General features: G+C 43.8%; 41 protein-coding genes and 1 rRNA gene. 28 read left to right on the top strand and 14 right to left on the bottom strand.

Annotated features, from left to right (window positions below):
* Positions 1-11 precede the first annotated feature (11 nt).
* The 4 genes from rrf (at position 12) to KFE26_RS18170 (ending at position 4,636) form a co-directional block, all read left to right on the top strand.
* Positions 12-127: ribosomal RNA gene (gene rrf / locus KFE26_RS18155) — 5S ribosomal RNA — on the top strand.
* 1,268 nt (positions 128-1,395) lie between these two features.
* On the top strand, positions 1,396-1,662 hold the full coding sequence (locus KFE26_RS18160) for an OadG family protein (protein ID WP_212601271.1): 267 nt from the start codon (positions 1,396-1,398) through the stop codon (positions 1,660-1,662).
* Between the two features lie 11 nt (positions 1,663-1,673).
* Positions 1,674-3,497 (top strand): sodium-extruding oxaloacetate decarboxylase subunit alpha, encoded by a 1,824-nt coding sequence (gene oadA / locus KFE26_RS18165; protein ID WP_212601272.1) that lies wholly within the window; start codon positions 1,674-1,676, stop codon positions 3,495-3,497.
* Positions 3,498-3,505: 8 nt separating this feature from the next.
* Positions 3,506-4,636, top strand: coding sequence for a sodium ion-translocating decarboxylase subunit beta (locus KFE26_RS18170; RefSeq protein ID WP_028760946.1), 1,131 nt, complete (start codon positions 3,506-3,508; stop codon positions 4,634-4,636).
* Positions 4,637-4,802: 166 nt separating this feature from the next.
* On the opposite strand, the gene KFE26_RS18175 is transcribed toward KFE26_RS18170, so the two are convergent.
* Both KFE26_RS18175 and KFE26_RS18180 read right to left on the bottom strand, forming a co-directional pair.
* Positions 4,803-4,970 (bottom strand): hypothetical protein, encoded by a 168-nt coding sequence (locus KFE26_RS18175; RefSeq protein ID WP_212601273.1) that lies wholly within the window; start codon positions 4,968-4,970, stop codon positions 4,803-4,805.
* A gap of 232 nt (positions 4,971-5,202) precedes the next feature.
* Entirely contained in the window at positions 5,203-6,456 is a 1,254-nt protein-coding gene (locus tag KFE26_RS18180) for a dicarboxylate/amino acid:cation symporter (RefSeq protein WP_212601274.1), read from the bottom strand.
* Positions 6,457-6,747: 291 nt separating this feature from the next.
* On the opposite strand from KFE26_RS18180, the gene KFE26_RS18185 reads away from it, so the two are divergent.
* The 5 genes from KFE26_RS18185 to KFE26_RS18205 all read left to right on the top strand — a co-directional run bounded on the left by KFE26_RS18185 (position 6,748) and on the right by KFE26_RS18205 (position 13,288).
* Complete coding sequence (locus KFE26_RS18185) at positions 6,748-7,173, top strand: YqaA family protein (protein WP_212601275.1); 426 nt, start codon at positions 6,748-6,750, stop codon at positions 7,171-7,173.
* Positions 7,174-7,354: 181 nt separating this feature from the next.
* Positions 7,355-10,207 carry a pitrilysin family protein gene (locus KFE26_RS18190; RefSeq protein WP_212601276.1) on the top strand — a complete coding sequence of 951 codons (2,853 nt, stop codon included), beginning with the start codon at positions 7,355-7,357 and terminating at the stop codon, positions 10,205-10,207.
* Positions 10,208-10,392: 185 nt separating this feature from the next.
* Positions 10,393-12,042, top strand: a complete 1,650-nt coding sequence (gshA, locus tag KFE26_RS18195) for a glutamate--cysteine ligase (protein WP_105249956.1) — start codon at positions 10,393-10,395, stop codon at positions 12,040-12,042.
* Positions 12,039-12,503 carry a hypothetical protein gene (locus KFE26_RS18200; protein WP_212601277.1) on the top strand — a complete coding sequence of 155 codons (465 nt, stop codon included), beginning with the start codon at positions 12,039-12,041 and terminating at the stop codon, positions 12,501-12,503. Before gshA ends, KFE26_RS18200 begins: the two co-directional genes overlap by 4 nt.
* A gap of 167 nt (positions 12,504-12,670) precedes the next feature.
* The gene (locus KFE26_RS18205) at positions 12,671-13,288 is read left to right on the top strand and encodes a hypothetical protein (protein WP_081729062.1); all 618 of its coding nucleotides are present in this window, start codon (positions 12,671-12,673) and stop codon (positions 13,286-13,288) included.
* Positions 13,289-13,494: 206 nt separating this feature from the next.
* On the opposite strand, the gene KFE26_RS18210 is transcribed toward KFE26_RS18205, so the two are convergent.
* From KFE26_RS18210 to dauA, 4 genes are all read right to left on the bottom strand, one after another.
* Complete coding sequence (locus KFE26_RS18210; RefSeq protein WP_105249953.1) at positions 13,495-14,748, bottom strand: sensor domain-containing diguanylate cyclase; 1,254 nt, start codon at positions 14,746-14,748, stop codon at positions 13,495-13,497.
* A 163-nt stretch (positions 14,749-14,911) separates the two neighbouring features.
* Positions 14,912-16,015: a 5-(carboxyamino)imidazole ribonucleotide synthase gene (gene purK, locus KFE26_RS18215; protein ID WP_212601278.1), complete on the bottom strand. Its 1,104-nt coding sequence runs from the start codon at positions 16,013-16,015 to the stop codon at positions 14,912-14,914.
* Entirely contained in the window at positions 16,015-16,506 is a 492-nt protein-coding gene (gene purE, locus KFE26_RS18220; protein WP_028760937.1) for a 5-(carboxyamino)imidazole ribonucleotide mutase, read from the bottom strand. The genes purK and purE overlap by 1 nt, the downstream gene beginning before the upstream one ends.
* 270 nt (positions 16,507-16,776) lie before the next feature.
* Positions 16,777-18,540, bottom strand: a complete 1,764-nt coding sequence (gene dauA, locus KFE26_RS18225; RefSeq protein ID WP_212601279.1) for a C4-dicarboxylic acid transporter DauA — start codon at positions 18,538-18,540, stop codon at positions 16,777-16,779.
* Positions 18,541-18,772: 232 nt separating this feature from the next.
* Here dauA and KFE26_RS18230 point away from each other — a divergent pair, with 232 nt between their 5' ends.
* The 4 genes from KFE26_RS18230 (at position 18,773) to KFE26_RS18245 (ending at position 22,795) form a co-directional block, all read left to right on the top strand.
* Positions 18,773-20,644 (top strand): VWA domain-containing protein, encoded by a 1,872-nt coding sequence (locus tag KFE26_RS18230; RefSeq protein WP_212601280.1) that lies wholly within the window; start codon positions 18,773-18,775, stop codon positions 20,642-20,644.
* Positions 20,645-20,689: 45 nt separating this feature from the next.
* Positions 20,690-21,295, top strand: coding sequence for a sigma-70 family RNA polymerase sigma factor (locus KFE26_RS18235; protein WP_212601281.1), 606 nt, complete (start codon positions 20,690-20,692; stop codon positions 21,293-21,295).
* Positions 21,288-22,022: a hypothetical protein gene (locus KFE26_RS18240; protein WP_212601282.1), complete on the top strand. Its 735-nt coding sequence runs from the start codon at positions 21,288-21,290 to the stop codon at positions 22,020-22,022. Before KFE26_RS18235 ends, KFE26_RS18240 begins: the two co-directional genes overlap by 8 nt.
* 236 nt (positions 22,023-22,258) lie before the next feature.
* Positions 22,259-22,795 (top strand): hemerythrin domain-containing protein, encoded by a 537-nt coding sequence (locus KFE26_RS18245; RefSeq protein ID WP_105249947.1) that lies wholly within the window; start codon positions 22,259-22,261, stop codon positions 22,793-22,795.
* A 313-nt stretch (positions 22,796-23,108) separates the two neighbouring features.
* Here the strand turns inward: KFE26_RS18245 and KFE26_RS18250 are convergent, their stop codons facing one another.
* The 5 genes from KFE26_RS18250 to KFE26_RS18270 all read right to left on the bottom strand — a co-directional run bounded on the left by KFE26_RS18250 (position 23,109) and on the right by KFE26_RS18270 (position 30,086).
* Positions 23,109-23,294 carry a DUF3545 family protein gene (locus tag KFE26_RS18250; RefSeq protein ID WP_006080618.1) on the bottom strand — a complete coding sequence of 62 codons (186 nt, stop codon included), beginning with the start codon at positions 23,292-23,294 and terminating at the stop codon, positions 23,109-23,111.
* A gap of 216 nt (positions 23,295-23,510) precedes the next feature.
* Positions 23,511-25,148: a glucose-6-phosphate isomerase gene (gene pgi, locus KFE26_RS18255; RefSeq protein WP_212601283.1), complete on the bottom strand. Its 1,638-nt coding sequence runs from the start codon at positions 25,146-25,148 to the stop codon at positions 23,511-23,513.
* 19 nt (positions 25,149-25,167) lie between these two features.
* Entirely contained in the window at positions 25,168-26,124 is a 957-nt protein-coding gene (tal, locus tag KFE26_RS18260; protein WP_028760931.1) for a transaldolase, read from the bottom strand.
* Between the two features lie 250 nt (positions 26,125-26,374).
* Positions 26,375-27,481: an OmpA family protein gene (locus KFE26_RS18265; protein ID WP_212601284.1), complete on the bottom strand. Its 1,107-nt coding sequence runs from the start codon at positions 27,479-27,481 to the stop codon at positions 26,375-26,377.
* A 238-nt stretch (positions 27,482-27,719) separates the two neighbouring features.
* Positions 27,720-30,086 carry a phosphoketolase family protein gene (locus KFE26_RS18270; protein ID WP_105249944.1) on the bottom strand — a complete coding sequence of 789 codons (2,367 nt, stop codon included), beginning with the start codon at positions 30,084-30,086 and terminating at the stop codon, positions 27,720-27,722.
* A 428-nt stretch (positions 30,087-30,514) separates the two neighbouring features.
* Between KFE26_RS18270 and KFE26_RS18275 the strand changes: the two genes are divergently transcribed.
* On the top strand, positions 30,515-31,957 hold the full coding sequence (locus tag KFE26_RS18275) for an alanine/glycine:cation symporter family protein (protein ID WP_113941318.1): 1,443 nt from the start codon (positions 30,515-30,517) through the stop codon (positions 31,955-31,957).
* Positions 31,958-32,086: 129 nt separating this feature from the next.
* On the top strand, positions 32,087-32,860 hold the full coding sequence (gene yaaA, locus KFE26_RS18280; protein WP_212601285.1) for a peroxide stress protein YaaA: 774 nt from the start codon (positions 32,087-32,089) through the stop codon (positions 32,858-32,860).
* A gap of 65 nt (positions 32,861-32,925) precedes the next feature.
* Here the strand turns inward: yaaA and KFE26_RS18285 are convergent, their stop codons facing one another.
* The gene (locus KFE26_RS18285; protein WP_212601286.1) at positions 32,926-34,329 is read right to left on the bottom strand and encodes a M28 family metallopeptidase; all 1,404 of its coding nucleotides are present in this window, start codon (positions 34,327-34,329) and stop codon (positions 32,926-32,928) included.
* A 136-nt stretch (positions 34,330-34,465) separates the two neighbouring features.
* Here KFE26_RS18285 and KFE26_RS18290 point away from each other — a divergent pair, with 136 nt between their 5' ends.
* Complete coding sequence (locus KFE26_RS18290; protein WP_006084975.1) at positions 34,466-34,762, top strand: ArsR/SmtB family transcription factor; 297 nt, start codon at positions 34,466-34,468, stop codon at positions 34,760-34,762.
* 63 nt (positions 34,763-34,825) lie between these two features.
* Here the strand turns inward: KFE26_RS18290 and rpsT are convergent, their stop codons facing one another.
* Complete coding sequence (rpsT, locus tag KFE26_RS18295; RefSeq protein ID WP_011790375.1) at positions 34,826-35,092, bottom strand: 30S ribosomal protein S20; 267 nt, start codon at positions 35,090-35,092, stop codon at positions 34,826-34,828.
* Positions 35,093-35,344: 252 nt separating this feature from the next.
* Here rpsT and murJ point away from each other — a divergent pair, with 252 nt between their 5' ends.
* The 12 genes from murJ (at position 35,345) to KFE26_RS18355 (ending at position 49,102) form a co-directional block, all read left to right on the top strand.
* Entirely contained in the window at positions 35,345-36,904 is a 1,560-nt protein-coding gene (gene murJ, locus KFE26_RS18300; protein ID WP_105249941.1) for a murein biosynthesis integral membrane protein MurJ, read from the top strand.
* A 65-nt stretch (positions 36,905-36,969) separates the two neighbouring features.
* Positions 36,970-37,905, top strand: a complete 936-nt coding sequence (gene ribF, locus KFE26_RS18305) for a bifunctional riboflavin kinase/FAD synthetase (protein ID WP_105249940.1) — start codon at positions 36,970-36,972, stop codon at positions 37,903-37,905.
* 32 nt (positions 37,906-37,937) lie between these two features.
* Positions 37,938-40,760 carry an isoleucine--tRNA ligase gene (gene ileS / locus KFE26_RS18310; protein WP_212601287.1) on the top strand — a complete coding sequence of 941 codons (2,823 nt, stop codon included), beginning with the start codon at positions 37,938-37,940 and terminating at the stop codon, positions 40,758-40,760.
* 9 nt (positions 40,761-40,769) lie between these two features.
* The gene (gene lspA, locus KFE26_RS18315) at positions 40,770-41,285 is read left to right on the top strand and encodes a signal peptidase II (RefSeq protein ID WP_028760922.1); all 516 of its coding nucleotides are present in this window, start codon (positions 40,770-40,772) and stop codon (positions 41,283-41,285) included.
* Positions 41,282-41,704 carry an FKBP-type peptidyl-prolyl cis-trans isomerase gene (fkpB, locus tag KFE26_RS18320; RefSeq protein ID WP_212601288.1) on the top strand — a complete coding sequence of 141 codons (423 nt, stop codon included), beginning with the start codon at positions 41,282-41,284 and terminating at the stop codon, positions 41,702-41,704. Before lspA ends, fkpB begins: the two co-directional genes overlap by 4 nt.
* Position 41,705: 1 nt before the next feature.
* The gene (ispH, locus tag KFE26_RS18325; RefSeq protein WP_212601289.1) at positions 41,706-42,662 is read left to right on the top strand and encodes a 4-hydroxy-3-methylbut-2-enyl diphosphate reductase; all 957 of its coding nucleotides are present in this window, start codon (positions 41,706-41,708) and stop codon (positions 42,660-42,662) included.
* A gap of 183 nt (positions 42,663-42,845) precedes the next feature.
* Complete coding sequence (gene pilV / locus KFE26_RS18330) at positions 42,846-43,433, top strand: type IV pilus modification protein PilV (RefSeq protein WP_212601294.1); 588 nt, start codon at positions 42,846-42,848, stop codon at positions 43,431-43,433.
* An 11-nt stretch (positions 43,434-43,444) separates the two neighbouring features.
* The gene (locus KFE26_RS18335) at positions 43,445-44,413 is read left to right on the top strand and encodes a PilW family protein (RefSeq protein WP_212601290.1); all 969 of its coding nucleotides are present in this window, start codon (positions 43,445-43,447) and stop codon (positions 44,411-44,413) included.
* Between the two features lie 12 nt (positions 44,414-44,425).
* On the top strand, positions 44,426-44,887 hold the full coding sequence (locus KFE26_RS18340) for a PilX N-terminal domain-containing pilus assembly protein (protein WP_212601291.1): 462 nt from the start codon (positions 44,426-44,428) through the stop codon (positions 44,885-44,887).
* Between the two features lie 2 nt (positions 44,888-44,889).
* Positions 44,890-48,396: a pilus assembly protein gene (locus KFE26_RS18345; RefSeq protein WP_212601292.1), complete on the top strand. Its 3,507-nt coding sequence runs from the start codon at positions 44,890-44,892 to the stop codon at positions 48,394-48,396.
* An 11-nt stretch (positions 48,397-48,407) separates the two neighbouring features.
* Positions 48,408-48,800, top strand: coding sequence for a type IV pilin protein (locus KFE26_RS18350; RefSeq protein ID WP_028760915.1), 393 nt, complete (start codon positions 48,408-48,410; stop codon positions 48,798-48,800).
* Positions 48,797-49,102, top strand: a complete 306-nt coding sequence (locus tag KFE26_RS18355) for a TapY2 family type IVa secretion system protein (protein ID WP_113941310.1) — start codon at positions 48,797-48,799, stop codon at positions 49,100-49,102. The genes KFE26_RS18350 and KFE26_RS18355 overlap by 4 nt, the downstream gene beginning before the upstream one ends.
* A gap of 91 nt (positions 49,103-49,193) precedes the next feature.
* On the opposite strand, the gene KFE26_RS18360 is transcribed toward KFE26_RS18355, so the two are convergent.
* Positions 49,194-49,688 (bottom strand): GspH/FimT family pseudopilin, encoded by a 495-nt coding sequence (locus KFE26_RS18360; protein WP_212601293.1) that lies wholly within the window; start codon positions 49,686-49,688, stop codon positions 49,194-49,196.
* Positions 49,689-49,835 lie beyond the last annotated feature (147 nt).

The following is a 49,835-nucleotide window of genomic DNA, read 5'->3' on the forward strand; positions in this document are numbered from 1 at the left end:
AACAGAATTTGCTTGGTGACAATAGCCTTGTGGAACCACCTGATCCCATCCCGAACTCAGAAGTGAAACGCAAACGCGCCGATGGTAGTGTGGGGTCTCCCCATGTGAGAGTAGGTCATCGCCAAGCATCCAAATAAACACAAAAGCCCTAGCCTAAACCGCTAGGGCTTTTGTGCTTATACGCTTCGCGAAAACTTATCTCGATGTCGGTCAATAAATGTTCCTCCAATATTGACACTTCCACCATCCATGGCGGTCGCCCGCCGCTAAGCGGACTCCCCGGCTACGAAGACAAGCTTCTTCGCGTTCAATCATGGCTAAATACTCCGTATTGATAGCGCCATGATTTCACCCCCATGTGAGTGTAGGTCATTGCCAAGCGCCTAATTATCTCATTGAGATGTAACCAAGCCAGCTGAATAAGCTGGCTTTTTTTGCGTCTGCAATTTGTAGAAATTAGTCCATTTTTCTTTCAACTTGCATGTTTCTCCGCTATTTTTACTCACCAACTCACCAACTCACCAACTCACCAACTCACCAACTCACCAACTCACCAACTCACCAACTCACCAACTCACCAACTCACCAACTCACCAACTCACCAACTCACCAACTCACCAACTCACTTGTCGCTCTTAGGCTTCCTCATTTCGTTCTTGCCCTAGTCCTATTGCTTAATCCTGCGCATAACTAAGAGGCTAAGGTTTTCTGAGGTAATACTGTTACGTATCTCTCAAGGTAACTGTTCGATACACAGATCGTATTGTCGGGCACTTCTCGGCGTTGATACCAAGGCGGATACTTAAGTTGTCAAAATGGATGATTTAATTTGTCTAGATTGAACCCATTCCTCTTCTTCAAACAATGTCTCCAGAACGATATTCCTTTTTATCTTCTCTCAGAATCAAATAGCAGTGACTTGGATTGTTAAATTTGCATATTTTTTCACTTGGTTTATTCCTATGCTCGTTGTTTTCAATTTAGGAATCATTTTTTAGCCTAAGACATCACTTCAGCTTAAATCCAACATTATGTTTGTTTCATTATGGAATATTGAATTAATCGCTCGATTTATGAGGATTAATAACTTGTTGCCTGTGGATTTACTTAATGTTGGTAAGACCAATTTACATTGATATGGTTTTTTTGTTATCAATTGGTTATGTTCGTAGCAGGTTGAGTTCAGCTGGTTTTCTTGCTGTGTGATTAGTTAGCTTTAAAATGTGATTTTTTATTCGATTTTTTCTGATTGGTGATTGCTATGTGTCTGTTTACGGAAGAACCATAGTTTGTGAGCAGTTCATTTGATGAATTTTGAACTTGTAATGCGATAGCGATGATTTTGGGGCAATCGCGCTGTTGATAGGGATCTAGAGCGTAAGGGGTAGGGGAGCTATGGAGGATGTAACGCAATCTTTATTGGATGCCGTTGGCATTATGTTTTTGGGGATGGGCTTAGTTTATTTATTTTTAAGTGTACTAATCCTTGGGATTCATTTGGTTGCGCGTTGGTGTGCAGTCGATGCTGCATCTGCACGTTTTGCTAAAAATCATGCTAAAAGTCAGCAGAGGGTAGCGCAATCTGATGCTAAACCTTTAGATCAAAGCTTGGTCGCTGCGATTTCACTAGCGGTAAAGCAGTATCGTTCACAGATTAAGTAATGGGGAGCAGTATGACTTTTGTATCTAATTCTACGACAGCAGTGGCTAAGCCATTATTTTTAACTGATGTCGTATTGCGGGACGCACATCAATCCATTTTAGCGACGCGCTTACGCATTGATGACATGTTACCTATAGCGCCGTTACTCAATAAGATCGGTTTCTGGTCATTGGAATCTTGGGGCGGGGCGACTTTTGATGCCTGTATTCGTTATCTTGGTGAAGATCCCTGGGACAGAATTCGTGAGTTGAAAAAGGCAATGCCGAATACGCCGCAGCAAATGTTGCTGCGTGGCCAAAACTTATTAGGTTATCGCCATTATGCCGATGATTTAGTCACGCGTTTTGTTGAGCGTGCTCATACTAATGGCGTCGATGTATTTCGTATTTTCGATGCAATGAATGATGTTCGTAATCTCGAAACTGCGGTGAAAGCGGTGCGCCAAGTTGGCGGCCATGCGCAGGGGACTATCTCATACACGACTAGCCCAGTGCATACCATAGAGACTTGGGTTGATATGGCAAAACGTCTCGAAGATATGGGATGTGATTCTTTGTGTATCAAAGATATGGCGGGGTTGCTTAAGCCGATGGAAGCGTTTGAGCTTATCAGTCGACTAAAATCTCAAACGCAACTCGTGTTATCTATGCATTGCCATGCGACGACAGGATTAAGTACCGCCACTTACCAGAAAGCCATTGAAGCGGGTATCGATGTGCTCGATACGGCAATTTCGTCGATGAGCCAAACCTATGGACATACTGCTACTGAAACCGTTATCGCTATGGTGGATGATACTGAGCGTGCGACTGGTTACGATATGGTATTGCTTGAGGAGATTGCCGCTTATTTCCGTGAAGTACGCAAGAAATACGCTAAGTTTGAAGGCGCGCTGAAAGGCATTGATTCGCGGATCTTACGTGCACAAGTGCCTGGTGGCATGCTGACCAATATGGAGAGCCAACTTAAGGAACAAGGCGTGGCCGATAAGATGGACTTGGTCTTGGAAGAAATTCCCCGCGTGCGTGCTGACTTAGGTTTTTTGCCCTTAGTGACACCTACATCGCAGATTGTCGGCTCGCAGGCGGTCATTAATGTGTTGATGGGGGAGCGTTATAAGTCACTGACCAAAGAGACTGAAGGTGTGCTTAAGGGCGAATATGGCGCGACGCCTGCGCCTGTGGATGCTGTATTGCAAGCCAGAGTCTTGCAAGGTGCTGAAGCCATTACATGTCGTCCTGCAGACCTATTAACGCCAGAGCTGGCTAAATTACGGCTTGAGTTAGCTGATAAAGCACAGGAACAAGGCATTCGCCTATCTTCAGAGCATGACGATGATGTGCTGACCTATGCACTCTTCCCACAAATAGGATTGCTGTTCTTAAAGAATCGTGACGATCCGAGCGCCTTCGAGCCTAAACCTGAGCTGACTTCTGCACTTGCTACTAATGCTGCGGATCGTGGCCCTGAAACTTACACTGTCACTGTCGAAGGGCAAGAGTACATAGTTGAAGTTGCCGCAGGCGGTGAGATCTCGCAAATCCAGCCACAGGGACAAAGTGTTCATGCTGTGCAAGCTGTGACTGAGAGTACAACGCCAGCAACAAGCCATGGTGAAATCAGGTTTGAAATGAGCGCGCCTTTGTCGGGCAATATCTTCAAAGTGCATGTTTCTCCTGGCGATAGAGTGTGTGAAGGCGATGTCGTGATCATCCTTGAGGCGATGAAGATGGAAACCGAAATTCGTGCTCAGGGCGATGGTATTATCGCTAAGATCTGGGTGAAAGAAGGTGACTCAGTGTCTGTGGGTTCTCAATTACTGGCCTTGGCGTAGGAGTCATTATGGAAGGTTTAATGGCTTTTTGGGCCGAGACAGGTATCGCTCACTTTACTGGCGGGCAAGTGTTGATGATGGCAGTGGGCGCTTTGCTCTTGTATCTCGCCATCGTACGTGGTTTTGAGCCTTTGCTATTGTTGCCCATTGGTTTTGGTGCAGTGCTGGCGAACATTCCCCATGCGGGATTTACCGAAGAAGGTGGCATGCTGTATTACGCCTATCATGTGGGGATTGAGACTGGGGTGTTCCCACTGTTGATCTTTATGGGTGTTGGTGCGCTAACTGACTTTAGCGCCTTGATTGCGAATCCTAAAACCCTGTTATTAGGGGCGGCTGCGCAGTTTGGGATTTTTGCGACACTGATTGGCGCAATAGCGCTGAACTTAGTGCCGGGATTTGAGTTCACCATGAAGGATGCAGCGGCCATTGCGATTATAGGCGGTGCCGATGGACCAACGGCGATTTTCCTTGCCTCAAAACTGGCGCCTGAGTTATTGGGGGCGATTGCGGTCGCGGCCTATTCCTACATGGCACTAGTCCCGATTATTCAACCGCCGATCATGCGGTTACTGACAACTCAAGCCGAGCGCGAAATTAAAATGGAGCAGCTGCGCGAAGTCAGTAAGAAGGAAAAGATCATTTTCCCTTTGATGGTACTGGGATTAACGATTCTCTTCCTACCTGCAGCCACGCCGTTAGTGGGTATGTTTTGTCTTGGTAACTTGATGCGCGAATCGGGCGTGGTGGATAGATTATCGAAAACGGCGCAGAACGAGCTTATCAATATCGTTACGATTTTCTTAGGGTTAGCTGTCGGTTCTAAGTTATCAGCCGACCAATTCCTGCGGCTTGAAACCTTAGGAATTTTGGTATTGGGAGCTTTAGCATTTGGCATTGGTACTGCTGCAGGTGTATTGATGGCAAAACTGATGTGTAAGTTGTCGGGTGGTAAGATTAATCCGTTGATTGGTGCCGCAGGGGTGTCGGCTGTACCTATGGCAGCACGAGTCGTGAACAAAGTTGGATTAGAGGCCAACCAACACAACTTCTTGTTAATGCACGCCATGGGTCCCAATGTGGCGGGAGTGCTAGGTTCTGCTGTGGCTGCGGGGATTTTACTTGCTGTGCTGGGTTGATGACAGAGTGGGTTAACTGATTGGGCTTGACTGAGTGGGTAAATTTAGCGGGTTTATCTTCGAATTTATTCTAGTCGTTAACGCTGTTTTATCACTAAGGCCAACTCAGTATTGAGTTGGCTTTTTGTTAAGTCACTAATTTAGAAAATGAATCCTTGGTATTAAACTAAGCCGTTAACCAGAGTAATGCCATAAGGATTAAAATCAGCCCGCCACCTATACCGATAATGTAGATAAAACCTCGCTGGCCTTGTTTTAGCGTGAGTTTGTTGGCTTTTAAAAATAATGCCCAAAACAAACATAGGATCAGCGGGATAAGGAAGAGTCTCGTCATTGTTTGTTCTGCTAAAGTGTGAGTTAGAGTAGTTTTAGAGTCTAACAGCTTGATCTTATTTGAGTAACCTATTTTGCAGTTTATAGGGACTGTCGAAGTTGATTGTGGCTTCTAAAGCCAATAGATTAAAGACCGTTTGTAGGATAATAAAAGAGACCGCCGAAGCGGTCTCTTACTGTGGTCAATGGTACTGATTATTTAGCTTAATACTTTTTATACAGTATTGTTATTGCTACGAACTCACAGGTGTAACGTCTTGATTGTCGTTCGAATAGAACTGTTCTTCATCGAGTTCATTTTCGGATTTACCAATCACAACAGCAGTCATCATATCGCCCGTTACGTTAGTTGCTGTGCGGATCATATCGATAATACGGTCAATTGCGGCGATAAAGGCAATGCCTTCAAGTGGCAGACCAATCACACCTAAGGTGACAGTTAACATCACCATCGCACTTCCTGGTACGCCAGCGGTACCAACAGAAGCGACGGTCGCAGTCACGGCGATCATCACATAGTCCAGTGTATCGAGCGGAATATTGTAAATCTGCGCGATGAAGATAGCGGCTATCGCAGGGTAAATACCCCCACAGCCGTCCATGTTCATGGTCGCACCTAATGGCATCACAAAGGCACTATAACGTTTTGATACACCCATGGTTTCGACTGCGCGGGTGCTCGCAGGTAAAGTACCGAAACTTGAGGAAGTACTAAAGGCGACTAACTGCGCTGGCATAGCTTTGCGGAAAAATTGCAGTGGGCTTAAACCACCGACAAATTTCACTAAGCCACCGTAAACAAAGATGATGTGGATAAAAGCGGCAATGTAGATAGCCCCGATAAACTTACCTAAAGGCAGTAGAGTCGATAAACCATATTCACCCACAACCCATGCCATTAAACCAAACACACCGATAGGAGTGAGTTTTAAGACCATGCGAGTCAGTTGGAACATGACTTCAGCACCTGCTTCAATGGTGCGTTTTAATGGCTCTGCTTTCTCGCCGACTTTATTGATAGCGATACCTACCAAAGCTGCAAACACGATAATTTGCAGTACCTTGCCTTCAGCGAGTGAAGCAAAAGGATTTACAGGGATCATGTCGAGCAACACTTGTGCGAAACCGGGAATATTACGCTCGCGCACTTCAGTCGTTGTGAGTTGCATGGTGCCACCCATGTCGATCATTGAGCCCACAGCTAAGCCGATCAGAGAGGCGATTGTGCCTGTCAGCATGAACATACCCAAAGTTTTCAAGCTCAGGCGTTTCAGACTGGTTTGCGAGTTGAGCGATGTGATACTCACGACAATGGCACAAAATACCAAAGGCGCGACCAACATCTTAATGGCCCCAATGAACAGATCACCTAATGGTTTTAGCACTGTGGCGCTTTCACCTAAAATAACGCCAACGAGCGCACCTAAGATAAAGCCTGCTAAGACTTTTTGCCAAAACGGAATGCGGCTAATGGTTTGAAGGATCATGCATATTCCAGAAAAATAAATTAAGAGTGAGCCAATAGGCCTGCGATGATAGGATTCGTATTTAACGAGTTGAGCGTGATGTTAACGCGCTCTCAGTCATGCGCATGGTTATTGCCTGCCATAGTTAACCATTGTATCGACAGAGCTAGGGTTATAACAAACCGTTTTTCTTATAACTTATTGTGATAAGTGAGTTTGTTGTAAAAAGATTAAGTGAAACATTCAATTAACCCATGGCAAACCTCATCGCATTGAATACAAAAAGAGAGATTTATCATTGAGTAAGCCATTATGACTGAGTTAGGTATTATGTTCTCCGGCGCTTTTTTAGCGGCCACTTTGTTACCGGGGGGATCTGAAGTCTTACTCATGGCGCTATTAAACAATACCCCAGAGGCTTGGGTTGCGCTAGTCGTGGTGGCCAGTATTGGTAACACCTTGGGCGCGATGACCAGTTTCTACTTAGGCCGCTTAGGTCGCCTCGCAAAATCACCAGAAGCGTTAGCGACAGGTAAACACGCAAAGGGGCTCGCCTTGATTGAACGCTACGGCGTATGGGCGTTGTTACTCTCATGGGCACCAGTTGTCGGCGATATTCTCTGTTTATTGGCGGGTTGGTTGAGGCTACCGCTAATACCTTCTTTGGTGATGATTTTAATCGGTAAAACAATTCGTTACTTAATTGTTGCCGCTGCCGTGCTGCAATGGATGGCATGATGGCGCTAGGATGCATTTAATGGTCAAGGGCGGGGAGTGTTTTTCCGTTTAGACTGAATTTACTGTATAGATAGGAACTTAGTGTTAATTTTGCGAGTCATAAATCCCAATGCTTAATCATTTAAGCGCACTATGACTAAACGCAGCACTATGATTATGAAGCTGTATTTTTGGCCCATTGATGTATGAGGGGAATGTTTTGAAGAAATGGATATTAGCGGTCGCAATTTCTGCCGCACTTGCGGGTTGTGCATCTGAAACGACTACGGTGAACTTGCCCACAGGCGTTAAACTTATCGAAAATGTGCAATTGGCCGATTCGCAAGTAGGGATCCCCTACAAAAAGTACCAATTAGCCAATGGGTTAACGGTTATTTTACATCAAGATGATTCCGATCCCTTAGTGCATGTCGACGTCACTTATCATGTGGGCTCTGCCCGTGAATTAGCTGGGCGTTCGGGATTTGCGCATTTATTTGAACACATGATGTTCCAAGGCTCGCAGCATGTTGCCGATGAACAGCATTTTGAAGTGGTTACCGAAGCCGGTGGTACCCTAAATGGCACGACCAATACCGACAGAACCAATTACTTTGAGACAGTACCCAACAATCAATTAGAAAAAATGTTGTGGCTCGAGTCGGACCGTATGGGCTTTTTGTTGCCGGCACTCACTAGTGAAAAATTCGAAGTGCAGCGCGAAACCGTCAAAAACGAGCGTGCACAACGTATCGATAATCAGCCCTATGGCCGCATGAGTGAGCGTTTTAGCCAAGCTATGTATCCTGTCGGTCATCCTTATTCTTGGCCTGTAATTGGCTGGCCGGACGATCTTAATCGCGCCACGGTTGACGATGTTAAACACTTTTTCCAACGTTGGTATGGCCCTAACAATGCGACCTTGACCATAGGTGGCGATTTCGATGAAATGCAGACCTTAGCCTGGGTGAATAAATATTTTGGTGAAATCCCCCGCGGTCCTGAAGTCTCATTAGAGCAAAAGGCGCTGGTTAACTTAGATAAAACGCGTTACATCTCCATGGAAGATCAAGTGCACTTGCCTTTGATCCGTATTGGTTTTCCAACCGTATACGCTAGACATTCAGATGAGGCCGCGCTCGATCTGTTGGCCAATATTTTAGGTGGTGGGAAAACATCCTTATTATATAAAAACTTGGTTAAGGACGGTTATGCCGTGCAGGCTAATGTGAGTCATCCTTGTCAAGAGCTTGCGTGTCAGATGTCGATTTATGCTTTAGCCAATCCTGAAAAGGGCGGCAAACTGGCGGATCTGGAGCAACGTATCCTCGACTCGATTAAGGAGTTTGAGCAACGTGGCGTTACCGATGACGATTTGCAAAAAGTCAAAGTGCAGTTTGAGGCTGATACTATTTATAGCCTGCAGAGTGTTTCTGGCAAAGTGTCGACCTTAGCTATGAACCAAACGCTGTCGGGCAATCCGAACATGATTGCCTCAGATCTGAATCGTTATGCCAATGTGACCAAAGACGATGTGATGCGCGTGTTTAAGCAATACATTAAAGATAAACCTATGGTGGTTATGAGTGTGGTGCCGCAGGGAATGACATCACTTATTGCCCATGCAGATAACTTCACGCCTGCAACGTTGCCGATTGCACACGCTGCGGTAGATGGGGATTTGCCCAAGCCTGAACTTGTTTCAAGTTTTGATCGGACTAAGATGCCTGCATCTGGCGTTGCACCTATGCTCAAAGTACCTAAAATTTGGACAAAAACCTTAGCCAATGGCATCGAAGTCATGGGCACTCAAAGTACTGAAACACCAACAGTTGAGTTAATTGTTTATCTCAATGGTGGCCACAGACTCATACCCGTCGAAAAAGCAGGCTTAGCAACGCTGACTGCGGAAATGCTTAATGAATCGAGCCAGAAGCGCAGTAGTGAAGCACTATCACAAGCCTTAGAAATGCTAGGTAGTAGTGTCGACTTTAGTGCGTCTGAATATCAAAGTTCGATCAAAGTATCAGCTCTGACAGCACATTTAGATGAGACGCTGGCGATTATGGAAGAAAAGCTGTTTCAGCCAGCATTCAGCGAAGCTGACTTTGCGCGAGTGAAACAACAGCAATTACAACAGATCCAGCATATGCAGTCCGATCCTAGCTATCTGGCTGATACGGCGTTGTCGTCTTTGTTATACGGTAAAGACAATGCGTTAGGTGTGAATGATCTCGGCACGCTCGATTCTGTCGCGGCGCTTACGTTAGCCGATGTAAAAGCGTTTTATGCCCAGCAGTATCAAGGCGGCAACGCTAAAATTGTCACTGTTGCTAATTTATCTGAATCTGCATTGCTGCCTAAATTAGCGGGATTAAACCAGTGGAAAGGAGAAGCAGCTGTGGTACCGCCACTTAAGCCACTCCCTGCATTAAAAGGCGGCACAATTTATGTGATTGATAAACCTGGTGCGGCGCAATCGGTAATCAATATTGCCAAGCGCGCATTACCTTACGATGCCACAGGCGATTATTTTAAATCCTATCTGATGAATTATCCGTTAGGCGGCGCATTCAATAGCCGTATCAACCTAAATTTACGTGAGGATAAAGGTTATACCTATGGTGCTCGCACTCGTTTTACAGGCGGTGCTGAAGTGGGCGATTTTGTCGCATCAAGTAACGTTCGCAGTGACGTGACGGCGAAAGCACTCATTGAGTTTGTAAAAGAAATCAGTGCTTATCAGCAGCAGGGCATGACGGATACTGAACTTGCCTTTATGCGTAATTCAGTCTCTCAAGGGCAAGCCCTTGATTATGAAACACCGTATCAAAAAGCGGGCTTTATGCGGATGATCCAACGTTACCAATTGAGTCAAGATTTTACGACTCAACAGGACAAGATCATTAATACTGTAACAAAAGATGAACTCAATGCCCTCGCGGCTTCCGAGCTAGATATCAATAAAATGGTGATTCTGGTGGTGGGAGATAAAGCGACAATTGAAGCGGATTTAGCTGTATTGGGCTATCCAATTGAAACTTTAGTATTGTAAATTAGTATTTCGCCCTTATATAGGTAGATAGACGGGGGCATTAGTTAACGACTATTTGCCCTATATTTACCGGATTTACATCGAAAGACGGTGACAGCATTAGCTGTCACCGTCTGCTTTTAATCATACAAGGTGTGAATTTGGCTTGCCCCACAGACAGGTTTAGATTTATTTTGAGGCATATTTTGCAAGATAAGCCTCAAAATAAAGGTCTGACTGTTAACCTTGTCGCGATAGCGAATCACCAATTAGAGAAGCGCAAATTGAAGTCATTCAATGAATTAGTACAACATCTCTCGGACGCCAATGGGCGCACCGCACTCTTGGGTATGTTACGTGGCATAGAACGTGAGGCGTTGCGGATTGATGAGTTTGGTTATCTCGCGACAGACTCGCATCCCGAAGCATTAGGCTCGGCGTTAATGCATTCACGTATTACGACGGATTACAGTGAAGCCTTGCTCGAGTTTATTACGCCAGTAAATCACAATGTTGAGCAACTTCTCACTGGGTTAACTGAGACTCATGCCTTCAGCGTGCGCCACTTAAATGGTCAGCGTTTGTGGCCCGTGAGCATGCCTTGCTATGTGAAAGATGAGCAACAGATCCCCGTTGCCCGCTATGGCTCATCGAATACTGGCATGATGAAAACCTTGTATCGTAAGGGGTTAACCTATCGTTATGGTGCCCTGATGCAGATCATCTCTGGGGTGCACTTTAACTTTTCGGTATCGCAAGAATTATGGCAAAGCCTGTATGAGTTAAGTGATAAAGAGTTAACTTACGATGATTTTATTTCAGAATCCTATTTCGGCTTGATCCGTAACTATCGCCGTTTAGTGTGGGTACTACCTTATTTATTTGGTGCCTCGCCAGCGTTATGTAGCTCCTTTATTAAAGATCAAAAAACCGACCTCAAGTTTGAAAAAACGGGCCATGGAACTCTGTATCTGCCCTATGCCACTTCGTTGCGTATGAGTGATTTAGGCTATACCAACAAAGAGCAAGAAGATCTAAATATCAGCTATAACTCTTTGCCTGAGTATCTGGCTGGCGTGAATGCCGCCACTAAAATGCCTTCTGCAAACTTTGCTAATATCGGCGTTAAAGTCGATGGTGAGTATCGTCAACTTAATGCCAATGTATTGCAGATTGAAAACGAGTTCTACTCGCCAATCCGTGCGAAACGGGTCACACGTAGTGGCGAGAAACCGTCTGAAGCTTTGGCCCGTGCGGGGGTGGAATACATTGAAGTGAGAGCGTTGGATGTTAATCCATTTAGCCCAGTTGGCATTGAGTCGACACAAGTACGTTTCCTCGATTTATTCCTACTCTATTGTTTATTAACGCAGTCGCCTAAGTCTGAGGCGAGCGAAGAGGCGAGATTAAGCGCGAATCTTAAAGCTGTGGTGCTTGAAGGCCGTAAACCTGGGCTTGAGTTATTAACTGCAGACGGTTCACGTTCGCTTAAATCTTGGTTAGAAGAGTTGTTTGATGGCTTGCAACCTTTGGCAGTATTGCTCGATGGTGAGGGGACGGATTATCAAGTGGCTTTGGCCCATTGGCGTAAAGCGGCTGAAGATCCGAATTTAACCCTGTCGGGACAAGTGCTGCAAAACGTGATCAACAAGGGCCAAGATCATGGTCAGTGGGTAATGACGTTAGCGCAGCAATACTATCAATACTTTATCGATTATCCCTTGTCGAGCGAGACCATAGCGCAGTATCAAGCTGAAGCATCCAGTTCGCTTAACAAGCAAGCTGAACTAGAGGCGGCGCAGAGTGCAGTTTCATTCGATGATTATCTAGAAGATTACTTTGGAGTGAAGCTGTGAAAGAGGGGTTATTCTCTTTCACTGGCCTACGTGCCTGCGTAGCTTTGATTGGGTTCAGTGCCTTGTTATCTGGCTGCGCCGCGTCACCTGAAGATCCACTGGGCTGTGGTACTGTGTCGGGTTATTTGCAGCCCGATGCCAGTACTCACTGGTATCGAGTGGTGGTGACCCATTTAAACGGGCAGGCAGTCGTTTCTAAGCCTAATTATCAGTTAGCGCCTGGCGAATATGAATTTATCGTTGCGGAGCTGATCGATGATCCAAGTTTGTCAGTCACGCTTGCCGCGCGGACACCCAAAGTATTCAAGCTCAATGTTGAAAGTCATCAGCGTTATCATATCGGTGCGTTATTTCACACCGATAAGCGCTATATGGGTAAAGACACTGCGTATTGGGAACCCGGCGTGTGGCAGCAAGAAGATCATGAGTGTCAGTTTGAGCTGAGTCCCGAAACGAAATAGCCAAAGTGTTAAGTTCAAGTGGTAAGCCAGCAACATACGATTTAAGTCATATTGATTTAGCCCCTAGCGTTGAGATCTTCTAAGCGCAAAAAAGGCTTTTTATGCTTGCCTCAGCCTGAGTCTATGACATCATGGCGCGAGCTAACTCTCCAAAGAACATGATATTAATGAATAAATCCTCCGCTATCTTACTCTGCGCAAGTCTCGGCATCTTGTCAGGTTGCGCGACATCTCCGCCTAAGTCTCCCGAAAATTTGTGTGAGATATTTCAAGAACACCGAGATTGGTACGATGCCGCTAAAGATGTCCGTGATAAATGGGGTGTGCCAGTGCATGTGCCGTTAGCTATGATGTATCAAGAGAGTTCATTCAAGCACAACGCCGCGCCACCGATGGAATACTTTTTAGGTTTTATCCCTATTGGCCGTGCTAGTGATGCCTATGGATATGCGCAGGCTAAGACCATGACGTGGGATGATTATGTGCGTGAGACGGGAAACAGTTGGTCGAGCCGCAGTGATTTCGATGATGCCTTGGATTTTATGGGCTGGTTTATCAGCAAAACCCATAAGATAAATGGCGTATCTAAATGGGATGCGCGGGCGCAGTATCTTAATTATCACGAAGGCTGGGGCGGTTATCGCCGTGGCAGTTATAAATCTAAGGCGTGGTTAGTGAAAGTGGCGAACAAGGTGGATGCGAGGTCGAAACGCTACGCGGCTCAATATAAAACCTGCCAAGAAGATTTAGATTCATCTTGGCTGTGGCGTTTATTTTTTGGTTAGGATTACGTTTTTATATCATTGTCAGCCACTTAAGTGAGAATGGCTGACTGTCGGTGTTCAATTTAGATATTTAATCGAGCTAGCTAATTGAGATTGCTAATCGAGATAGTAAACTCAAATCTTAAACTCAGATATTCAACTCCGACGCTTACTGATTGTTGATATTAGCCTTTTGACATCGGCTGCAGCACCATACTTCAATTGATTTATTGCGCTTTCACTGCGAAGGTTTCTAATGCCTGAATGGCTTTTTTCTTCGCACGTTTTTGCTCATACATAGCATGATCTGCAGTCTTAAAGGATTGATACCAATCGGCTTCGAAGGGGGCAATACCAAAACTAAAACCTAGGCTAAGCTCTGAACCTTGATTCAAGGTTTTGCGCATATCATCTAAGTCTTGTTCAATTTGAGCTAACGGCCCATGGCATAAAGCGACAAACTCATCGCCACCAAAACGGGAAATAATGCCTTTATTTTGCCAATAGGTGAGCATGGCGGTGGCTGTTCGCTTGATGGCAACATCACCCATCTGGTGCCCATAGGCATCATTAATGGACTTGAGATTGTCCATATCGATAATAATTAAAAAACTGCCTAAGTGAGGTTTGTGCTGCCAGTGGTGCAGTTCATCTTCAAAATTCTTTCGATTATAAAGTCCTGTTAATGGATCAAAATTGGCGAGTTTAGTGATCTGCAGTGACTTCTGATAGAGCGCAATGGCATTGCTAGCTTCGTGAGTTAGGATAGAGACAAGATTGCGGTCGTAATCGCTAAAGGCGCCAATGCTACTGCTATCGAGATTGAGCATGGCATACAGTTTGCCATCAATACGAATAGGGCTAGACAGGGTTGAGCGTATCGGCTGCTTTGACACTGAGAGTAACACTTTTTGATCATCTTCCGTTAAGGTGCTAGCCGCATTGATATTCTTCATATCATTGATGACCACTACTTGATCGCATCTCCCTTCAGTGAGTCGATATTCAAAAGTTTGCTCTAAGGTAAAATCCAGTTGTCTGAGTTTTGCTAAATCGAGCCCCACGACAGATTCAAAATACAGTTTATTATTCACCTCGTTGATTTTAATGATGCTGCCCATTTCGGCACCATTTATCACGTACACGGCTTTATTGAGTAAGGCGTCCAGAAAGGCATGCTCATTTTTATAATGGCTCGAGAGATGGGCGAGTTCATAGATGGCATCGTTGATGGTGACGACTTGCTCTAAATGCTGCCATAGTCGAGTTAAACGACCCTGATGCAAATAGTAAATTAGGCTGTAGGCAAAAATATAAATGATGCAAACAAACAGTAAGGGCAGGATAGTCCAATTTTCTGTGGGTGCATTAAAGATAAACAGCAGGATGAATAGACATATCGGCACTATAAGCAGTAGCAGATGATAGCGATAATCTAAGCGATCTATGGTCTTACGTTTGAAATTATCCCTTAATTTCACTCGACTATTCCTTTATCTGTGTCATTGCTAGTAATCATTGAATGCTATACATCACTAACGTATTCACACTGAGTTCAGTTAAGTATATAACGAAAATTGAAATATAAACTGATATGAAACTGTGAACAATTTCATATCAGTAATTTTGGTACTAAATACTGAATTAACGCGAATTTTCTGCGTATTCGGTCAATATCCAAGCTAATGGTACTTGGTATTGGATTGGCATCCAAGTTTGCAGTGCGGCTATGCTCTGGTTGAGCACAGTTTGATTTGGCACTGATAGGTTTAAATGTCCGACTTTACGACCCGGGCGCACTTCTTTGTTGTACCAGTACAACTCAGCATTGGGCAAACTTAACCAGCGAGGGTCATTATCGATACCGATAAGGTTGACCATAACACACTGAAAATTCACTTGTGGCTGTGGGATCTCAATTCCGCAAAGTGCTCTAAGATGCAGCTGGAATTGATCCATATGGGTTCCGGCTTGGGTCCAATGGCCAGAGTTGTGCACTCGCGGTGCCAGCTCATTCACCAATAACTCATCACCAACACGGAAGCATTCCATCGCCATCACGCCGACGTATTCAAGCTCGTGCATAATGGCGCTGAGCATAGCTTCGGCTTGGGCTTGTAAGGGGGTTAAGCGTGCCAGTGGCGAAATCGACGCCATTAAAATGCCGTCCTGATGTAAGTTCAGCGTCAGCGGATAAAACACGCATTCGCCTTCGCGAGTACGCACGCCAACCAATGATACTTCTTCATCAAAATTAATCGCTTGCTCAGCAATCGCAAGGTTACGCCAATCGTTTGGAATATCACCTGCTTCGGCTTCTTTTAGCCAATGTTGACCTTTACCGTCATAACCACCGGTACGGCGTTTCATCAAGACTCTAGGACCATAGTGCTGATACAGGGTATCGACTTGGGTATTATCGTCGACTAAGGTCCAAGGCGCTGTGGGAACGCTGAGCTGGTCGAGTAGACTCTTTTGGCTAAAACGGTCGGCTAAACGGCTAAATACCGGACCATTAACAAAGTGGGGGTGTGAGCTGAGTTGTAAACTCAGGGCGGACTCTGGCCACTGTTCGCGCTCGGCGGTAATAATGTCGTGGGGCGCGAGTGGCAGAATGTCATCCGTAGGCGTCATGATATCGACGGCGTTAACTTCAATCGCTAATGGCTCACCAGCGTGGGTCAACATGGCGCCCAGCTGACCATTACCTAATACCCAAACCTTAGGTTTAGTGTTTGTCTGGGTCATTAGACTTCCCTCGGGTCTGGATTGTCCAGTACCGCACGGGTCTGTTCTTCTCTGAAAGCGTCAACACGAGCCGCTAATTCTGCATCGTTATTCGCAAGGATTTGGCAGGCCAATAATCCCGCATTGAATGCGCCCGCTGTACCTATGGCTAAGGTGCCGACGGCGATGCCTTTTGGCATTTGAACGATAGATAATAAGCTATCCATACCTGACAGGGCTTTACTTTGGACTGGTACACCTAATACGGGTAAGCGAGTTTTAGAGGCAATCATACCGGGTAAGTGCGCTGCACCACCTGCGCCACCAATGATGATTTTAAAACCACGTTCGGCGGCAGAGGCTGCAAACTCCATGAGTTTATCTGGCGTTCTATGGGCGGAAACCACTTCAACATGATAAGGCACTTGCAGTTTATCCATTATCTCAGCGGCGGCTTCCATCGTGGGCCAATCACTTTTAGAACCCATAACAACAGCAACAAGGGCTTGCATGATAACTCCTTAACTCACTAATTTTAATTATATTTTGACCTTGTTTCAGGTCTAGGTACAGTTGATGCTTGTCTCGCCGTCACCGGTAGCTAGCATCATGGCGCTGAATAATACCATGATCCTAGCGATTTCTGCCCGTTTTTGCGTGTGAAAAAACGTCTTTCGCGGCGATGAATAGGTGAGGTGATGGAGCAATAAAAAAGACCAACACTGAGGTTGGCCTTTGGCGTTAGTTTGCAGTCATAAGCCGCTGATATTGGGTTGCAAGGTTTACAGTATTTGCTTATCCGTAGTGATTTCTATTTGCTGAGTGATAACTGGCGCTTCTGTCATTGCCTCACGTAGGGTCGAGTAAAACTTCAACACACCTTCAATTGGCTGGATCTTCGCTCTCGCCAGCGTTCGGATGGGCTGGAACTGCAGATCGGCGATAATGAGCTTAGTCTTATTCGCTTTGCATTTTTCAATCAGCTTCGTCAGTGCGGCTAATCCTCCCGCATCCAGAATAGATACTCCATCGAGATAAAGCACTATCACTTGTTTATCTTCGGTGAGACTCGCGATTTCGGAGAAAATGCGGTCAGCAGCAGCGAAGAATAGCGGCCCGTTAATTTTGAGGACAGCCCAATCGGCAGGTAGCTCTTGATCCACATAACGCTTGTTGGTGCTGATATCGTAAAGCTTTGTCATCTCGGCAATTTCTTTCATAAACAGCAAGGCAGCAAGGATAATTCCCACACTGATGGCGATCACCATGTCGAAAATAACCGTTAATGAAAAACAACTGACAAAAACCATGATATCGCTGGTGGGCGCAGTTTTAATTAAATGTAGTGCCTTGTGGGCTTCACTCATGTTCCAAGCCACAACAAGTAGCAGGGCTGCCATGGCTGACATGGGCAAATAAGCTAATACGCCCGCTAAGGCGACTAAACCAATTAAGACTACTATAGCGTGGATCATGGCCGCTATCGGGCTCTGAGCTCCCGCTTTGACGTTTGCCGCGCTACGGGCAATTGCTGCAGTGGCCGGAATACCACCAAAAAACGGCGTGATGATATTACCTATACCTTGCCCTAGTAATTCACTGTTGGCACTGTGACGTTTACCTGTCATGCCATCGAGCACCACTGCACAAAGTAGCGATTCAATTGCGCCTAACATGGCAATGGCAAAGGCGGCAGGTAATAAGGCTTGAAAGGTCGCGAGATTAAACTGAAACGCTTGGCCATTCGCGCCAGCTTGCAGCCAAGGCCATTCGAAACTGGGTAATACGGCAGGAATTCCCATGCCTGTGGTGCCATCACTCAGTTGATAGTGAAAACGGGTTCCTATGGTTTCTATATCTGCACCCATGGCATTGAGAACCAAGGCGAACATAGTACCGAGTACAATAGCTGGAAGGTGCGCTGGCACGGGTGTTTTGAGTTTTGGCCAAAGTAGCATAGTCGCTAAGGTCGCGGATGCTACCAGTAGGCTAGGTAAATGCACCGAGGGTAGCGCTTGAGCTAATGTCATCAACTTAGCCAGATATTGCTCTGGCATCTGGGCTATCTCGAGTCCGAAAAAATCTTTGAGCTGCAAGGTAGCGATGACGACACCTATCCCCGCGGTAAAGCCTAAGGTGACGGATTCAGGGATATACAAAATTAATCGGCCAAGTCGCAGCATTGCCATGCCGACGAGTATCATTCCGGACATCACAGTCGCGATTAATAATCCTGCTAAACCAAACTGTTGGGCTATCGGATAGAGCAATACTACGAATGCTGCTGTCGGGCCTGACACGCTATAACGTGAGCCGCCAGATATGGCGATAATAAAACCGCCGACAATCGCAGTGTATAAACCGTATTGAGGTGCAACTCCACTGGCAATGGCTAATGCCATTGCTAACGGTATGGCAATAATGCCGACAGTGAGACCTGCAAGAAGATCTTGCCCAAAACGTTTAAACGAATACTTATCCTTCACGCAAGCTTCTGTGAGTGCGTGGGCGATTCTTAGGGAAAACAAATGAGCTGAGTGTGACACGAGTGGGTCCCATAGCGAGGCGAGTAACAAGCTTCTATTTTAGTGACCTGATACAAGACGCAGTGTGAGCTTGATTGCAAAAACGATTGAAAATACTTTGTTTTGTATAAATAGTGTGCTTGGAGGCTGTTTGATTCTCATTTAAGAGTGGTTTGTAAAATATTTTGATACTTTAACCCTTTTAGTCATTTACGCCGTTTACAGCCTTAGGTCAACATCAAAGGCATTCAACATGAAAACAATATACTCCCAGAAAACCATTGCACATTCCTTATTACCTTGGGGAAACGCCAGCATATCGGCGAGCAATAGCGCAGCTTTATTCTTAGTCATGCTGAGCTTAACGGCCTGTGGCGGTAAAGGCTCTGAGGCTCAACAACGACAAGCGGAGCTGCAAGCCGAACAGAGTCATAAAGAAGTGTCACTGCGCCGTGCTGAAATGCGTGATGCTACTCAGATTGAGATGGCCAGAGTCGCGGCGTCGATGCAAATGTCTACCCATGGTGCAGTGATGGGAATGAACATAGCCCCAATGCCGTCAGACTATGCCGCGATTCCGTTAGCACAAAATAAATTCGAGCCGCTGGTACAAAATGGCATCATGGTGGCCGGAGAAATTCCAGTATCGACGTTTTCCATCGATGTCGATACTGGCAGTTATGCCACCTTAAGACGAATGCTGAGGGAAGGGCGCTTGCCCGAGAAAGGTACAGTCAGAGTTGAGGAAATGCTCAATTATTTTTCCTACGACTATCCCTTACCTGCTAAAAATGCCGCACCGTTTAGCGTTACGACAGAGCTTGCGCCATCCCCTTATAACAATGACATGATGCTGTTACGGATTGGTCTTAAAGGGTATGACTTACCTAAATCTCAGTTAGGCGCGAGTAACTTAGTCTTTTTGCTCGATGTGTCAGGTTCTATGGCATCTGCTGATAAATTGCCTTTACTGCAAACTGCGTTAAAGCTGCTAACAGCGCAGTTAAGCGCGCAGGATAAAGTTTCTATTGTAGTTTATGCAGGGGCTGCTGGTGTAGTGCTCGATGGCGCGTCGGGTAATGACACTCAAACTTTAACCTATGCGTTAGAGCAATTGAGCGCAGGTGGTTCAACCAATGGTGGGCAAGGAATCACACAAGCCTATCAATTGGCGAAAAAGCATTTTATCCCCCATGGTATTAATCGAGTCATCCTCGCGACTGATGGTGATTTCAACGTTGGTATGACAGATTTTGATGATTTGATTGCCTTGATTGAGAAGGAAAAAGATCATGGTATTGGCCTGACAACCTTAGGGTTCGGTTTGGGGAATTACAACGATCAACTCATGGAGCAATTAGCGGATAAGGGCAATGGTAACTATGCCTATATCGATACCCTGAATGAAGCTCGAAAAGTGCTGGTGGACGAGTTAAGTTCAAGCTTGTTCACTATTGCTAAAGACGTCAAAGTGCAAGTGGAGTTTAATCCGGCCTTAGTGTCTGAGTATCGTCTAATCGGTTATGAGAATCGTGCTTTAGCACGGGAGGATTTCAACAACGATAAGGTGGATGCGGGCGAAATTGGCGCGGGTCATACAGTGACTGCCTTATATGAATTAAGATATGTTGAAGCAGGGCAGATGGCGAATGATAAACTCAGATATGGCGTTGATGCTCAAACGGGGCAAGAAAAATACAGCCGTGAAGAAATCGCTTTCCTTAAACTGAGATATAAGCTGCCAGAGCAAACACAGAGTCAGTTACTGAGTTATCCCATCAGGTTAGACCAAAATGTTAAGCTGTTAGAACAAGCGAGTGATGATTTTAGATTTGCAGCAGCGGTTGCAGGATTAGGGCAATTACTGAATGGCAGCCATTATCTACATCAATTTGATTATACTAAGTTAAGCCAGTTAGCACGTTCGGCATTAGGGGACGATCCCTTTGGATATCGCCATGAGTTTGTGCAATTAATGGAAACCGCCGCGGCCATAGAGCAATCTAATCATGTGCCGATTAAGAAGGTATTCGATGGTACGGATAAACCTTTTCCTCCCCAAGATAAGCTTCATGGCGAGCCAGTGAGAGACAAGAGCAATACGCGCAATGAGAGATTACAATAGTAAAAGTAAATTCGTGGGGCTAACCCCAATGATGAGGAATTTCCCGTGGCATTAGCAATAGCGCAATTATCAAACCATGAGCACTCAGATGAGCAATTGATGTTGTGCTATGCCAAGGGCGATTCAAAAGCATTTGAACAGTTATACCTGAAGCACAAAGGTGCACTCTATCGCTACTTTGTACGCCAGTTAGGTGATAAGCAGTTAGCTGAAGATTTGTATCAAGAAACCTGGGGGCGGGTGATCCGCGCTGCGGCTAACTACGAAGCCAGTGCTAAGTTTACTACCTGGTTGTATCGTATCGCTCATAACTTATTGATTGATCATGTGCGGGCGGTTAAGCCCGTGGATTTTGTCGCTACTGATGAAGATGATGTAGGGCTCGATACTTTTGTGGCGGGTGAGCAAGATAAACCCGATGTGCAGTGGCAAGAAGCGCAAAAGAGCTTATTGCTAAAGACCTGTATCGCACTGTTACCCCAAGTTCAGAAAGAGGCATTTATCCTGAATATTGAAATGGGTTTTACGGCTGCCATCATTAGCGATATTGCGGGCGTGACCTTAGAAGCGACTAAAAGCCGTATTCGTTATGCTTACCAAAGCCTAAAAGATTGTGTCAGCGCGAAATGGCAGGAGGCGGGTCATGAGTAATTCTTCTTCAAGTGCTGATGAGCGCGCATTACAACAGGAAGTGCTGGCTTGGTATCGCCAACAGGCCTTAGAGGTTCCACCGCAGCAACTTGATCAAGATATCTTACAGCTGGCGCAAACTCACTTAGCTGAAATGCATCAAAGCAAAATAACCGCCGTTGAAGCGCCAAGTTCCGTCTGGCGACGCCATCCTTGGGCGTTATCGAGCGCGGCATCGTTAGTGCTTGTTGTTGGTCTGCTGGTGCTGAATCGACCTCAAGTCGAAGATGCACTTGCTCCAAGTCCTATGGTGATGAGTGCCCCTGCGCCACAAACGATGGCAAGAATGGCTGATACTGAAGCGATGCAATCTTTAAACATGCAAACAGAAGCCGTGGCTGAACATAAAAGACAGACGGAAATGCAGCAAGCTAAAGCCGCATTGGGAGCAACTGAGCAGCAGGATACAATTAGCCCCGCTATCGCTGCAAGGTCTATGAATGCACCAAAATTATCTGAGTCTGCTGAAATCAATCAAGTGTCATTGACTGAGTATTTACATCGGTTACAAGTCCTCATCGAAGCGAAGGAGACTGAGCAAGCATTCGTGCTGGAACAAAAACTGCTCAAAGATTACCCGTATCTTGCAGTTAAGGATGTCGATGAAGCGCAGCAAATCGAATCGCAGCAAGTATTAAGACTTGAGTTTAAAAAGCTACAACAGCAATTACATCAGCTTGCCAAATGACTATGTGATTGTGGTATTTAGTAATAAAAAAGTGATTAGAAATCGCAAAGTGGTGAGATAAACAGCTAAATTTCCCTGAAATATGCCGAGACGTGCTAATGTTTGTGGTCTGTTTACTGTTTGGTATGTGATTTACTTGATCAACATCATAAAGTGAACAGGTTTTAGCCTGTTATATTGGTGTTAGTTCACGACTTGGCTAGTATCAATAGTCAGACCCATATTCAGGAGGCATTATGCTTAAAAGACTCATGCATGATCATAAACATATAGCTGTATTGCTAAATGTTTTAAAAAACAAGCAGATGAAACTATCCGAAGGTGAGTCAATCAACTTCAGCGTCGTGCGCGATATTGTTGAATATATGCAAGGATATGCTGAACGTTGCCATCATCCCATTGAAGACATTATTTATGCCTACTACCTAGCCCATAAAACGAACGATACTATCGATAAATTGAGTGCCGAACATGAGTCGGTGATCCAATCCTCGGCCACCTTGATGGCGACTTTAAACTTGATCCTCAGTGATATTGTGGTTGCCCGCGAGAAACTGATTGTTGATTTTGCAGAGTATGTCGCATTGCAAGAGCGACATATGCAGATGGAGGAACGGGAAATATTTCCTTTGTTAGCCAAAAGTTTAACTGAGCAAGATTGGCAAGTTATTGAGTTAGAGTGTCAGAAATCGCTGATCGATGATCCTTTGTTTCTTGACCGAGAGCAGAAAGAATTTGAAGATTTACGGGTTTATCTCACAGCGTCTGACTAATACTCTTTAGTTTATTGGGTCCATGTTGTCGGCTTAAGCTGGTGTTTTTATACGGCTGAGGAGCACATTTTTGATTCTGACGGCGATGTCTCGTGAGCCAAAGTTGGTTGGGATTTGTAAAGTATTATCGGTGTTGATGACGTTGGTTTTTATCGTAACTTACTGGTTTTTTTGATGTGTTTTTAAAGCTCCGGCTCGTAAGGCCATACCCCGCTTATATTCTGTTTTCTCCAATAGTTGTAAATAAAAAAAGCGCCGAAGGGCGCTTTTCTATTCATGTTTGAAATGATAACTAGCTCATATAAACATGTAATTACAACTGGATAGCATCAATGTCGTAGTTAAAGTTATTATCGATTTCTTGGAGTTCTTTGAGCAAACGATGCTTATCTTTTAACGCTTCGATTTCACGCCATTTACGCTTTTTATTGGAGCCTCGCGAACGATCGGGTCTTTCAACGACTTCATCTAGCGCACAACCATAATCTAAACGATCCATGGCAACCTCCTGTTGTTGTATGTTTTGTCAGCGATTAAATAACATATTTTTAAAACAGGGTGCAAGAATTATGTTTCATTTGTGTTAAGTTGAAATGAACTTTGAGTGATATGTCATTGATGTTATATGCAGAAGTAGAGCGGAGTTAAGCAGGAAAACTTAATAAAAAGAACGGGGTAGAATTAAAAAGCCAGCAATTGCTGGCTTTTTGTTCGATTAGATTTTGCCTTGTCGATAAAGGTTAATCAATGCGTTGCTTGAGGCATCTAAAGCATCGGAATCTTGCTCTGCGCCAATGCGTGCTAACACATCGTTACCGAGATTCTTACCGAGTTCTACACCCCATTGATCGAAGGAGTTGATATCCCAAATAGCACCTTGAACGAAGGTTCTATGTTCATACAAGGCAATTAAAGCGCCTAGGGTACTTGGAGTGAGCTTATCCATAAGTAAGGTGTTACTCGGCTTGTTACCAGGCATGACTTTATGTTGAGCGATCAGCTGCTTCTCTGTGGCGGATAATGTGCTATTAGCAAGTTCGGCTAAAGCTTCATCAAAAGTACGACCTTGCATTAAGGCCTGGGTTTGACCGAAGCAGTTTGACGCTAATTGGTCATGGTGCTCACCGATAGGGTTATGGCTTTGCAGCGGCATAATGAAATCGGCAGGGATCAGTGCGGTACCTTGATGTAATAGCTGGTGGTAGGCATGCTGGCCATTAGTGCCTTCGCCCCCCCAAATGACGGGACCTGTGCTGTAGTCAACATCAGTACCATTTAAGGTGACTGACTTACCGTTACTTTCCATATCGAGCTGCTGGAAGTAAGCGGGTAGGCCTCGTAGATAATGATCGTAGGTTAATACGACATGGGACTGAGCATTAAAGAAGTTTCCGTACCATAGGGAGAGTAATCCCATGATAACCGGCATATTCTCTGTCAGTGGCGCTGTGGCGAAGTGCTCATCCATCTGATGCGCACCCGTGAGTAGAGCCCTGAAGTTATCCATACCGATCAAAAGTGCAATCGGTAAGCCAATCGCTGACCAGAGAGAGTAACGGCCACCAACCCAATCCCACATAGGGAAAATATTGTTTGCATCGATACCAAAATCTGTCGCTTTTGCTACGTTTGAAGTGACTGCGACAAAGTGTTTTGCAACATCAGACTGCAAACCGCCTTTCGCCAGGAACCAGTCTCTTGCGGTGAGGGTATTAGTTAAGGTTTCCTGTGTCCCGAAAGATTTGGATGACATGATGAACAAGGTCGTTTCAGGATCCAGTAACTTCAGCTTTTCACTAATAGAAGTCCCGTCGACGTTTGCCACAAAGTGACAATTTAATTCGGGGTTCCAATAAGGGCGCAACGCTTGAGAGACGATTTTGGGGCCTAGGAAAGAGCCGCCAATACCAATACTTACAATATCGGTTATCGCTTTACCTGTGTAACCTTTCCATTGACCTGACGTCACTGAGTTCACAAACCCTTGCATCTTATCTAGAGTTTGTTGAACTTCAGGAACTATGTCTTGACCCTCGGCAATAATCGTTCGTTCTGCAGTACTGCGAAGCGCTGTGTGCAGTACGGCGCGCTTCTCTGTGGTGTTAATGATTTCACCTGCAAACATCGCTTTGATTTTTGCTTCAAGTTGGCTATTGCTTGCCAACGCAAATAACAGATCCAGCGTTTCCGCTGTTGCTCTGTTTTTAGAGTAATCGAGTAATAAACCACAGGCTGATAGCGACATTTTATTGAAACGTGCCGCGTCAGTTGCAAACAATTCCCGCATATGCGGAACATTTTTACTGTGTGCTGATAAAGCTTGCCATGTTGAGCTTTGGGTCAAGAGTGTCATTTCACCGTCTCCAGAGTGCTTAGTTCGCTAGCTTAGCCGTGAGCATGACTTCGAGCTTACCTTGGTCTATCGCAAAGTTTCGAATGCCTTCGGCAAGCTTATCAACCGCCATTGGATCTTGGTTAAAGTCCCAACGGAATTGTGCTTCAGTCAATGGGGGTTCTGCAGCGACAGTGGTCGTTGCTGCAACCAGTTTAGGTGTGATGTCAACTTGCGAATTAGCCAGTTCTTCTAATAGAGAAGGGCCAATGGTCAGACGATCGCAACCTGCTAGCTCAATAATTTCACCGATATTACGGAAACTTGCACCCATAACAACAGTGTCAAAACCGTGTTGTTTGTAGTAATTATAAATTTCAGTCACTGAAATGACACCAGGGTCATTTACGGCATTGTAATCTTTACCCGTATCTTTTTTGTACCAATCAAGTATGCGGCCTACAAAAGGAGAAATGAGATAAGCACCCGCTTCGGCACACGCACGCGCTTGAGCAAAGCTAAATAGTAGGGTTAAGTTGCAGTTGATGCCTTCTTGCTCTAGTTCTTTAGCGGCACAAATGCCTTCCCAAGTTGAAGCGAGTTTGATCAGAATGCGTGATTTATCTACACCCGCTTCTTTATATAGGCGAACCAATTTATGGGCTTTAGCGATTGATTTTTCTTTATCGAATGATAAACGGGCATCAACTTCAGTTGAAATACGGCCAGGAACGAGTTTCAGTATTTCTACGCCGATATTGACCGCTAGTTTGTCGCTGGCATCATCAAGTTGCTGCACGAGATCGGTACTTTGTGATTTTGCCCAGTCGATAGCGTTATCTATAAGGGATTCATATTCAGGAATTTGAGCCGCTTTCAAGATGAGTGATGGATTAGTGGTCGCATCTTCAGGTTGGTAGCGTTTAATCGCTTCGATGTCGCCTGTGTCAGCGACGATAGTGGTATATAACTTGAGTTGCTCTAATGTATTGGCCATGAAAAACATCCTTCTCAGGTAGCAGTTTTAACTCGGAATTCACTGATGACTATTAGAAGCGATTTTGCCAACTTTTCCAACCTTGAATGTAAAAAAATTACAAAAATGACAATTTTATGTCTATTAAGGTATGGCTCGAGCTACGGGCTATCATCTTGGCTGCAGTAGAGGGCGTCGCTTGTCCTAGTGTATACCCCACAAAAACAAAAAGTCGCTGCAAGCAGCGACTTTTTTACTTCAGTAAGTACTATTACTTCAGAACAGGTTGTTTTGTTGTGGTAGTCACGATAGCTTCGATGCGACGGTTCGCAGCGTGAGCTTCTTTTGAATCACCAGCAACCAATGGCTGAGTAACACCGTAACCGTTAGAAGTTACGCGGCTTCCGCTGATACCATATTTCTCTATAAGAATCTTGGCAACGGCGTCAGCACGTTTGTCAGACAATTCCATGTTGTATTCTGGTTTACCTACATTTGAGGCGTGACCTGCGATTTCAACAGTGAAAGCTGGGTTTTTGTTCAAATAGTTAGCTAATCTTTCGATGTCTTTGTAGTAAACATTTTTAACTACAGCAGAATCGTTAGCAAACTGGATTGAACCTACGTCTTCTTTGTTCTTCACGTTTTCATAGATAGTACAGCCAACAGAGTCAACTTTGTGAGTTGCTGGTGTTGCTGGACATTGATCTTTGTCGTCATAAACGCCATCGTTGTCAGAATCAACAGGTGCTGCGGCAACGACTGCAGCGGCAACTGGAGCTACAACAGCAGCAGAACCGAAGCGGTAGCTTAATTCTAAGCCCCAATAGTTGCTATCTGCTTCAACAATATTGTAATCATCGTTTAAGTTTTCATAACGACGATATTTAGCTTGTAATTTTAAGTTGTCAGTGAAGTTGTAACCAACACCAGCACCCATGTATGGAGCAAAGTCATTCGTACTGTATGAACTTGGAGTGCCATTGTTTTGGCTGTTTTCAAGGCTATAGTACATAACACCGGCTTCAGCCGATAGGCTCCAGCGGTTAGCTAGTGGCCAAATACCAACTAGTCCAAGTGTAGAACCTTTAACGCCTGCATCATTACTGATAGTACCATCGATCCAATCTGCATTACCTAAATCACGGAAGCCGATTTCAGCACCGAAGTAATCGTTGAACATATAGCCTGCGAAAACATCCCAAGCGTATGGACTGTCTTCACCGTTCTGAGTGGCAACGTGCTCGTAGTTATTAACGCCTAAACCGGCACCAACATACCAAGGTGTAAGTTCCTGAGATGCGCTGGCTGCGAGTGGAAGCAGAGATGTCAGTAATACTACTTTTAATGTGTTCTTCATCATTTTATTTACGTCCATTGATTATGATTCTCCACCAATATGCTTTGCTGGTTTTGTGCAAAACATTGCTAGCACTTAGTGTGGGGATCCTTTGATATTTTAGCCAGCGGTTAATTATCACTTGGTTTGTTAACTTTTTCCAGTATTAAGATCAACCTTTTAAAGGTTGTCATTCTGTAACTGGTATTTTTAATGCAAAAAAGGCACTCCGAAGAATGCCTTTAAATTACAATCTAATGTTAATTAGATGTTTCTGTTAGCGTGTCCATACCCAATTTTCGATTTCTACGGGGTCTACACCATTCGCTTTAATATAGTTGCGGTGGTCAACTAATCTTTGCAGCATATCAGTGGTAATAGAGACGTGCATAGTTTCATCAATAACGCCCTGTTGGAACAGCTTGTAAGCCATATCAATTACAAGGTGATAGCGAGATGTACCGTTACGAACACCCATATCAAATGGCGTTGTTGTTGAACCTTCTTCTTCGTAGCCTTTAATTCTGAAGCGACGGCTGCCTTTGTAATCAAAAATTAACTTTTTGATTGTATTTGGGTAACCATGGTAGTTGAATACCACGCCTTTATCTTGAGTAAATATTTCGTCCATTAACCAAGGTTTTTCTTTAAATTTACGGCTACCTAAGCCATCACTGCTTAATTCAGTGACACTAACGAAGCGGATTTTCACTCTTGGAAGGAGTTCTCTGATTAATACTAGAGAAGCCATACATTCTTGAGTGACATAATCACCACAACCTGCCAGCACAATATCGGGATTCTCATCTGAGGCAAAATCCCACACCATTACGCCGTCTTTTGTTTGTTTACGCGCTTCTTCCAAGCTTAGCCATTGTGGTAACTCTTTTTTACCTGCAACCAGAATATTGAGTTTGTCACGGTCAGCGAAGGCTCGCTCTGTATAAACCAATGTGCTGTTGGCATCTGCGGGTAAGTAAGCCGAGATTATTTTTGGATGTTTCTCCAGCATAGCCCCAAGGAAAGATGGGTTTTGATGTGAATAGCCATTATGATCTTGGCGCTCAAGTAATGAAGATAATACGACATTACAGGCTGGCAGTGGCTTACGGAAATGCACACCTTGGCTGGCGTAGACATATTTACAGTACTGATCGGCCATCGATGAGATAACTTGTGAGAATGCTTCGTAGGTGGGTAGCATGCCGTGGCGGCCTGTTACTGTGTAACCATGTAGCATGCCAAAAAGTAAGTTTTCAGAAAGCAGTTCAATGACTCGACCTTCACGGGACATATCTTCATCCCAACTCTCAATTGGCCACTGCCATGCACGATCGGTTTCTTCAAATACAGCTTGTAGTTGATTTGAATAGGTTTCGTCAGGGCTAAAAATACGTAGATTACGTTGGTCGCGGTTTAACTTGAATGCATCGCGCATCCATTCGCCCATTTTTAGCATTGAATAGCCACGTTGACCACGTGGTACTTCTGGGCCATAGCTGAGTTTTTCAAGATCTGGATTGGTTAATGCTCTAACAACTTCTCCGCCATAGGTTAAATGTTGACGGCCACAGGCAAGTTGTTTAGGTGGGATTAATGAACAAATGTCGGCATCAAAAATCAGTTCGCCTTTTTCATTCATTTGGTAGAGTTCTTGGAAGTCGTAACTGGCAAGCCAATTATCCAGCGCATCTAAATGACCCTTATCAGTGGCACATTTATTGACGATTACTTGATGCGATTCGCAGTTACCTTCTAATTTCTTACCTTTATATTCACTGACACCAGTCCAACCTTTGGCTGTACGCATTAAAATGACTGGCCATTTTGGTTTAACTACATCTTCGCCACTGCGTGCTCGACGTTGAATGTCATTGATCATGGTATAAGCGGTATCCATGGCATTTGTCATCTGCACATAGATATCTTCTTCTAATTCGTTATCAACTATGATGGGGAAATAGCCAAGACCACGGAATTCAAGATCCAGTTCTTCATGGCTCATACGTCCCATGCGGGTAGGACCGGAAATCTTATAGCCGTTAATATGCACAATTGGCAATACTGCACCGCTGGTCGCAGGTGAAACTAAGCGGTTTGCATACCAAGATGCGGCTAATGGTCCCGTTTCTGCTTCGCCGTCACCAATTAAGACGGTTGCGATCAGATCTGGATTATCTAATACTGCCCCCCAGCCTACTGAGAGTGAGTAGCCTAATTCGCCACCTTCAAGAATTTGTCCAGGTGCTTCAGGGTTTGCATGTGAAGGATAACCATAAGCGGCAGAAAACTTCTTACAAATATCTTCGATGCCAGTTTCATTGTAGGGAATAGTTTCTGGGTAGAAATGACTTAAAGAGCCTTCAATGAATAAGTTTGCTTGTACAGCAGGAAAACCATGGCCTGGACCGACTAAATAGATAAAAGAGCGGTTATGCTTCACTATCAAGCGGTTAATGTTGGCATAGACAAAGTTAATACCTGGGCAGGTACCCCAATGGCCAAGTAAACGTGGCTTGATATCAGTATGGGCAAGTGGACGTTTATGTAAGACGTTTTGTTTGAGGTAAATTTGCGAGGTCGCAAGAAAGTTTGTCGCTCTGACATACTTTTTCAGAGCATTGATTTCATGTATTTGTGTCATGTTAAGCCTCACTAAAACAAACAAGAGATGATTGAAGTTTCTATGGGGTTACTATATTTGTAGTTTTATTACAAAAATGTGCCCTACATCCAAATTTTAAAAGTTGTTTTTGCTGTTAAAAATAATAGCGCAACTTAGACCTTTTGTTAATCTAGCTTTAACAGTAGCTTAGCTAGTGTTGTAAGACGTGATATCAATGACGTTTAACTGTGCAAACGCGAGCTTGATCACATGAGCAATTTCGAATACTGTGCTATTTTGCTGCGTTGAATTCGGTAGCCGTGATGTTGTAAATTCACGGAAGGATAATTTGAAAAAATAAATCTACCGAAATTCTTACCTTTAACTTGGAAGGATTCATTCACCACAGATGTTGTACCTTTAATTGCAATTAGAGGAGCATTTGCTACGGGAAGAAGTAAAATAATATGTTAGAAACCATAGTTAATTTTTTGAATGCGCTACTTTGGGGTAAGTTGTTAGTATATGGACTAGTAGGAGCTGGTCTCTATTTCACCATTAGACTTGCCTTTATTCAGTTAACCCACTTTAAACATTCCATCAAAGTTATGACCATGAGTCGGCAAGGTTGTGATAGCGGTCTTTCTTCATTTCAAGTCTTTTGTACGAGTATGGCAGCCCGTGTCGGTGCTGGTAATATGGCCGGTGTTGCTGTTGCTATTGGTGCAGCGGGTCCAGGTGCAGTATTTTGGATGTGGCTTATCGCTATTTTAGGTATGGCGACTGCTATGGTTGAATCAACCTTAGCGCAGGTTTATAAAGTCCGAGATCATAATGGCCAGTTCCGCGGTGGTCCTTCCTACTACATGGAAAAAGGATTGGGTCAGAAATGGATGGGCATTTTATTTGCTGTCTTTTTGATCATTGCTTTTGGTTTAGTATTCAATGCAGTACAAGCTAACACTATTACCGGTGCTATGGAGCGAGTATTTGGTTTTAATCCAACCTATGTAGGGATTGGGCTAGTGATTGCCAGTGGATTTGTGATTGTCGGTGGTCTACGTAAAGTCGCGCGAGTATCTGAATTTCTTGTCCCCATTATGGCCTTAGCCTACATTCTTGTAGCCTTCATTATCGTTATTTTCAACCTCGAACAATTACCTGCGATTATTAGCTTAATTGTGAAAAGTGCTTTTGGTTGGCAAGAGGCTGCCGCTGGCGGCGTGGCTTATACTGTCGCGCAGGCAATGCAAGCGGGTATTGCTCGCGGACTTTTCTCGAACGAAGCGGGCATGGGCAGTGCGGCGAATGTCGCGGCAAGTGCATCGCCTAACCCTAATCATCCAGCATCCCAAGGTTTTGTGCAGATGATGGGCGTGTTTGCGGATACTATCGTTATCTGTACTGCAACGGCTGCGATAATCCTGCTATCAGGGGATATTGGCTCGAGTGATGATGGGATTCGATTAACCATTAATGCCATGTCTGCACATGTTGGCGACTGGGGTGGCGCATTTATTGCGGTGGCTATTTTCTTATTCTGCTTTACATCCATCATAGCCAATTACTCATACGCTGAAACAAATGTGATGTACTTAATGGGAAATAGTACCAAAGCACTGCCCTTATTCCGTTTGTGTGTGCTTGGCATGGTCATGTTTGGTGCCGTCGCTAAGATAAGTTTAGTGTGGAACTTGGCTGACGTTTCGATGGGGTTGATGGCGACGGTAAACATTGTTGCTCTATTACTATTATCGGGTCTGGCAATTCGCGTTATCAATGATTATCGTGAACAGATCAACGCGGGTAAGACTCCAGAATTCGATCGTAGTAAATTTCCTGAGTTGATGGATCAGCTTGATGATGATATTTGGCAAGATACCAGTCTTGTGCCGGCTAAAAAGCTTTAATTAGCCTAGCGCATCGACAATAGCCATTACTGATTGTTGTAATCGAAAAGACCACGCTGTTAAAGCGTGGTTTTTTTATGCTCGTTCAGTATCATAGGCATGTATTTTTGTTTCTGTTGGGAGTTTTTGATGTTGATATTGGTTTCGCCGGCGAAGACCTTAGATTTTGAACTGCCGCCACTGACGCAGGTGTATTCACAACCTGATTTTTTAACTTATAGTCAGGAGTTGATCCAAGTGTGTCGGCAATTGACCCCTACAGACATCGCCACTTTAATGAAGGTGAGCGATAAGATTGCGGGTTTAAATGCGGCACGTTTTGGGGAGTGGCAGCCTGATTTTAGTTTAGATAATGCAAAACAGGCCATTTTTGCTTTTAGAGGCGATGTGTATACTGGCTTTGATGCTGATACATTGTCTGAAGATGAAATTGCTCGAACTCAGTCACAACTACGTATTTTATCTGGACTTTACGGTTTGCTCAGACCGCTGGATTTAATTATGCCTTATCGTTTAGAAATGGGCACGGCACTTTCTAATCCTAAAGGTAAAAACCTATATGAGTTTTGGGGAGAGACGTTAACTCAAGCGGTAAATGAAACGCTTGCTGAAACGAATAGTGATATAATTGTCAATCTTGCATCTAATGAATATTTCAAAGCAATAAAGCCTAAAAAACTTCAAGGGCAATTAATTTCACCCATATTTAAAGATTGTAAAAATGGTCAATATAAAGTGATCAGTTTTTTTGCTAAGCGTGCTAGAGGCATGATGGCGAGATATCTCATTACGCATCAAATTAACACTTTAGATGAATTAAAAGCATTTAATGTTGCTGGTTATTATTATAGTGAAGAGCAGAGTTCCCCAATAAATCCAACATTTTTACGTGAAGAGCAATAGTGAAATATCGATAAGATGTTAATTGATAGAGAACAGTTAATGCTGTTCTCTATATCATTGATGGCCTATTTTTCAGATTGAGTGACTAAAGGCGTTAATGTCACCGTTGAATTTGCCATGATATAAGCAAATTGTGCGTAGGCGGCGACGTTTTGAGCCAATGCGGCAGGGGCGATTTTATCTAAGGTATCATTCGGTGTGTGATGGTAATCGAAATAATCGTGGCCATCTTGCCTCAAAGATGCAACTGGAACACCTAAGGCGGGGAGCATAGACACGTCTGGCCCGCCAGAAGCTTGGTTATTGCCCAGTGCAACGCCATTGAATGACATAGGGCTGAGCGCTTGCTGTACTTCTGTGAATATGTTCTCATTCACCTTAGTATCGATTTGATAAATTCTACCGGCCCCAAAATCAGACTCTGCAGCTATGTAGTGCAGCGGTAATTCCGCTTTATGAGCCTCTGTATACGCTTTACCACCAACGAGCCCAACTTCTTCAGCGGCATATAGCACGACTCTAACAGTGCGAGCGGGTTTTATGGGGAGATCTTGAATGTGCTTGGCTGCAGCCGTCACAATGGCGACTCCAGCGCCATCATCAATCGCGCCAGTACCTTCATCCCAGGAATCTAAATGAGCACCAATGAGCACTATTTCATTGGGCTTACTACTGCCCGTTACTTCGGCAATGACATTGTAAGAAGTATTAAAACCTAAGTTTTTTGGCGACATATGCAATTCGAGCAGGGCATTAGGATCGCGTTTTAGTAATGCACCAACCAAATCAGCATCGGGATTTGACATGGCAGCCGCGGGGATCTTAGGAACGCCATCTTGGTAGCGCATGATGCCAGTATGGGCCATGCGGTCATGATCTGTGCCAATAGAGCGTATCACAATAGCAACAGCCCCTTTTTGTGCTGCAGCGACTGCCCCTTTCGAGCGGCCACCAACGCTTTTACCATAACCTTCACCAGTGATATGGCGCTCTGTTTTTTGGTCAATAAAAACAATCTTACCTTGCACCTCTTCAGGCTTGGCTTGTTGTAATGCCTCTAGGCTATCAAAGCGCGCGATTTTAGCTTGTATACCTCCAGCAGGAGTCGCAATACTGCCACCAAGCGCAGTAATGACCAACGGCTGTTCTACAGGGACGGTGATTTTGGCTTTGGCTTCACCGCGCTCCCAAATTGGCACTTGTACGGCTTCTTTATAAACACGGTCAAAACCAAGGCTGGTCAGTTTATTTATCGCCCAGTTAACGGCGAGGATATCCTTTGGACTACCTGCAAGTCTTGGACCCACTTCAACCGTGAGTGATTCGACTAAGTCATAGCTTAATTGCGAAGATAATGCTGCCTGTTGTAATTGAATGACTTCACTAGGAGCAGTTTCTACTTGAGTTTGGCACGCACTTAAACTCCCGATTAAAAGACTCGAGAGAAGTGTAGTTTGATAGGGCTTCATTAGATTTCCTTTATTTTTATTAAGCATGTCCCATTTTTAAAAACAATCTAGCAAAAAGTGTGCTTTATGTCCCGACTATATCCGTAAGGCGACGCTATATTAGCGCAGGGGTTAGTTTTAGGAGAGAAAGTGCGTAATGAATATTGAATTAATGCAGGAGCGAGCCGATCATGCCGTAGTGCTATTAAAGGCACTCGCGAACGAACGCCGTTTATTTATTCTTTGTTATTTATTGAATGAAGGAGAAATGTGCGTTGGCGAAATGAATAAAAAATTAGGCTTAAGTCAATCGGCACTATCACAACACCTTGCTTGGTTACGCAAAGATAATTTAGTAACCACACGCAAAGAAGCGCAAACGGTATTTTATTCACTCAAAAGTGATGAAGTACGGGAGATGATTCACTTATTGAACAACATTTATTGTCATTAATAGTGTTTTTCAGATATAAAAAAACCGGCAATTGCCGGTTTTTTTCATTTGCTATTTTATAGATTAAGCAGCGATTGCTTTGATCTTAGCGTTCAAACGTGCCTTTTGACGAGCGGCTTTATTCTTGTGAATAAGACCTTTAGTCGCCATACGGTCAACGATTGGTTGTGCAACAGCAAAAGCTTCTGTTGCTGTTTTGTGATCGCCTGCTTTAATTGCAGCGATTACTTTTTTAACGTATGTACGTAACATTGAGCGACGGCTGGCGTTATGCTGACGACGCTTTTCAGATTGAAGCGCGCGCTTCTTTGCAGACTTGCTATTAGCCAAGGTGCAACTCCTAAAAACTGGATTTGATACTTTTAAAGGCCGAGGAATATGCCTGCATTTAGTCACTTTGTCAATGACTATGATTGAATATTCATCATAAAGATAAATTAATCCAACCTGCCTTGGCTATCTTCGACCCAACTCGTGTAATATGTGGCGCAATTCTAGCAGCTATTACCGCAGTGTGACAGAGCCTGAATCGATTTTTTGAGATGTATCACCTAATCAATTCGATATGGGTCTGGGGGACGTTTGAGTAGAAAATTATTAAAATCTGGCCTGATTGTTAGTGCTATGACATTGATATCCCGAGTTTTAGGTCTAGTTAGGGATGTGGTTGTTGCTAATTTGATGGGCGCAGGGACAAGTGCTGATGTGTTTTTCTTTGCAAATAAAATTCCTAATTTTTTACGCCGTTTGTTTGCTGAAGGGGCTTTTGCACAGGCGTTTGTACCTGTTTTAACTGAGTACCAAGAGAAACATACCGCAGAAGAGACTCGTGATTTATTGAGTAAAGTTGCGGGCACATTAGGTTTACTAGTGACAATAGTGACCCTTTTGGGGGTGGTTGCATCACCTGTGTTGTCAGCTTTATTCGGTGGTGGTTGGTTCATCGCTTGGCTTAACAACGAGCCAGATGGTGCTAAATTTGAACTCGCTACCGTTGTGCTTAAAATTACTTTTCCTTATCTGTGGTTTATCACATTTACGGCATTAGCGGGCTCAATTTTAAATACCCGAGGCCGTTTTGCGGTATCGGCTTTTACCCCCGTATTTCTCAATGTGGCAATTATTGCGGCGGCTATTTTCTATGCGCCTACATCGACCCAGCCTGAGATTACCTTGGCTTGGGGCGTTTTTTGTGGTGGTTTGATTCAGTTCCTATTTCAAATTCCCTTTTTATTGCGTGAAAATGCGCTCGTCAAGCCTTCTTGGGGCTGGCATCACCCGGGCGTGGTGAAAATCAGAACTTTGATGATCCCAGCATTATTTGGCGTGTCTGTCTCACAGATTAACCTGCTATTTGATACATTTATCGCCAGTTTTTTGATGACGGGTTCAATAAGTTGGCTCTATTATGCCGACCGTTTACTCGAATTCCCCTTAGGATTGTTTGGGATCGCGATTGCTACTGTGATTTTACCTGCGTTGTCACGAAACCATGTGAATGACGAAGGTGCAGGCTTTGGCAAGACGATGGATTGGGGGATTAAAGCGATTCTACTGCTAGGTCTACCGGCTATGATGGGGTTGATCGTGCTCGCAAAGCCCATGCTGATGGTATTATTTATGCGCGGCGCTTTTTCATTGCATGATGTTGAAATGGCTTCCTATAGTTTGATGGCTTATGGCAGTGGTTTGCTTAGCTTTATGTTGATTAAGGTGCTTGCTCCTGGCTATTACTCTCGTCAAGATACCAAAACACCTGTGCGTTATGGCATTATTGCCATGATCACAAACATGGGCTTTAACTTGCTGTTTGCTATTCCTTTTGGGTATGTTGGACTGGCGATTGCGACTTCGATGTCAGCATTGCTTAACGCCACATTACTATACCGAGGCTTGCATTTAGCTGGCGTTTATCGTGTTTCTAGGCCGACTATGGTGTTTTTTGCTAAAGCCGTGGTCTCTACAGCCTTGATGGTGGTAGTCTTGTATTACTTTTTGCCTTCACAACAAATTTGGTTAGATTGGCATTTGTTCGATCGTGCGAAAGCCTTGATAGGCTTAATTTTAGTTGGGGCAGTCAGTTATTTATTGTGTCTGCTTTTGCTCGGAATTCGTCCTTGGTCAATTAAACGAGGAGCTTGATTGCTGATTCTCATCGCTAGCTGTTATATAATCAGCCGATTTGCGCTTGGCAGTTGTCTAACGTTATGGAATTAATCCGCGGTATACATAACATTTTGTCATCCCACCACGGGTGTGTATTGACTATAGGTAATTTTGACGGCGTCCATCGTGGTCATGCACAAGTGATTGCGAATTTAGTGCAGAAGGCGAAGCAGTTATCGCTGCCATCGACATTAATGACGTTTGAACCTCAGCCGCAAGAATTGTTTAGCGGCGACAACGCGCCGGCTCGTTTAAGTTTATTACGTGATAAAGTCATTTTACTCGATGAACTCGGGGTTGAGCGGTTAGTGTGTGTTAACTTTAATCGCACTTTTGCTAATCAACCTGCTGAGCATTTTATTGAAGAATTGTTGGTCCGCAAACTGGGTGTCAAATACCTCGTCGTCGGTGATGATTTTTGTTTTGGCCAAGGCCGTAAAGGCAATTTTGAGATGCTAGTGCAGGCGGGTATCCAATATGGCTTTACTGTGGTCAGCACTCAAAGTTTTATGCTGGGCTCGCAAAGAGTGAGCTCGACTGCTGTGCGTGAACAATTGGCGAAGGGCAATCTTGAACAGGCGAGACGCCTATTAGGACACCCTTTTACCTTGAGTGGTCGTGTAGCGCATGGGCAAAAAATTGGCCGCACAATTGGTTTTCCCACCGCGAATATCGCCTTAAAGCGCAATGTTGTGCCGGTACGCGGTGTGTTTGCGGTTAAATGTTATTGGGATAACAGCGATATTTATGAGGGCGTAGCCAATATTGGGTTTCGCCCGACAGTGAACGGTCAAGTGTGTCAGCTTGAGGTGCATCTTTTTGATTTTGAAGGTGACATTTACGGCAAACATGTTGAAGTCGAGTTGGTGGCTAAACTCCGAGATGAGCAACCTTTTGACTCATTGGATGCGCTAAAAAAACAGATTTTAAATGATGCAAATGAAGCCAGAGCTTTATTTGGTAATGATGCAGGCTAAAATTTATCAGTTTAATTAACGGTATAGGATCAATGAGCGACTATAAATTTACTTTGAATTTGCCGGAAACAGGGTTTCCGATGCGTGGTAATTTGGCAAATCGCGAGCCAGAGATGTTAGAGCGCTGGACAAAAGACGGTTTGTATCAACAGATCCGTGATAGCCGAATTGGCCGTACTCCCTTCATTTTGCATGACGGCCCACCGTATGCGAATGGCAGTATTCATATTGGTCACTCAGTTAATAAAATCCTCAAGGACATTATTGTTAAGTCAAAAACCATGTCTGGTTTTGACGCACCTTATGTACCAGGTTGGGATTGTCATGGTTTGCCTATTGAGCTGAAAGTTGAGCAAAAAGTGGGTAAGCCAGGTCAAAAAATCTCTGCGGCAGAATTCCGTGAAGAATGCCGTAAATACGCTGCAGAGCAAGTTAACGGTCAACGTGAAGACTTTATCCGTTTAGGTGTGCTGGGTGATTGGCAAAATCCGTACTTAACGATGGATTTTTCAACGGAAGCTAATATCGTTCGTTCTTTATCGAAAGTGATTGAGAGTGGTCACTTGCATAAAGGCGTCAAACCAGTGCATTGGTGTACTGATTGCGGTTCTGCCTTAGCTGAAGCTGAAGTGGAATACGAAGACAAAACATCACCTGCTATCGATGTGGCGTTTGTGGCTGCCGATAGCAAAGCTGTTGCGGTTAAGTTTGGGGTAAGCGATTACTCACATCCTGTCTCTATGGTAATTTGGACGACCACGCCATGGACGCTACCAGCGAACCGCGCCTTGTCTTTGAGTCCTGAACTGGATTACAGCTTAGTCGAATTCGAAAAAGACGGTGTGACGCAAGCGCTTATTTTAGCTGAAGTCTTGGTTGAATCTTGCCTGACTCGCTATAACATCGAAAGCCATACAGTGCTTGGTACAACCAAAGGCGCTGCGCTTGAGCTTGTCCGCTTTAATCACCCGTTCTTGGATTTTGATGTGCCTGCAATTTTAGGCGATCATGTTACTACTGATGCGGGTACTGGTATCGTTCATACTGCCCCTGGTCACGGTCAAGACGACTTTGTTGTTGGGCAAAAGTACGGCTTAGAAGTCGCAAACCCTGTTGGCGACAACGGTGTATACAAGCCTGATACTGAGTATTTTGCTGGGCAACATGTTTTTAAAGCTAACGATAACGTCGTAGCTTTACTGAGAGAAAAAGGTGCCTTGCTGAATCACGTGGCTTACCGTCACAGCTACCCACATTGCTGGCGCCACAAAACACCAATTATATTCCGCGCGACACCGCAGTGGTTCATCTCTATGGATAACCACGGCCTACGTACGCAAGCATTGAAAGAAATTGAACAAACCCAATGGATCCCTGATTGGGGCCAAAGTCGTATCGAAAAAATGGTTGAAAACCGCCCTGACTGGTGTATCTCACGCCAACGTACTTGGGGTGTGCCTATCACGCTGTTTGTGAACCGAGAAACCGAAGAGTTGCACCCTGATAGCGTGTCGTTAATGGAACGCGTGGCGAATCGTATCGAACAGCAGGGTATTCAAGCTTGGTGGGATCTTGATGCCGCAGAATTGCTGGGTGATGAAGCGGAACAATACCGTAAAGTCACTGATACTTTGGACGTTTGGTATGACTCTGGTTCAACCTTCTCATCAGTGGTAGCCGCACGTCCTGAATTCCACGGACACGGGGTTGACTTGTATCTTGAAGGTAGCGATCAACATCGCGGTTGGTTTATGTCATCTTTGATGATTTCAACCGCAATGAATGGCAAAGCACCGTATAAGCAAGTACTTACCCACGGTTTTACCGTCGATGGTAAAGGCCGTAAGATGTCAAAATCTATTGGTAACGTGATTGCACCACAAACGGTAACCAACAAATTAGGCGCCGACATTCTGCGTTTATGGGTTGCGGCAACAGATTACAGCGGTGAGATGACGGTTTCAGACGAAATCTTAAATCGCAGTGCCGATGCCTATCGTCGTATTCGCAACACTGCGCGTTTCTTATTAGCCAACTTAAACGGTTTCGAGCCCGCTAAGGATTTAGTAGCCGTTGAAGATATGGTGGCGTTAGATCGTTGGGTTGTTCGCCGTGCCGCTGCGCTGCAACAGGAAATCATCGAAGCCTATGATCAATATAACTTCCATATAGTGACTCAAAAACTGATGCAGTTTTGCTCGGTTGAGTTAGGCAGTTTCTATTTGGATATCATTAAAGACCGCCAATATACGGCTAAGCAAGAAGGCCATGCGCGCCGTAGTTGTCAATCGGCGCTGTATCTGATCTCTGAGGCCATGGTGCGTTGGATTGCGCCAATTTTAAGCTTCACTGCTGACGAAGTATGGCAATTACTGCCTGGCAAGCGTGATGCTTATGTCTTTACCCAAGAATGGTATCAAGGTTTGAAATCAGTCACCTTAGCGACTGATTTGAGCGATGACTATTGGCAGCAGTTACTAACCGTGCGTAATGAAGTCAACAAAGTGATTGAACAAGCGCGTCGTGACAAACGTATCGGTGGCTCATTAGAAGCTGAAGTGACCTTGTTTGCGGATGCTACTTTGACTGAGCAATTAACCCATATCGGTGACGAGCTGAGATTTGTGTTGTTGACCTCTGAAGCCAAAGTATTGCCTTTAGCTGATGCTACATTGGAAGCGGTTGAGACTGAGTTGGCATCACTGAAATTAGTGGTTGCTTCAAGCACTGCCGAGAAGTGTGAGCGTTGTTGGCACCACAGAGAAGAGGTTGGCACTATTGAGGCTCACCCAACACTTTGTACTCGCTGCGTAACCAATATTGAAGGTGACGGCGAAGTTCGTCAGTTTGCGTAAAGGATCTGTATGCCATTAACTTGGAAAGACAGTGGCTTACGTTGGTATTGGGTAGCTGTATTGGTGTTTTTAGCCGATCAGCTATCTAAGCAATGGGTCTTAGCCAATTTTGATTTGTATGAATCAGTGAAATTATTGCCCTTCTTTAATTTCACTTATGTACGTAACTATGGTGCAGCTTTTAGTTTTTTAAGTGAAGCTGGAGGTTGGCAGCGCTGGCTGTTTACGATTGTTGCGATTGGATTCAGTACGTTATTGACTGTGTGGTTGCGTAAGCAATCGTCTTCTTTGTGGAAACTGAATCTAGCTTACACCTTAGTGATTGGTGGTGCTTTAGGTAATTTAGTCGATCGATTGATGCATGGTTTCGTGGTTGATTTTATCGATTTCTTCTGGAATAAGAGCCATTATCCAGCATTCAATATTGCCGACGCTGCTATTTGTGTCGGTGCAGTGCTGATTATTTGGGATGCATTTGTAAGCGATAAGTCTGAAGCTGATAGCGCTGAAGGGGTTAAAAAGTGACTGTGACACGTTCATTATTATGCCACATGAACATTGTGCTTGCTGATGGCTCAACTGCCGATAGCACTAAAGCCTCGGGTAAACCGGCTCGATTAAATGTGGGTGATGGTACTTTAAGTCCTGCATTTGAGGCGCAGCTGGTGACGCTTGCTGAAGGTGATAAGCACAGTTTCACGCTTGAAGCGATTGATGCCTTTGGCGAATCCAATCCTGATGCTATCCATTATCTAGATCGAAGCCGTTTTCCGGCTGACATGAATTTAGAGGCTGGCGTGATTGTGAGTTTTGCCGGCCCTGGTGGTAGTGAGATCCCAGGTATAGTCCGTGATGTTGCGGGTGATTCCATCACAGTCGATCTTAATCATCCTCTGGCAGGACACAAGATCACTTTTGAACTGGACGTAGTAAAGGTATTTTAAGATGAAACTCGATCCTACTAGCCCAAGTTTAAATATTATGCTCGCTAACCCGCGCGGTTTTTGTGCGGGTGTTGATCGTGCTATCAGTATTGTTGAACGGGCGTTGGAATTATTTTCGCCTCCTATCTATGTTCGCCATGAAGTCGTGCATAACCGCTATGTCGTGCAGAATCTGAAGGATCGCGGTGCGGTTTTTGTCGAAGAGTTAGATCAAGTGCCTGATAACAACATTGTTATTTTCAGTGCCCATGGTGTATCTCAAGCGGTGAGACAAGAAGCAAAGGCGAGAGGGCTGAGAGTCTTTGATGCAACGTGTCCTTTAGTGACTAAAGTACATCTTCAGGTGACACGTGCCAGCCGCAAAGGTATTGAGTGCATCCTGATTGGCCATGAAGGGCACCCTGAAGTCGAGGGTACTATGGGGCAATACGATAATCCTAATGGTGGCGTTTATCTGATTGAATCGCCTGCAGATGTTGAAGCCTTGGAAGTTCGCGATCCTAATAATCTCTGCTTCGTGACACAAACTACTTTGTCTGTAGATGATACTTTGGACATTATTGTTGCGTTACAAAAAAGGTTTCCCTCTATAGAAGGTCCGCGAAAAGACGATATTTGTTATGCAACGCAGAATCGTCAAGATGCGGTACGCAATTTATCTGCAGACGTTGATTTGTTGATTGTTGTTGGCTCAAAAAACAGCTCTAACTCTAATCGTTTACGCGAGCTAGCATTGAAAACAGGAACCCTGTCTTATCTGGTGGATACTGCAGATGATGTTGAGTCTAGTTGGTTTGATAATGTTACACGTGTAGCCGTCACCGCAGGAGCTTCAGCCCCCGAGGTCTTAGTCCAACAAGTGGTTCAAGCAATCGCTAAACTTGCCCCTAGTGTTGTGACTGAAGTTGAAGGGCGTAAAGAAGACACTGTTTTTGCTGTGCCAGCCGAATTACGTTAAATCTGTGTACTGTTTAATCGACAATAAAAAAGAGGCTATAAGCCTCTTTTTTATTGTCTCAAATTCATTCAAAGCATAATGATGTCAATGCTTATGTGCTAATGTTACTGGCTACTTACATTTTACTCATCTATTATTAACTGTTGGTGATTTTTATCGTAATACTAAGATTTTAAAAGGTAAATAGCTGAAAAGCTTGTCAAAAATATGGCTAAAATCGAAAGGTTGACACAAAGGGGATTTCAACGGGGCTTCTCATTAATTGAAGTGCTTGTTGCGTTAGTGATCTTAGTCATTGGCTTAATTGGTATTTTTAATCTGCATATTGTTGCAAAGCGTGGCAGCTTTGAATCCTTTCAGCAAACTCAAGCCTCCTATTATGCAAACGATATTATCAACCGGATGAAGCTTAATAGAACACAACTGGTCAATTACGATGGTGAGTATACAGGCTCTCTGGGTAAACCCGGTAATGTTTGTGACGTTGCTGTTGGCGCAGTGAGTATATGTACTCCAGAAGAGACTGAAGCTTGGGATCTTTACCAGTGGGAACAGAGTTTTATGGGGGCAGCCGAAGTTATGGATAGCCAGAATGTTGGTGGGTTAGACTCTCCAACAGCTTGCATTAATGTAGATGGTTCAACTGTAACGGTCGCAATTGCGTGGAGAGGGATCCGAGAGGGCGCGGGTACAAGTTATTCTGGGAGTGAATGTGGAGAAGATATTGGTACGCGTAGGCGGCTTTTTATTCTTTCGACAATGATTATTTAGGTTAACTATGTATGGATAATTTAAAAAACTGTGAGAAAGGGATGTCGCTGGTTGAGCTAATGGTCTCTATGGTCATTGGCTTATTTCTCACTCTTGGGCTTTTTGGCATGTTTAGTATGTCTTCTTCCAATGTGATCACAACGAGCCAGTTTAACCAATTGCAAGAAAATGGACGAATTGCTTTGTCACTAATGGAAAGAGATATCAGCCAATTGGGTTTTATGGGTGACATAACGGGAACTGATTTTGTACTTGGAACCAATATGACCTTGAGGGATGGTGTTGCAAATGATTGTATTGGTGCAGGCGTAAATAACGGTACTTTACCTAATGCTGAACCTGCACACTTTAGGCGTCTATGGGGATATGAAGAGGGCGAGAGTGGGGATACATTAAGTTGCTTATCAGGTGTGAATCAGAATACGGATGTCATTCAAATTAAAAGATTAGTTGGCCCACCAGTGACTAATCCCAATGGCGAGCGTTTTTATATGGCTGCAACTTCGAGTGAAGCTGTGATGTTTAAAGGCGGTAATCCTCCCAATCCAGTACTCGAAAATGCTCGTTTTTGGGAATATCAGCATCATATTTATTTTATTAAAAATGATGGTTCTATACCTGTTCTACGCCGAAAAACATTAACCAAGAATAATGGCATGAATAACGAAGAGCAGTTAGTTGAAGGCATTGAGAATATGCGTATTCTTTATGGTTTTGATAGTAATGGAGATGATACCGCCGATAGTTTTATGCCAGCAGAAAATGTAACCACATTAATGTGGGACAACGAATTATTTCAAAGACTTGTTGCCTTAAGGGTTTTCTTGTTGGTTCGCGCTATTGATGAAGATAAAAGTTACACCAATGAAACTACTTATACTCTGGGCGATAAGGAAATTAAAAATTTGAATGATCATTATCGACGCAAGATAGTTTCGACGACTATGGTGCTTGCTAATCCAGTGTTAATTAGAAATTAGAAGGTTGGTAAGATGAAAAAGCAAAAAGGAATTGTATTATTTTTTGCACTTATCATATTGTTGCTTATGACTATTATTGGTGTCGCTTTGGCTGTTAATTCGACCCAATCTATGCGTATGTCTGGAGCAGGATCAGAACGTATAGAGGCTAAGTCTGTTGCTGATGGTGGCTTAGAGGCGGCAATCGAAGCCAATAAAGGTGCTAGCTTAGCCAAACTATCTGAGATTTCATCTGTGGTTGAATTTGGTTCTAACCAAACGTTAACGCCAATTCCTTATGAAGTTGATGCTGTAGGTAATGTTGTCATTAGTGCAAAAGATGTTGGATGCCAGCGAAGTACAAGGCCAAATAGTGGTAATTTAATTAGCTGTCGGCGTGTTGAGATTAGTAGTACAGCAGAATTTGGTAGAGATAAACTGGGCCAACTAACTGTTGTCGCAGGTGTGGAGCAAGAAGTTTTAACTGGGAGTTAGATATGATTATTAAAAAGCTGGCTTGTTCTATACTACTTGCGCTGACTTTTGTGTCGGCTTTCTCCTTTGGTGACGATACTGAGTTATATGTAAAAGAATCAACAACTCGAACGGGCGCAAGACCTAAAGTGCTCGTTATATTTGATAACTCAGGAAGTATGTCAACTGAAGAAATTACTCAGGTTGTAGATTATGACCCTAACTATGACTACCCAGCCGTAAGTGGTTCTGGGTATAGTGATACTCTTATTTATTATGCTGTTGGCGGTGGGGGATTACCCACCCCTGATACTAGCTCTGATAAGCGTAATTTTAAAGCTAGTTTAAATGGATGTAGTCAAAGCAAAGCTGCATTAGCAGAGTTTGGTCGTTTTACTGGGTATATAAGAGAGTTCACATCAAGTGGTACTACTGGCGTTTGGAAAGAACTACCTGAAACAAATGGTACTGCAATAAAAGTAATTGATTGTTGGGAAGATATTTCTCAAATAAATCCGAGTAATTCATCATCATATCCTAATGGATTTCCTGCTAACGGGGTAACAACTGGGTCAGGTAGTAAAAAGAAAGCATATCCATATTTTACTTCCTCACTACCAGGAACAACTTGGACCAATGCTTTAGCCGCAGCCAATAATACTGACTTTGGTGTTGGACAACCTATTACCTTGTACACTGATAATTACCTAAGATGGTACGGATTATCTAAAGCGGGAAAATTACCAACGGTAAAAGTTTCAAGACTAGAAATTGCGAAGAAAGCGATTTCTAATATTATTAGTTCAACTCCAACAGTGGATTTTGGACTTGCTGTATTTAATTATAATTATCCAAATGAAGGTAATCGAGACGGTGGTCGAATTGTATCTGGCATTACTCAGATGACGGATAGTACGCGTGCGAGTTTATTAACTACTATTGATAATTTGCTGGCAAAAACAAATACACCACTATGTGAGACTATGTATGAAGCTTACCGTTATTTTGCCGGTAAGGGCGTTAAATATGGTCATAGTGATACAGATTATGGCTCTTATGTTGGAAATAAACCACCGTATGACAGCTTAGTGGAGAAGAGTGGTAACTACGCAAGTCCATTTAAAGTATGTACGGATATTGCTTATGTTATCTATGTCACTGATGGCTCTCCAACAGTTGATAAAAATGCGAATAATGACGTTATTAGTTTAACTGCCACAGGAAGTAAAGAAGGAGATTACTCTTCATTTTCTAAAAATCTAGATACAGCAAGCTATTTGCCCGCATTAGCTAGTTATATGTTTAATAACGACTTAATTAACAAGTTGGACAGTTCAAATACTGAACAAATGCAGAATGTTCGTACTTATACTATTGGTTTTAGTAAAGGTGCAGAAGATGCCGCACCTTTACTTGCTGAGACGGCTAAAAGAGGTGGTGGTTTATATTTTGCTGCTCAAAACAGTCTTGAACTACAGAATGCACTTAATGATGCGTTATCAAATATTTTGAATATTGATTCAAGTTTTACATCTCCAAGTATTGCTAGTAATAATTTTGATAGGACTCAGACATTTGATGCCGCTTATTACGCTATGTTTCTCCCAGGCAAAGGACCTCGTTGGAGCGGTAATTTAAAAAAATTAAAAGTAACCGCAGATGGAACATTGGTTGATAGTAAAGGGAATGCAGCTATAGCAGATAACGGCAATATTAAAGATGGTGCCTGTACTATATGGTCGGATTGTGTTGCGCAAAAGGATGGAAATAAAGTTGAAGTCGGCGGAGTCGCGGCACAAATCAGAAAGCAAGAAGTTAGGAATATTGTAAGCAACTTAAATGGGTCTTCCAGTTTAACGCCTTTAACACTTGCTAATGCACAAACTGCAGCAGGCGGTGATGCTGCGCTAGCTAGCTATATGAGAACTAGCGTAGATGAGCTTGCTAATACGTTAAATTGGCTTAATGGGATAGATGTCGACGACGATAATAAAGATGGTAGTACGACAGATAAACGTAATGATGTTATGGGTGATCCTCTTCATTCTAAGCCACTTGCACTCAATTTCGGCACAAAAAGCGCGACTGATATTCGTATCATGCTTGGCACTAATCAAGGTGTTGTGCATATGTTTAAAGATGCGGGCGAATCTGTATCAGAGACTTGGGGCTTTATTCCCTATGAGTTATTGCCTAATTTAACAGAACTGAGAAGTAATGATCCTTCAGGTGTACACACAGTATACGGAATGGATTCATCTCCAGTTGCTTACACAGAAACTGATGCTGAGGGTAAAGTGATTAAAGCATGGGTTTATATGGGGATGCGTCGAGGTGGCTCGTCTTATTATGCCCTCAATGTGACAAACCCTGATAGCCCTTCTCTAATGTGGACTATTAATCCATCAACGGATGGTTTTTCTGATCTTGGACAAACATGGTCTGAGCCTATAGTGACGAAAATCGTTGGTTATGAAAAGCCTGTACTTATTTTTGGTGGTGGCTACGATGTTAGTTTTGATGCAACTCCTTCATCTTCTCCGGTAGGTCGTGCGGTTTATATTGTCGATGCAGAGAAGGGAACTTTGATTCATTCATTTGGTGGCTCTGCATCGGGTGCAACAGCACTTTCGGGAATTCAGGATAGCATTCCAAACTCAGTCGCCGTACTTGATAGTAATAATGATGGGTATACAGATAGGATTTATGCCTCCGATGTCGGTGCAAATGTCTGGCGTATTGATCTTCCAAGTGCAAGTAAGTCGAGTTGGAGTGCATTTAAATTTGCTTCTTTAGGTGGTACTGATAGTAATAATCGCCGTTTTTATGCAGAACCTGTTGTAGCACAAACGATGTTTACTAATTTATCCGAAGTTAAGGTGACAACAGAGAGTGGTACTACTACGACTAAAACTTATCAAAATGTTCCCTATGATGCGGTGGTGATTGGAAGTGGAACGCGACCCCACCCATCATCTACTGATATCAATGATATGTTTTTTACATTGCAAGATCGTAATGTGGTGACTAAGAGTTTTACTGGCGGTGATGTTCCCGAGGCGATCACAATCAATGATCTCTATGATGTGACTTCTACTGCACCTGCGTCTGAAGCCGACAACATAAGTTTCGGTAAAAAACTCGGCTGGTTCTATGATTTTAGTGGTCTAGGTGAAAAGAGTTTAACAGCTGCCTTGATTGTCCAAGGCAAAGTTTATTTCACTTCTTATTCTCCCCCTGCTGACTCGGTTGCCGATAACGTGTGTTTAGTGTCTGGTTCTGGCAAGTTATATCCGTTCGATTTGCACAAAGGAACGAGATCCTTTTCTCAATTATATTATGAACTGGGTGAACGTGTACCGGATACACCGCAGATTGTTATTCCTGCACCTGAATCCGGTAAAGATCCCTATATCTATATTATTGGAGTTGGTAAAGGTGAGAAAAATGAAAATGGGGATTATACAGGTACAATCAACGTTGCTTCTGGGTTAGGTGTTAATAAAATTTATTATCATATAAATGAATGAGTTATTAATTTATGAAGGTTCAACTTAAAGGTTTTACCCTGATAGAGGTGATGATCGCCGTCGTGATCATTGGTATTTTGGCATCGATTGCATACCCTTCTTATACGCAATACATTGCTCAGAGTGCAAGATCAGAAGGGTTAGCTGCTTTGATGCGTATAGCAAACTTGCAGGAACAGTATTATCTCGATAATAAAAAATATGCTACTGATTTAACAAAACTTGTAGGGGCAAACCCTTATATCACTGAGCATAAACATTACTCTGTATCATCAAGTGGTGAATCAAGCTTTACGATTAAGGCAGTTGCTCAAGGGGTTCAGGCTAGCCGTGATGCCTCGTGCTCTTCTTTAACAATATCAGATACTGGGGCAAAAGGTCCGAGTGCGGAGTGTTGGAAATGAAATTAATAAACCTCTTTATAACGGTGGCTTTCTTACCAAGCTTAGTTTGGGCTGACTCTGGAGCAACAGTCAGCGAACAAGACTTCAAATGCTACATTACATCAAAGAAAAGTGCTGAGATTGCCTTCTATCATTGGAAGAGTAGTGAAATGAATGTGAGAATGGCTAGCCTTGTTGGTACTACTCGCCAATCAAATGATGGATCGAAATATTACATCTATAGTGTTGAGGAGTGTGTCGCATTAAACGCTGAATTTACTAATACTAAGGCGCAAGTTTTGGATAAGTTAACACCTAGATAAACATCAGCATGTATTTTTAAATGTTAACAACGAACGATTTAAGGATAATATTATTTTAGGGTAGTGAACGGTAGATTTAGTCTCCCATAGTTTATGTGCAGCTTTTCCCATCTGCGCCCTCTTTTATTAAACCTGAAGTGCTAATGTTGATACTTTTAGAATTGTCACTTTGCCCATTTGAACAATAGATAATTGATGTTTCAACTGAGACTAAACCATCGGGTGTAAAATCAATTTTTTTATCGGCGGGCCCTGATAGGGAAATTACATCGTGTGTATTGAAACTATCGATCACTTTCAATACATTCTTGGCACCTCCATTGTCAATATATACACTGAACCCCTTATTCCAGTCTGTGCCGCATGGTGATGCCGCGTATGGGCAGACTGTTACTGTTGCGCTATAGTTGACAGCTTGGTTTCTTGCAAAAGCAAACACATCACTAATTTTTCGTATTTCATTAGCGCTGCGTGTCCCTTCGTATAGCGACGTAAGTGATGGAACCCCTATGGCTAGTAGGATTGCTGCTACGGCAATTGTGACCATCAGTTCGACTAAGGTAAATCCTCTTGAAATAATTAACATGTAGCTATCCTCGTTAAAACTTAGCTAAGTATATGCGAGGAGACTCTAATGGTCAGTATCTATTCTATATTTTCAATATACCCAATAAATTGATTTTCTTGCTTTCATATAATTAAATCTGACTCTTATACACATCTCCGTGCCCAC

The sequence above is a fragment of the Shewanella sp. M16 genome (assembly GCF_018224605.1).
Taxonomy (GTDB): Bacteria; Pseudomonadota; Gammaproteobacteria; order Enterobacterales; family Shewanellaceae; genus Shewanella; species Shewanella oncorhynchi.

What these genes read in the sequence shown, in the direction of transcription:
- ileS (WP_212601287.1), top strand. Translation starts at nt 37,938, where the DNA reads ATGAGCGACTATAAATTTACTTTGAATTTGCCGGAAACAGGGTTTCCG.
- KFE26_RS18190 (WP_212601276.1), top strand. Translation starts at nt 7,355, where the DNA reads ATGTATGAGGGGAATGTTTTGAAGAAATGGATATTAGCGGTCGCAATT.
- KFE26_RS18205 (WP_081729062.1), top strand. Translation starts at nt 12,671, where the DNA reads ATGAATAAATCCTCCGCTATCTTACTCTGCGCAAGTCTCGGCATCTTG.
- KFE26_RS18265 (WP_212601284.1), bottom strand. Translation starts at nt 27,481, where the DNA reads ATGGACGTAAATAAAATGATGAAGAACACATTAAAAGTAGTATTACTG.
- yaaA (WP_212601285.1), top strand. Translation starts at nt 32,087, where the DNA reads ATGTTGATATTGGTTTCGCCGGCGAAGACCTTAGATTTTGAACTGCCG.
- KFE26_RS18170 (WP_028760946.1), top strand. Translation starts at nt 3,506, where the DNA reads ATGGAAGGTTTAATGGCTTTTTGGGCCGAGACAGGTATCGCTCACTTT.
- KFE26_RS18270 (WP_105249944.1), bottom strand. Translation starts at nt 30,086, where the DNA reads ATGACACAAATACATGAAATCAATGCTCTGAAAAAGTATGTCAGAGCG.
- KFE26_RS18240 (WP_212601282.1), top strand. Translation starts at nt 21,288, where the DNA reads ATGAGTAATTCTTCTTCAAGTGCTGATGAGCGCGCATTACAACAGGAA.
- KFE26_RS18245 (WP_105249947.1), top strand. Translation starts at nt 22,259, where the DNA reads ATGCTTAAAAGACTCATGCATGATCATAAACATATAGCTGTATTGCTA.
- KFE26_RS18180 (WP_212601274.1), bottom strand. Translation starts at nt 6,456, where the DNA reads ATGATCCTTCAAACCATTAGCCGCATTCCGTTTTGGCAAAAAGTCTTA.
- KFE26_RS18160 (WP_212601271.1), top strand. Translation starts at nt 1,396, where the DNA reads ATGGAGGATGTAACGCAATCTTTATTGGATGCCGTTGGCATTATGTTT.
- KFE26_RS18285 (WP_212601286.1), bottom strand. Translation starts at nt 34,329, where the DNA reads ATGAAGCCCTATCAAACTACACTTCTCTCGAGTCTTTTAATCGGGAGT.
- KFE26_RS18290 (WP_006084975.1), top strand. Translation starts at nt 34,466, where the DNA reads ATGAATATTGAATTAATGCAGGAGCGAGCCGATCATGCCGTAGTGCTA.
- KFE26_RS18275 (WP_113941318.1), top strand. Translation starts at nt 30,515, where the DNA reads ATGTTAGAAACCATAGTTAATTTTTTGAATGCGCTACTTTGGGGTAAG.
- KFE26_RS18340 (WP_212601291.1), top strand. Translation starts at nt 44,426, where the DNA reads ATGAAAAAGCAAAAAGGAATTGTATTATTTTTTGCACTTATCATATTG.
- ribF (WP_105249940.1), top strand. Translation starts at nt 36,970, where the DNA reads ATGGAATTAATCCGCGGTATACATAACATTTTGTCATCCCACCACGGG.
- KFE26_RS18350 (WP_028760915.1), top strand. Translation starts at nt 48,408, where the DNA reads ATGAAGGTTCAACTTAAAGGTTTTACCCTGATAGAGGTGATGATCGCC.
- oadA (WP_212601272.1), top strand. Translation starts at nt 1,674, where the DNA reads ATGACTTTTGTATCTAATTCTACGACAGCAGTGGCTAAGCCATTATTT.
- KFE26_RS18250 (WP_006080618.1), bottom strand. Translation starts at nt 23,294, where the DNA reads ATGGATCGTTTAGATTATGGTTGTGCGCTAGATGAAGTCGTTGAAAGA.
- lspA (WP_028760922.1), top strand. Translation starts at nt 40,770, where the DNA reads ATGCCATTAACTTGGAAAGACAGTGGCTTACGTTGGTATTGGGTAGCT.
- purK (WP_212601278.1), bottom strand. Translation starts at nt 16,015, where the DNA reads ATGACCCAGACAAACACTAAACCTAAGGTTTGGGTATTAGGTAATGGT.
- ispH (WP_212601289.1), top strand. Translation starts at nt 41,706, where the DNA reads ATGAAACTCGATCCTACTAGCCCAAGTTTAAATATTATGCTCGCTAAC.
- purE (WP_028760937.1), bottom strand. Translation starts at nt 16,506, where the DNA reads ATGCAAGCCCTTGTTGCTGTTGTTATGGGTTCTAAAAGTGATTGGCCC.
- KFE26_RS18230 (WP_212601280.1), top strand. Translation starts at nt 18,773, where the DNA reads ATGAAAACAATATACTCCCAGAAAACCATTGCACATTCCTTATTACCT.
- pgi (WP_212601283.1), bottom strand. Translation starts at nt 25,148, where the DNA reads ATGACACTCTTGACCCAAAGCTCAACATGGCAAGCTTTATCAGCACAC.
- KFE26_RS18360 (WP_212601293.1), bottom strand. Translation starts at nt 49,688, where the DNA reads ATGTTAATTATTTCAAGAGGATTTACCTTAGTCGAACTGATGGTCACA.
- KFE26_RS18335 (WP_212601290.1), top strand. Translation starts at nt 43,445, where the DNA reads ATGGATAATTTAAAAAACTGTGAGAAAGGGATGTCGCTGGTTGAGCTA.
- KFE26_RS18185 (WP_212601275.1), top strand. Translation starts at nt 6,748, where the DNA reads ATGACTGAGTTAGGTATTATGTTCTCCGGCGCTTTTTTAGCGGCCACT.
- KFE26_RS18345 (WP_212601292.1), top strand. Translation starts at nt 44,890, where the DNA reads ATGATTATTAAAAAGCTGGCTTGTTCTATACTACTTGCGCTGACTTTT.
- KFE26_RS18175 (WP_212601273.1), bottom strand. Translation starts at nt 4,970, where the DNA reads ATGACGAGACTCTTCCTTATCCCGCTGATCCTATGTTTGTTTTGGGCA.
- tal (WP_028760931.1), bottom strand. Translation starts at nt 26,124, where the DNA reads ATGGCCAATACATTAGAGCAACTCAAGTTATATACCACTATCGTCGCT.
- KFE26_RS18355 (WP_113941310.1), top strand. Translation starts at nt 48,797, where the DNA reads ATGAAATTAATAAACCTCTTTATAACGGTGGCTTTCTTACCAAGCTTA.